Below are 57,671 nucleotides of genomic sequence, written 5' to 3'. Positions count from 1 at the left end.
TGTACAACGGCTGTAAGCATAACAACAGGAATCAGATCCTCTATAATCATGATGATCATGGCTTCCACCGAGCGGGTTATAGGCCATACGAACAGAAAATTTTTACAGATGATAAAAACAAAAATACATGCATAAAGCAGGTATAGCCACCTATTTTTCTTTAAAATGAACCAGTCCAATTGAAACATACACCCAGTCTCCTTAATTTTAACTTTCCCTCTCTAGTGTAACAAAATTCGACAATTCCGTGTATAAAGAAAATATTTAGATACAATGACTTAATACTTAAGTCTTGTTCAAACGATGACGATATATTAATATTAAGTCTAAAGTTGCATTTATTTTGACCGGATAGTTTGATAGATGGATACCTTATTGACTAGAAAGAGGGGGCTTAACGTCCAGACAATGGTAACATCCCCAACAAAGAAGGAAGGTGGCGGACATGAAAGCAGAACTAATTAATCCATTTTTGGAATCGGCACGTACAGTCATTGAGCAGGTGGTCAACATTCGTCCGATTACCGGCAAACTGGGCATGAAACAGGTTGTTACATTGGAAGACCACATATGGATTCAAATCGGCATGACCGGACAAATGAAGGGAGATATCTTTTTTGGATTTGCCGAGCATGTAGCTTTAAAAATGGTTTCAGCCATGATGGGCGGATTTGTTCTTGCCGAGATGAATGAAATTAGCCGAAGCGCCATTTCAGAATTAGGTAATATGATCAGCGGCAATGCCAGCACGATGCTTTATAATCAAGGGGTAAAAGTAGACATAACCCCTCCCAGAGTCTGGCATTCCCTTGAAGAAATGATTGTGAACAGCCAGGCTCTGACCATCCCGCTGCAGATGGAGGGAATCGGCCGAATGGATCTTCAGATGCTGGTCTCCTGACGTATTAACTTTTTTTATTATATAGCGAAGTGTGCGTAAAAGGCAGCTTCGCTTTTTTTGTTGATCCCTTCCGTGTACAATTTAAATGAAATAAAAGCTTATAAGGGGGCAGGAAAACTTGCAGGTACAGGACAAAATAGCAGTTATCACGGGAGCTTCCAGCGGACTCGGTGCAGAGATAGCCCGCCAGCTTGCAGGGAAGGGTGCAATCCCGCTTTTGCTGGCACGAAATCAGGCCAAACTTGAGGAAGTTACCGGTCAGCTTGCAACAACAGCTTACCCTTATTTGCTGGATATTACAGAGGATGCTGGGGTTGAGGCAGTTTTTCAATGCATCTATAAAAAGCATGGGCGTATAGATATTCTAATCAATAATGCGGGGTTTGGTATTTTTCATTCTTTTCTGGATATACCTCTGGATCAGTTTAAACAGATGATGGATGTTAATTATATGGGAATAGTCAGATGTACTAAGGCTGTACTGCCTCATATGTTACGCCAGGGCAGCGGACATATTGTAAATATTGCTTCCATGGCCGGCAAAATTGGTTCGGCTAAATCAACGGCTTATTCTGCTTCCAAGCATGCGGTTTTGGGATTTACCAACAGTCTAAGAGCTGAGCTTGCCGGCACTGGGATCGGTCTAACCGCTGTTAATCCGGGACCAATTGATACGCCTTTTTTTGATATAGCTGATCCGGAAGGAAATTATGTAAAGAATATAAGCTGGTTTATGCTAAAACCGGAGAAGGCTGCAAACAAAACGATTCAGGCCATAGAAAAAAACAAATCCGAAGTGAACCTGCCTTTTCTATCGGCCGCCGGAATCAAACTGTTTCACCTATTTCCCGGATTGTTTGAACGTATCGCTTATAAACTGCTGAACAAAAAATAAGAACAGGGAGTATGGTACAATAGAATCACCCAAATGCGAATAGGAAGGAATGACAGGTTATGATCGTGTATGAACGGGAACATGACTTTGTAATGACCCGGCAGGATGACCATGCACGCCTGGCAGGAATGTGGATCCCTTACTGGAAGCGCTTTTACGGCGATCGCCGTGAGGAGATGCATCTTTCCGTTACAGAGCATGACCGCGGCTGGATCGACTTGGACGAAACTCCCCTTTGGAACGATGCAGAGGACAAACCTTATACTTTTATTGATACTCCCGTTCTGCTGAGGCTGGCATTTTACACAAAAGGGTTGGATAAAGTGCAGTCAAAGAGTCCATACGCTGCTCTTATCAATAGTCTTCATTTTACTTCTTTTTTTCCTCCCTCTGTTTTGGAGGAGGGCTTGAAATCCGGAGAGTTTCCCCCGCAGACCAAGGAATGGGTAGATGCAGAAAAAAGGCGTCAGAAGGAGATCCGGGAGAAGCTCGGATTAACGGATGAGACATCTGAATATAAAGTTAAACAACATCTGGCTTTGTTTAAATGCTGCGATAATCTTTCCCTGTTTATTTGTATGCATGATCCGGGCACCAGAAGAAAGCTGAAGCTTTTTGCCGGAGCCGGATTTACATTTATGGCGCAGTGGCAGGATTCCTACCGGCTGCAGCTCGACCCTTATGTGCTGGACCGGGAGCTTGAGTGTGAAATTGGACTAAAAGTAGTGCCGAAGCAATTAGTCCGTCAGGAAGGGATCGCCCGGGCTTACGCCAAGACGGAAACTGCTCGCAGAGTTTTTCGGCTTGTGGGAAAATCCTGAATGAAAAGAAGCGGGCAGCATCCTCCCGAGGGAAATGCTGCCCGTTTGCACTAAAAGCTTATGTTTTGGGTACGGGTGTTCACTTCTTGAACAACTTCTTGTGCGGACAAACCGTCAGCATTAATGACAGGCGCCTGGGTAAAGATGTCTGACATGCCCATCATATTATGGTCCTGTCCGGAAATCACACAGCAGGAAGCGTTTTTGAGGTTATCCATGGACACGACTTCATGTCCGCTTTCTTGAAGGGCTTGCTGAATGTCATTCAAACCTTGCTCAACGGCCACTTTCACCATATCTCTTCAACTCCTCTTCAGGTAGTGGATACTTGGGATAGTTTGGCACGCTAAGCTGTCAATTATTCTTGCTGCTTGTCTGTTTCCGATTGGGCTTTGAACTGCTGGTTGAGGTCGCGAATTTCTTCAAACAATTTCCGCATTTCAGATTTGGAATCCGGATGAGTCTGATTCCAATGGGAAGTCAGTGCAGGCATAATTTTGTGAATATGCTGATACATAGACCAGATTTTTATTTTGTTCACCATTTCTTCCGAACTGTCTCCGGTTAAAAGCTCAGCCGCTTTCTTCATGAGGGCATCAAATTCCGATTGAAAATGTGCATGCATACGAATCTGCCTTTCTATTTGGAAATGGGGATAGATGGAAATCCTTCTAGTGAATCAGTCTAGACAACTATGTGCAAAATGTCAAAAGCAAAATCGGTGCAGGGGACGCCGGATCGGAATGGTACGAATTCCGAGAATTATAGAGATGGCACGCAGGGGATATACATTGGTTCCCGCGGGAGGTTGATGAATGCGCTATGAATTCGGTTTTTAACCGGATTGGATATAAAAGGGATAAAACTCTTAAAAAAGAAGACAATTGAACCGAAATTTACAGGTAAGGGACTAGTTTTTTTATTTTTTTTACAAAAAGTTTCAGTTTTATATTGTTTACATTACAGCAATGTCCTAATATGAAGAATATAGAGTTGGAGGGTAACGAAGGTCTTGGTTGGAGGGCTTATATGTCTAAAAATCTGATTCAACTGTTCACAGCCGACTTTCTTTCAATGGATAAAGGGATGCAGGAGCAGATTTATAAAGAATTCTACATGCTTGTATATCCTACGATTTATTTTATTTTGCGGGATCATACCCTTGTGGAAGATCTGATTCAGGAATCTTTTATACGGGCTATCCGTAAGGCACCGCTTCTGAAAGAACCGGAGAAATACGAAGGCTGGCTCAAAAAACTTACCAGGAATGTAACGCTGAATCACTTGCGCAAAGTAAAGCGGAATCGGGATGAACTGGACGCCGAAATTAATTTGGCCCCTCGGGAGTATGTTAACTGGGTGCCGGATACGAATTTGGAAAAAGAAGTGGAGCTTAAAATGATGCAGGAGGCTATTATCCACTACGTCAATCAACTCAGCCCCTCGTATCGTCAAATTCTGGCTATGAAATGGATTCATCATTTATCTTACAAAGATATGGCGGAAGAGCTTGGAGTTACGGAAGGTGTAGTCCGTCAACGATTGTATCGTGCCCGGGAAGCCATTCGGCAAAAGTTGATGGAAGAGTGGGATATCGTTGAAGACCGGGTTAGATCTTAAAGAAAAATAATCTTTCATTCGGACTCCCTGGAATCAGGGGGTTCTTTTTTTATAAAATTTGTGCCCATGAGTATCCTCGATTATAATTGGGAAAAAGGTGTGAAAAGAGGATTTAAATGAAACTTAGCTTTGAACAACTTCATGTTGATGTTTCATATGTAGAGACGCTTACGCGCATGGGAATTACAGAGCCTACCCCCATTCAGGAGGAAGCGATTCCGGCTTTGCTTAGTGGCCAAGATGTCATAGCCCAGTCCGCAACCGGATCAGGAAAAACACTGGCTTATGTCTTGCCGGCCCTGCATAACATTGATCCGGACGATAAACATGTCCAAGTGATGATAATTGTGCCTACCAGAGAACTCGGCATGCAGATTGTCCAGGTGGCACAGAAGCTTACTGAAGGCGGCTCAATACGTATTCAGCCTTTGATTGGAGGAGCTTCCCTATCCAGACAGGTCGACAAATTGAAAGAGCGTCCCCATATGGTAGTAGGTACTCCGGGCCGGATTAAAGAGCTGATCCAGATGCGTAAGCTTACAGTTCATTTTGTGAAAACCGTGATTGTGGATGAAGTGGACCAGGTGTTCGAACTGGGGAATATGCAGGAGGTCGGAGCCGTTTTAAAAACCATGTTGAAATCGAAACAGGTTGCTTTCTTCTCCGCTACCATGCCCCCAGAATCCTGGAGACAGCAGAAAGATGGATGCAGGACCCTATTAAGGTTCAGATCAAACTGAAGCAGCCGGCCCATGAGCATTTATACGTTGTCTGTGAGGAGAGAGACAAAGTCGATATGCTCCGCAGACTTGTGCGCCATTATAATCCCCGGGCTGCGATTGTGTTTATTAACGATACCGATGATATCGGAGAGGTTCTGGCTAAACTTCAGTATGTAGGCCTGTCTATAGCTGCATTATATGGGGATTCGGGGAAACAGGAACGGGCGAAAGTCATGCAGGATTTCCGGAACAATAAATTTCAGCTGCTCCTTGCAACTGATGTAGCGGCACGGGGGCTCGATATCGAAGGGGTGAGCCATGTAATTAATCTGGACCCTCCGTTGGATGCGGATCATTATGTTCACCGTATCGGCCGGACGGGGCGGATGGGCCGAAAAGGGACAGCCATTTCCATTGTTACCCCTAAGCAAACATTTATTATGGAAAAATTCAGCCAATCGCTTCATGTTCAATTCCATAAGAAGGTTTTGTATGGAGGCAATATTCTGAATCCGGAAGAGCTTCCTGCACGTAAAAAAAGACTGCAGACCAATTCTTCTCAGCAAACTACCAAAGTAAAAAAAACCGTTAAGCAGAGGGAACGTGACCGTAAGCAAAAAGGAAAGCCTAAAAGATTCAGACCTGAGTAAGGAAAAATATGAAAGCCGGTCCGGGAGGATCGGCCTTTCTATAAATCTGTTTGCCACAAGATTCATAGAAGAAGGGATGGAAGGTATGCTGAAAAAAATATTATGGACTTTATTTATTCTTATTTTGCTTATTGTCCTTATTGGAGCGGGCATTTATTGGTATGTGAAACCCCAGAAAGAGCTGGACCTTCGTTATCGGGACACTTCTCTGAAATCTAAAATAATGGACATGGTCAAAAATTTAAATACAGAACTTGTATTATCAAGTGATGAAATTAACCAATTGGCCAAAAAGGAGATTGCAAAACGTCCGAATGTAAGACCTGATGTCAGAATAACCGGGGCTGATTTCAAGCTGAATGGAAATGAGCTGGAAGGAGACATTAATCTGCTCTATAAAGATACTATTCCCGCAGGTGTAAAAATCTGGTATACGATGGAATGGCAAGACGGTACTTTAAAACTCACACCTAAAGACGCAAAAATCCGCAGCGTTCATCTTCCGCTAAGTTTTGTTAAGCTCCCGGCTATGTCCATCGGACTGAATGACCATCTTCCGGGTGTCGTTAAGGTAAAGCATGTTACGTTTGAGAACCAGGGCATAAAAATTACGTTCAAATTAAATAAACCGTTTTAACCATAGTTAAATTAGAACAGGCAGGACGGAAGTCCTGCCTGTCTCTATCCTTAGTGTAAATTAATGTTTCTTCGGCTTATAACTCGTATAACTGATTTCTCCTTCGTCCAGCTTGTTTATTTCATCCTGATCCCAGTCTTTAATTTTATTTTTTCCTGCTTCTCCATTTAGTTTAATCTTGTACTTGGAAGCTGCATAGCCTTGGATACGGCTCATTTCTTCCCGGGAGATGGAGGCGAGATTCTGATTTTTAGGAAGCTGTCCTATCAGGATGCCAATCATCTCCGCCCCAAGGCTAGTGTTGGGCTGGATTCGCACGCTTCCATACGCAATCGCTGATACTCCCACATTTTTACCCGCCAGAATCACATTCGGATATCCTTTAAGCAGGAAACTGCGAAGCGGGATGCCGTATTTGTCCGGTCTTCCCATCTCGGTTCCCCATTTGTTAGCCGTAATACCTTGCAAATCCATGGGATATCCCCCTATGCTGACGTTATCCCAAAACATGCGGCCGGAGAGCAGATCCGAAGGTTTCATCACATACTCACTTTCATAATGGTTATATTCCCGTATGTAAAGATAAGAGGGAAATCCATTGACCTCTGCATTCTCCCAGCCCGGTAATGTTTTTTTGAATAACTCCAGTACACGGGGAGTCTCCTTATTTCCTAATTCCACGGCGGTTTTGACAGAGGAAGGATCGGCCGGATCAACATCATAAACAAGCAGGGCATTGATTAATACTTCCCCATCCCTTTGATTGACCGCATTAAGACCGCGCAGGAAAGTTCTGTCACTGGACGGCTGAAATTGTTTTGCAATACCGCTTAAGCCAATAGCGAAATCTTTGTTCACATAACCTCCGCCAAACCGCTCTTTCTTTTCAGAAGCAGGCAGCTGGTTATAGGTTTTGGAGAATTTATCCCAATCTACATGTTTGAACTTCATTATCATCCCGGCACTCATAAATTCGGGTCGGGATTGACCATATAATTTCTCTAATCCCGGCAGCCGGTTTGTCTTCAATTTGCTTGCAAGAGCGGCATAGTCCGTATTGTCTGCCCAATACCTGGCGTGAATACTGTGCGATTTACCGTCTTTAGTCGAATATTCGATCCGGTCCACAGAGCATCCCCCGTTGGAAGCTATTGTATCTATATGGCCAAGGGTTACTCCTTGCTCAAGCGGAATCTGATCCACCAGCTTGGTCATATACGCCTCAAATTCGGACGTTTTACGGATTTTAGCCCCTTTGAACCCATCGAATAGTTTCTTTACCCTTCCCTGTACCAGAGAATGCTTGCTTTCGTCCTTGGTTTCATCCAGAAAGAGCATCTCTCCCTGGAGCACTTGACCGCCAAAAGATGACCTCGGATCAAGTATTTTAACTTTCAGTCCTTCATCAGCTGCTGCCCGCGCCAAATAAAGTCCTTCCAGTTCTGAACCGATGATAGCTACATCGACTTCTTCTTCAGCCTGGGCTGCTTTGGCAGAATCTCCTTTTTCACATCCTGCATTCGGATCTTCCTTTGAAACAGGAGCAGGGGAAGAGCTATCCGACGGTGCGGAGGAAGAAGGGGAATTCGTACCTCCGGTGCAGCCGGAAAGTAAAAGTAACGCACTCAGCATAAGAGCAAGAAAAACTCTGGCTCTTTTAAATGGGAATAGATTTCGCCGGTTTTTCATATACAGTCTCCTTTAATACAATTTCTTGAAAATTTAGTTTACCAGAATACAAGGAATAAAGAAAACAATAACAAAAAATCCAAATGATGATTTGATTGTTTTCATAGTCAAAACTTTATTTTACGAATAGGCGGTTTGGCCTTTATAATGAATATAGCCTGCTAAGATGAATTTTGATTTATTTCATAGTTTAAGCAGGATCTAAATACATAAACAGATAAAGGGGAACAAAGATGAACAACAAGTTTTGGCAAAAAGCGGCACTTTCCGGGCTTGCCTTTACTTTATTTACTGCCGGCCTTGGTACGGTTACATCGGCACAGGGCGGAAAACAGCCGTCGTCTGCAATAAAATCGCCAGAGGAGGAATTGAAATTATCCTTTGATGATATTCAGGGCGGTGATGTGGAATGGGCGGCTAAACCTATTGCGAGCCTGGCAACAAGACCTATTTTTTACGGTTATCCGGATGGTGGATTTCATCCGCGAAAGCCGATAAGCCGATTGGAGACTTTAGCTTTTATTCTTCGCCTTGTGGACAAAAAACAACAGGCGGAATCTTCCGAAGAAATGAATACCAAACTGCCCTTTCTTGATGCTGATGATGTCAGTTCATGGGGAGTAGGCTATGTCTCAGTAGGCTTAAAAGAGAACTTAATCTCTCCAGGCGAATCTTATTTTTATCCTGAACAGGGAGCGAGCCGTCTTTGGGCAACCAAAGTTACCGTAAAAGCTTTGGGGCTGGAACAAGAAGCCCTGTCCAAAAAGGGAGCTATATAAGTTGAACGAAAGAAAATAGCAATCAAAGTCGCACGCACAGCCGGTCAATAATGGCATGAGGATGCTTCATGATTTCATCCATAAATTGCCCGACACGCAGACGGATTTCGGAAACGGCCGAATAGAATACGTTATTGATCACACTGGACTTGAGCCATTTCCAGAGTCCTTCTACGATATTTAACTGAGGGCTGTATGGAGGCAAGTACACAAGCTCAAGCCGATTTTTTTGCGCTTCCAGAAACGGCCGAAGCAGCTTTGCATGATGAATCCGGGCATTGTCCAAAACCAGAGCCAGTTTCCCTGTTGGATAAGTCGCCATGACCTTTTGAAGAAAGGAAAGAAACGTTTCAGCGGTGTACTGTTCATCTTCTTGCCAAACGATGTGTCCCGTTTCATAGTCAACCGTGGCCAGCAGTTTGACCCCACGATGCTTGCCCGTGGTTGGAATGATGCGTTGCTTCCCGCGAAGGAACCAGGTCTTCTGAATCGCCTGGTAGTCCCGGATCATCGACTCATCCTCGAACAGCAAGTGATCAATCTCCTCGTTCAGTAGCTTTTTTTCAGTTCAGGAAAGGTCGTTTCGGTGAAATGGCGTTGTTTCTTGGGATCTGCTGCTGCGAGCGTGTAGGTCGGTTTCGTATAGCTGAGCCCTAGCCGCTCCATGACCTTGGAAATGCCTCGGAGCGAATAGCAATGGCCCCATTCGCGTTCCACGTACGTGGCAATCAGTTCAAGCGTCCAGTTGTGCTTTGCCGTAAAGCCGACCTCATGGGGAACCGAATAGGCGACGGTTTGTTTCAAGCGATCCTGCTGCTGCTTCGTCAACCGAGTAGGAGCACCTGAGGAATGCTTGATTTGCAAGGCTCCCAGTCCACCGTTCTCGTACGTATGAATGTAACTGCTCACCGTCATTCGGTTTCGATTCAAAATGTCAGCGATCGCCTTCATGGATGTGCCTTTCAAATGCAAATAGATCGCTTGGTAGCGTTCATACATTCGGCGCTCTTTGGTTTGTTGCATGGCTGCCGTTACTTTTGCCAGTTCGGTATGTTTATCCATTGTCATCCCCACTTGTCTATTCTTGATCTGTTTCTTATTCGACAAATGGTTCCTTTTTCCTTGCCAAGGTTTGCTAAGAATATTGATTCAACTTATATAAATTACCTTTCATCGATACAAATGAATTATCTGATGAGGATAAGGGATATTTGGCAGTTGGAGTGGAAAAAGGATTGATTTATGGATTTATCGAATCAAACGGAGAACGGACTTTTCGTCCTCATGACATCATCACAAGAGCACAATATGCTGGTATCTTAGGCAATGCCGGAGATTTGGTTCAGGATCCCACACTTGTTAAGGGACGTATTTCGGCTGTGGCTCCCGGACAATCCTTACAGGTAACAACGGATTTAGGGGAGACTTTTACCTACCCGTTCTATAAGGATGCTCATGTGTACAAAAATGGCAGCAAGGTTAGTTCCTATGCTTTAAACACAGGAGATCAGATTAAATTACGGCACCATTATGGCTCCGCGGTGTTTATCGAGGTGACGAAAAATGCCGGAATCACACCTGATTTTACAGTAACCGGAGAATTTGAAGGCATGCTGGTAAACAGCAATGGACAAATTACAACAGTTTCTTTGAAACGGGCCCTCAACGGCTCAGCCGCTTCAACCAGATATACAGTTTCACCGAATGTGGTCATATATGGAAAAGAGTCGGATCTGACTGTCAACAAGATGATAAAACTGGACGGTAAGGACGGGGTTATTGTTGCCATTTATTTAACACCGCAAAAATAAAGAGCCTGAGGCTAAGCCTCAGGTTTTTTAAAAGTTATTCTTTGCTTATATGAAAAATGTATAAATGATGGTGAAATCAGTATGGGTACAAAATGGTGTAAAACTGTGATAGGTGGAGGCATTTTGCTGGCAGCTGCCGTCTTCCCCATAATATTCCTGTGCCAGGAAAAGGAAAACGTACAACATAAACCGGGGGTCAGCCCTGATGATAGTCCTCTCTATTCATTCGTTTCCCGGCATTTGATGAGTGACGATGGGGGGTATACACAAATTTGCGTACGGATTTACTCAAGCAGCCGGATACGGCAAGAAATCATGACCAGCTTTCCGAATCTACCGGATTACTTATGGAGTATGCACTTCTAAGTCAAAAAAAAGACCTCTTTGATCATCAGGTATATTTTCTAGATAAAAATCTGGTGTCTTCGAAAAAATGGGTTAAATGGATGGTTGGGGATGAAAAAAAAGGTCCTCCGGTGAATGCCTCCATTGATGATCTAAGAATTGCACACGCCTTGATACAGGCAGGACAGAAATGGGGGAACCCCGAATACAAAAAGCTTGGCATGTCGGTGGCAGAAGGCTTGATTCAGGGAAATGCGAGCGGCCCCTATTTGGCAGATTACTATAATTGGGAAGATAAAAAGAAAGGGGACAAGCTTACGAGCAGTTATCTGGACCTGAAGGCTATGCGATTACTGGCTGAGGAAAAACCTGCTGACTGGAAGAAGGTTTATGAATCTTCCAGGACTTTGCTGCAAGAGGCACAGCTTCCATCAGGACTTTACCGGAAAACATACAAGCTGGATTCGAAGCAATGGCTCCCGGACGGACAGGGATATAATCTGATTGATTCTTTGCTTGCAGCTCTTCATGCAAGTGAAGATGGGCTGTCTGTCGAGCCAACCCTCAGTTTTCTGCAAAAAGCCTGGAATAAAGACGGTGTACTGTATGGAACCTATAAAGAGGACGGACAAACCTTGACTGAAAATGAATCCCCGGCTGTATACGCTATCGCCGTCCGGCTTCTTCGGCTTCAGCAGGACCCGCTGGCAGAAGAATTGAAAAAAAGGATGGGACAATTGTCAGTCCAGGACTCTAACTCCCCTTACTATGGCGGATTCTTAGATACGAATACGCTTGAATGCTATTCGTTCGACCAGCTTCAGGCCCTGCTTGTGGAAAGAGAATAAGAATCTGCAAAATATTTTGCTGATAATGAAAAGACTGCCTGCCTGCGGCTTTCCGCCAGGCAGTCTTTGATTCCAGATTACCCATCCATATTGACAGCCGTTTATTCTATTTCTTTCACGGCTTTGTATACTTTCTCAAACAGGTCTTCGATTTGCGACTCCTCCAGGCAGGAAAATGCCACGCGCAGGTCCGATTCTCCAAGTGCTATTGTACCGATTCCGTATTTCTCCAGCGCATGAACGCGTAATTGCTCCGCCGGTACAGTCTTCAGCTTAAGACACATAAAATAACCGGAATTAAACGGATAGTAATCCCAGGCATCATCAAAACGTCCGCTGTCCAGCACTTCCTTAACTTTATTTGCCCGGGCCTTCATGATGAGGAACTTCTCTTCTTTTTGGGCTTTAAACTCACTGGACTTTAAGGCGTGAAGAACAAAAGTCTGGGAAGGGTGAGAGCAGCTGGAGATAGTGGCCCGGATGATTCCCATCGTTTTTTGTTCTAATGCTGCCAGCAAAGCGTCGCTGGATGCCGCATATGTCAGGAAACCGACACGGAATCCCCACACGTACTCCTCTTTGGTAGCCCCGTCCACTTTAACGGCCAGCACGCGCGGATGAAGATTAGCCAAACGGCTGAAAATCGAGTCATGCAGGGAATCTTCAAAAAACAAACCAAAATAAGCATCATCCGTCACGGCCACAATGTTCATTCCTGCTTCCGCAGCTTCATGGATCGCCTGAACGATTTCTTGTGCTTCTGCAAAAGTCGGTGTATAGCCGGTAGGGTTGTTTGGAAAATTCAGCACGACAAATGCTTTTCCCTTGTCTTTTTGTGCAAGCAGAGCTTCACGCAGACCTTGGGCATTGAAGCGGTTTTGCTTATTATATAAAGGATAAAGTACGAGATTGGCTTTGCGGCGGATTCCGAAAGTCAGCTCGTAATTTTCCCAATTTTTATCCGGAAGGACCACGGAATCTCCCTCATCAAGAAATAAATCGGCCGCAATACTCAACCCATGAGTAAGAGCATTCGTTACAACCGGGTTTCCAAATTTTTTATCTTGAAGGCCGGGATTCTCTTTGATCATTTTGGCTCTCCATAGCTTGCGAAGTTCCGGTTTTCCCGCCGGAGGAGCATACTCATATAAATCTTTCGGCGAATAAGAAGACAAGGTTTCCTGAATGACGCCAAGATGCATAGGCTGGCCATGTTCTGTCGCGATTCCGATTGTCGCATTGTAAGTCTTGGCCTTGGCCTTAGCTTCGGCAGATTGACTCAGGATGCCTTCCTTCGGGAAATAAATCATCTTGCCCAGATCAGAAAGCATGTCGGAAATATGGGGATTTTCCTGTTGAATGGTTTCGTTAAGTTGTTGTGCAAGAGGGTGCATTTACGTTCCATCCTTCCGGTTTCAAGTTTTTATTTAGTCCGTCTTTTACCTTCAGGGACTTTTGCTGATTAGAGGGCGGTGAAGCCTTTTTCTCTTGGGAGTTATTATACCACCACCCCTGCCTGTGCGTCACTGAAACCGGGAAAAGTGAAAAAATTCCGGGTTATTTTCCGAAAATTGAATGAAAAGTCTGTAAACACTTTGTAAATCATCCATAAAATCAGCCACATTTTTCATGCCAAAGAAGGAGCTTTATGCTATGATGATACTTGTTGGAATTATTAGGTTGTACTAAACTTACTTCGGGAGTGATGGATAATGGCAGGTTTCGCCGGAGCGGGTACAAGTATCATTTTGAGATTAGATATGTACAAGGAGCTTGTAACATTTGCTCAAATAGCTGCGGCAATAGGGGATGCCGGAGGAGATATTGTTGCTATCGACGTAAACCGTATTACCAAAACCAAGACCACAAGAGACATTACGGTAAACGTAACGGATCAGCTGCAAACCGATGCTATTATTAAAGCATTAAGCAAATTAAACGGGGTCAAGGTTGTTAACGTATCGGACCAGACGTTCCTACTCCATCTTGGCGGAAAAATTGAAACCACACCCAAAATTCCGATTAAAAACCGGGATGATTTGTCCAGGGTATATACACCAGGAGTCGCGCAAGTGTGTATGGCGATTCACAATGACCCTACCAAAGCTCACTCCCTGACGATCAAACGAAACACTGTAGCGGTTATCTCAGACGGTACAGCTGTTCTGGGACTCGGCAATATCGGAGCCGAGGCGGCCATGCCGGTAATGGAAGGAAAGGCCATGTTGTTTAAACAGATGGCGGGTGTGGATGCTTTTCCGATTTGTCTGAACACACAGGATACTGAAGAAATTATTTCGATTTGCAAAGCAATAGCCCCGGCGTTTGGAGGCATTAATCTGGAAGACATCTCATCTCCCCGCTGTTTTGAAATTGAATGCAGGTTGATTGAGGAACTGGATATTCCTGTTTTCCATGATGATCAGCATGGTACTGCTGTTGTATTGCTGGCGGGGTTGCTGAATGCCTGCAGGGTGACGGGGAAAAAGCTGGAAGATTGTAAAGTTGTGGTTTGCGGAATTGGTGCTGCAGGCATAGCCTGTACGAAAATTTTGCTGGCTGCGGGCGTGAAAAACGTGATAGGTATTGATCGCCAGGGGGCACTTGTCCGTGGTGAGGAATACCCTTACGAGGCTTGGTCCTGGTATGCCGAACATACCAATGCCCATGAAGAAAAGGGGCCGTTGTCCCGGGTTATTGAAAATGCGGATATCTTTATTGGTCTTTCGGGCCCGGGTGTTTTAAAGGTGGAAGATGTGAAGAAGATGGCGAAAGATCCGATTGTATTCGCTATGGCCAATCCCACACCCGAGATTTCCCCGGATGATGCAGAACCGTATGTAAGGGTTATGGCTACCGGACGATCTGATTATCCTAACCAGATCAACAATGTACTTTGTTTCCCCGGTATTTTCAGGGGTGTTCTTGACTGTCGTGCTTCCCGGATTAATGAACAGATGAAGCTGGCTGCTGCCAGAGCTATAGCTTCAGTAGTCTCAGATGACGAACTGAATGAATTTTATATCATACCGAGTGTATTTAAACGTAATGTAGTGAAGAAAGTAAAAGAAGCAGTCATTGCCGCGGCTTATGAAACCGGAGTGGCCAGACGCCGCGGAGTAAACCAACAGGAAGAGGAAATGGTGCAATAAGCTATGATTGGGCTGAATCCCGAACATCTGCAGCTACAACCCTACTTTGCTCAAATTTGCTGTGAACCCGGATGGAAATGGACGCGTCACAGCAAGCCGCTGGGAAATTATGATTTGTTCTACGTATGGAGCGGAAGAGGAACGGTAGAGGAAGGGGGAACATCTTACGAAGTGGGAGCAGGGAGCTGTTTTTTATTTCGTCCCGATGATCACCCCACTGCAACCCATGATCCGCAAAATCCGCTTAATCTGACATACATCCATTTCTCATTGGATCCTTCTTGCCGTTCGGAGGGGCTTCCAAAAAGATACCGTGTTTTGGAGGACCGGGTATTCTTTGAAACGCTGTTAACCCAGTATGTCAGAGTGAGGCTGGAAGGCGGTCTGGGGGCCGAGGAGGAAGCCAAACTGATTTTAGGACAACTGTTGATCCGTCTGCTGAGGGAAGATCAGGAAGGCCAGAAAGTGGTTACACCCGGAAGCTGCAAACAGACTGAAGCTATTCGGGAAGTGGCTAACTACATCCGCCAGCATGCTGCCGTTCCGCATAAAATCGAGGACTTGGCCAAAAGGGCCAACTTATCCCCCCGTTATTTTTCGCATAAATTCAAGGAGATTATGGGGATTTCCGTACAGAGCTACATGATCCGGATGAGAATTGAGCGTGCCGAACATCTTCTGCAGTATGCCGGGATGAGCGTATCCGAAGTGGCCGATGCTCTCGGATATCGCGACGTTTTCTTCTTCAGCAGGCAGTTCAAGCAGTACACCGGGAGGGCCCCGTCCACACTGCGGTAATGGCTACCTATCATTAAAACATCCATGAGCATGAAACCGAACAGAGCGGGAAAAGGGGGATACCCATGTTTGAACATATACCATATTCAGGTACAAAAGAAGAACAATACAACCAGGTCATTCACCAACTTGGCGCCTTGATTCAGGACGAGCCAAACCGGATTGCCAATCTGGCTAACGCATCAGCTTTGTTGAGACAGTTTCTGGACGATATCAATTGGGTCGGATTTTACCTGACGGATACGGAACGGGGCGAACTCGTACTAGGCCCTTTCCAGGGGCTCGTGGCATGTGTCAGAATACCCTTCGGCAAAGGAGTATGCGGAACAGCAGCCCGGGACAGGAAGACGCTTCGCGTCGCGGATGTCCATGCTTTCCCGGGGCATATAGCCTGTGATGCCGCTTCCCGCTCCGAAATTGTAGTGCCGATGATCGAAGACGGGAATGTAATCGGTGTGCTGGATATCGATAGCCCACTTCAGGACCGCTTTGATGAAACGGATGAACAGATGCTGCAAGAGTTTGTTCGGGTGCTTCTTAGCTGATGAGGTACAAACATAGAACCTTCAAGCCTTCTGCTCTGATATGCTCCCCTTGCGGTAGACAGTTGAAATAATAAAACTGTTTACTGTAAGGAGGAGCATTTTTTCATGTCCCCTAAAGCAAAAGTATCAGGATCAGAAAAGATTGCAGCTGTTGAAAAGTATTTACGTGTAGAAGATTCGCTTAATCATTTAGCAGCACTTCTTGATGTACGCCATTCATCCGTTAGGCAATGGCTTCAGACTTACCAGTCGCTAGGCCCAAACGGATTGCTTCAAACATCACAGAATGCATCTTACTGCGCAGAGTTAAAAAGAATAGCTGTCGAGGACTATTTGGCTGGCGGCGGTTCTCACATGGATATATGTAAAAGATATGGCATTAAGTCAACTTGCCAATTGCGCGATTGGATTCTGAAGTATAATGGTCATGAGAAGTTGAACACTTCCAGAACGGGAGGAGCGCCGATCATGACAAAAGGACGAACAACTACTTACGATGAGAGAGTTGAAATCGTCAGATTCTGCATTGAACATCAACACAATTATGCCCAGACAGCTGATAAATTCCAGGTATCCTATCAGCAAGTGTATTCATGGACAAATAAATACTTAACATCTGGTGTGGATGCACTTCAAGACAGACGCGGGAAAAGAAAATCTGAGGATGAGATGTCCGAAGTGGAGAAACTAAGGGCTCGGAATAAGCTGTTACAGGCTGAGAACAGAAGGAAGCAGATGGAGATCGATTTGCTAAAAAAGTTGGACGAGATCGAAAGGAGGCGGTTCTAAGCCAGGTAAGGTATGAAACGATATACCTTGCAATACGCGGGCTCCATGAAACGAAGTCATATCCCATATGTCAATTATGTGATCTTATTGGGATCCAACGTTCATCGTATTATAAATGGATCAACCGGAAAGAAAGCATGAATGAGATCTTTAATAAAGCGTTGCTTCCCATGATTAAAGATGCCTACGAGGAAAAGGATGGCATCCTTGGATATCGCCAGATGACCATTAAACTAAACCGGGAACGCCATTTAACTGTCAATCATAAGCGAATATACAGACTTATGGGCATCCTAGGCCTTAAATCGGTATGCCGCAGGAAGCGAAAAAACTACATCCATTCCACGCCTGAAATTACGGCGGAAAATATCTTGAACAGAGACTTTGAATCCTCTGAGTTCGGTACAAAATGGCTCACAGATGTGACTGAAATGAAGTATGGCAACCAAAACAAGGCTTATCTTAGTGCAATCCTTGATTTATCGGATAAAAGCATTGTTTCTTTTGTGGTAGGGCATTCCAACAACAATGAACTTGTATTTAAAACTTTTGATATCGCCCATATGACTTATCCTGACGCTATACCCCTCTTTCACAGTGACCGGGGTTTCCAATATACATGTAAAATCTTCAAGAAAAAACTAGACGATGCAGGTATGACTCAAAGCATGTCCAGGGTATCAAGATGTATAGATAATGGCCCAATGGAATCATTCTGGGGAATGATGAAATCCGAAATGTATTATCTTCGTAAGTTCTATACATATGAGGAACTGGAAGCAACCGTGATAGAATACATCGATTACTACAATACTCGTCGATACCAGAAAAGACTTAATTGTATGACGCCGTTGGAATATAGGCAATACCTTCTAAGTTCAGCAGCATAGAAAATGGCACCAACCATGGGGATACGGTTAGTGCCACAACTTTTTTTGTTTTTTACACTGTCTACTTGACAGGGGTCAGTTCACTCCAGGCAGAAGGCTTTTTTGAAAAAAAGATAAATCATTCATCATCATATGTCTGCGGGCATGGCAGTCAGATAGGATGGTTGTCTAAATTCTGTTTGTTTACTATATTTAATACTAAGGACTTGTTTATTGATCAGGCACGATTATTCGGAATTGTGATATGCTGGTAGTCTGATCATGGGGAGTCTAATTCTGAAGCACTATATAGCTTAGCTTCCTGACCAAGGGGGACAATTGTGAAAGGGAAAAGGGATCAGATCCTGGATGCCGGGGAAGAACTTTTTTTTATCCGAGGTATCAACGATACGAGCATGGAACAAATAGCCGAGGCCGTGCCCGTGTCTAAAATGACTATCTACAAATATTTTCAAAGCAAAGAGGGACTGCTTGAGGCTATTATTGACCGTTTGCTGCAGGTAACCCATGGAGATTTTAAACAAATGGTAAAAACATCGGATAATGCCCTGGGTGTCTTAATGAAAATGGCCGCTTACCGCAAGCTTGACCGTATTTCTGAAATCTTTATTGAGGAATTGATAAGGGAATATCCGAATATTGCGCAAAGATTGCTTGATTACCAGCAAACATTCGTTTTACCGGAATTTGAACGCGTTATTTTTGAAGGCCAGCAGCAAGGGAAAATAAGAAAAGATATCTCTCCCCATCTTCTCGTTATGTTTCTTATTTCCATAAAGAAGTTTTTGGCCCAACCCGAGAAGCTGCAAGGCATTGCCAGTCTAAAAACGGCTTCGGAGCAGCTCTTGACCATCCTGTATCAAGGTATAGTTGCTCCTGAACACAAAGAAAGTCTGGATTTCCTGCAAAGAAAGCTGTAATCTTTGCGGGATCCGGGCTTTTTTATAAACTAAGAAAGCAAATCTTGTTTCCTTACGCGGTTTTTGACCGTCGCTTGGCAGCAGATACGTGAGGATGCCGAGAAGCGGCAAAAACCACAGATCTTCATGATCAGTTCGATGCCGTATACATCAATCAGGTTACCCAGTGTACCCAGAATTAAAAACAGGATTAAGTTTCGTTTACCGAAGCGGTCGGCAAGCGGTCCACCGAAGAAAGTACCGGCACCTGCACCCAGAAATAAGAAAATATAAGTCTGTGCCTGATTGATCGTAAGGCCTAAACATCGCGCAGGTAAAAGGCATAATAACTGATCATGCCCAAACTGTACCAGGATCTGGCGAATACCAGAAAGATTAGGATTACAAGTGCGGATAGCAGCGGCTTCAAGCCCCTTTCTGGAGCCTGTTGCCATATGGGCAACCCTGGAACCTTCAGGATGAAAAGCGGCGGAACCGAGACCTACAAAAATGACAGCAAGCAATACTAAAGCATAGTTGGGCGCGAACGCAAGCAGAAGCATACCCTCCCGCTTTATTTCACAAAATGCCCCAGGTATTCACCCATTTTTACTTTGCTTCCTATCTCAAGGTCAGTTCTTGGTTCGAAAATGTTGTTTTCCGTAAGCAGAACCACTGTAGATCCGAATTCAAAATAAGCGAGGTCATCACCTCTTTGCAGGCGATCCGGTAGAGGACTTATGTATTGGATACTGCTCACATTAAGTGCGCCAACCTTCACCACTGCAACTTCGCCTGCTTCCGTCTGCATGATAGTGATGAGGCGTTCATTACGACTGAGTACTTTTTTCATATTCCGCAGGCCAAATTCATTGACGGGATATACCTTGCCTGCCACATGTTCTTTCTCCAGTATCGTACCGGTAACAGGAGAATGAATACGATGGTAATCCGTCGGACTTAAGTAAAGCACGAAGAAGAAGCCATGCGTATAATTCATTGTACGGGGTGAACGATTTAACAAGTCTTCAATAGTATAATCCTGGCCTTTTACATTCAGAATCTGGCCTGACTTGATGGGGCCCATTCCCGTTATCATGGCGTCCACGGGGCTTAGCATGGATTTCGGATCTGGATCCAGAGGACGAAGCCCGGGCTTTAGCTTCCGGGTAAAGAACGCATTAAGAGATTCATATTCGTGGATTTCTTTTTCGGCGTCTTCCACAGGTATCCCGTATATTTTAGCAAAGCGGGGGATCATCAGCTTACTCACTTTGGATTTGGCAAAAGATCCGGTGAGCCTGGAGACCCATTTTCTTGACGAAAGCTCGGTCATTAAACGGAACAAAGGTTTCATGTTTTGCCTGTCTCTCCTATTCTCAAATACAATAGAACATTATCTTTGATTTATCTTGCCACATAACCTCATAATAAGCAATCACGAAGTGGCTGCAATCGTATCGCGCTTAAGTTCCTATCCATACTATCATAGGTCAGACACTCTGTCATTATAAGGAAAACGCCCACGAAAGGCTGAAAATAACAATATCCGCATGAAGAGAAAGGATAAACCGACCAAAGTGATTTAATCCAGGTCATAGGAGGAAGAGCCTCCTCATACAATGGATGAAACAAGTAACGAAAAGACCTCCTATTACACCATTACAGGTGGAGCAGGAGGTCTTTTACGTTTGTTTTAAAGGCAGCTGCGGAGAATATTGGCCACATCATTCTCGTCCAGCTTTTTAAAATAACCTATCGGTCCAAAGCGAACGGCTTCTTTCGCCATGCGTTCTATATCCCTGTCATCGATATCAAGTTCTCCAAGTGTGCTTGGTGCGCCCAGTTTTTTTAAAAAAGCCCGGGTAGCCTCTATCCCGGCAATTGCGACTTCATCCTGGGTTTTCCCTGCGGGATCGATGTTCCATACCCTCACCGCGTACTGCACAAACCGGTCAGTCCGTTCCTGATATACGTATTTCATCCAATTCGGGAAAACAATCGCCAGTCCGGCTCCATGGGCAATATCGTAAATGGCGCTGATTTCATGTTCAATGGCATGGGAAGTCCAATCATTCTCCATGCCCATTGAAATCATTCCGCCGTTTAAAGCCATAGTTCCACAAAGCATCAGATTGGCCCTCGCCGCGTAGTCCTCCGGCTGGCGGACCGCTTTTTCCGCATTTTCTATAACTGTTTGGAGTATTGACTCGCAAAAGCGTTCCTGCAGAGGAGAGTCTTTGGTTTGGCTGAAGTACTGCTCAAACACGTGAGACATCATATCGACGGCTCCATTCACAGTTTGGTGAGCAGGGACGGTATAAGTAAGTGTAGGATCAAGGATAGAAAATTTAGGGAAGGCATGCGGGCTTTTGAATGATCTTTTTTGGCGTTCTTCCCAATTCGTAATGACAGCATTACCATTCATCTCCGACCCGGTAGCAGAGAGGGTCAGAATGGTACCGAAGGGCAAGGCAGTTTTGATAGAGGCCTTTCTCATGCAAAAATCCCATACATCCCCTTCGTATGGAACGCCTACAGCTACTGCTTTGGCCGCATCAATTACACTTCCGCCGCCGGCCGCAAGGATGAAATCAATTTGATGCTCTCTGCAAAGCTCAATCCCCTTGTGTACAGTTGAAAGTCTGGGATTGGGCTCGATGCCTGGCAGTTCCACTACTTTCGCGCCGATTTTATTTAGTTGATTATATATACCATCATACAGACCGCTTTTTTTAATGCTTCCGCCGCCATATACGAGAAGTATCCGTTTACCGTAGGGAGATACCAGGGGGGCTAGTTTACTGACTCCATCCGGTCCGAATACGAGCTTGGTCTGATTTTGAAATTCAAAAGCGTTCATGTCTATTCGTCCTTTCTTTCTCTTCATTCGTTCATTAATACTGTACCACAGTCTTTCCTGCAACAAAAATGGAGGCTGACCGGGACATTTTCCCTATCCCCGGCATAACCATATTCTAATGAAATAATAGGGGGAGATGCAGATGCCCGGTACCCATATAGATGTTGATACGTCGAGCAAGACATTAACCTTATACGATAACGGCAGGGTTGTCCGGACATACCCTGTGGCTGTCGGCAAACAGGTAACACAATCCCCGAAGGGGACTTACTCTATCATAAATAAACAGCCTAATCCGGGAGGGCCCTTCGGTGCTTTTTGGATGGGTCTGTCCAAGCTTCATTACGGTATACACGGCACCAATGATCCTTCTTCTATAGGTAAGGCGGTCTCGCATGGCTGTATCCGCATGTACAATCAGGATGTACTGGATTTGGAAAAAAGAGTTCCGATCGGAACAAAAGTAACCATTCACGACTAGCCTAAGAATGATTTAATCAGGTCAGCCAGATGCCTATTTTATTCCTATTTCACCTGGTCAGGGCTCACGCCCTTCCGGGTAAATGCATAGTTTACAAGAGAATCTAGACATCAGGAAGGGGATGCATATGAGTATAAAGAAGAACCGGGCGGGATCACAAAAAAAGGGACAAAGAACTTTAAACAGAAAAGAAATTAACGAGCTTTCTTTTTTAGATGAGCATCCTGAACCCGATAGGCGGCAGGTATTTCAAATAACTTCTGTTCCTGCAGCAGAGGAACGTGCCAAAAGCGACCAGGAACTGCCAGTTGGTAAACCCGGGATAAGCGCTCCAAGCAAACCTGTATCAACTCCCGGGAAACCGGAGGCTTCTTCGGCTCCCAAGCCTAAGTTACCGAAACAGTTAATTGATAGGCGGGAAAGTAAAAAATCCGGAGCGATAGTTTATACAGATGATATTGTGGACGGTGCAGTTACAGGTGAGAAATTAGCAAACCGATCGATAGATGAATCCAAAATAAAACCACAAAGCATTGGAACATACTCTTTAAAAGACGGCTCTATTGAGTCCTCGAAGCTGGCTCCTTCCAGTATAACTTCCAGCAAGATTGCGGGTTCCTCCGTGCTTAACGAACATATTGCCCCACAGTCAATAACGGGGGATCATGTCAGGGACCGTTCCATCCCGGGTACAAAAATAAAGGATAAGAGCATATCGCTGGACAAATTGGAGGACCAGGTGCTGGACGGTTCCAAACTTGCTTCCGGCTCGATTCAATCCAGGCATCTCATGCCTGGTATCATCGTAACAGAACTGATTGAGGATCAGGCAATTCAATCCGCCCAAATCAAAAGCGGAGCTATAGAAGCCAGACATTTGGCTAACGAGATTGTGGATACTGCCAAGCTTGCTGATCAGGCCATTACTACGGATAAAATTCGCGATGAAGCCGTAACAGCCTCAAAATTAAGTATTGACGCTGTAGGTCCAGAGCAGCTTCAGGAGCAAAGCATCACCTTCCAACATTTATCCCCCGGATCAGTAAGAAGAGAGCATATTGAGGAAAGGGAAATCCAATCCAAACATCTCTCAACCGGCCTCATACAGCCCATCCATATTCAGCCCGACGCTATAACTTCCGAAAAGCTTGGCCTTGAATCCGTTCAGAGCAGACATCTTAGTCCCGGTGTAATACAACCTAATCATTTGCCTGAGGGAGTTATCCAATCTTTCCATCTGGATAGTTCCTCCGTTTCTACCTCCAAATTGCAGGAAGAAAGCGTGACTGCCGAAAAATTGGCGGCTAAAGCGGTTACAGCTGATAAATTATCAGAGAAAGCAGTGAGGGGAGACCATCTTGCGGAAGCTGCTATTCAAAGCATGCATTTGGACCAGGGAGTGGTTGAAGACTTTCATTTAAGAAGTGAAAGTATTGATACACGCCATCTGCAGGATAGCTCCGTAACTGGTGCTAAGTTGGCCCGTGCATCTGTACAATCTCCCCACCTGAGCTATGATGCCGTTCAAAGTTATCATATAGCAGATCAAGCTATTTTAACCTCTAAGCTCGCAGATGAATCCGTAGATGAAAAAAAGCTGGGAGATCATGCTGTCATAACTTCCAAGCTGGCCGAATCCAGTGTAACGGGGGAAAAATTGGCTTACCGGGTGGTTCAAGAACAGCACATTGATATCTTTAGCATTCATACGGAACATTTGTGTGATCAAAGCGTCACCAGGGAGAAGATAAAACATGGATCGGTAGGCCCGGAACATCTTGCCCTTCAGTCGGTTGACGGACAGCACCTTGCTGAACAAATTATCCAATCCGATCACTTGGCAGAGGAAATTATTAAGTCCCGCCATATAGGTCCTGATTCTATTCAGACAGGGCATTTACAAAACAGTGTTGTTCATACCGAACATTTGGCTGATGGGGCTGTCACAGGGTTTAAGCTTGCAGACGGTTCAGTAGACCAGAACAAACTGGTTCCCGGAAGCATCACAGGAGAACATTTGACTCCAGAGTCCGTAAGGGGAGAACATATACAGCCGGATAGTATTGCCCCAGAACATTTGAGACAGGGAGCATTTACGGCGGAACAATTGGCAGACGGCTGCATTCGTGGAGAAAAGCTTGCTCCCCAGAGTATCCAACAGGAGCATTTGTCTAAAAGAATCATTCATCCTGAGCATCTTGGAGAACGGGCTGTACAAAGTATTCATCTGGCCCAGGAGGCGGTTATTGAAGAACATCTGAGTGATCAAAGCATCAGCCGGGGGAAAATACAAGATGGGGCCATTGGCCCGGAACAGATCGCATACCAATCAGTTGACGGACGGCATCTTGTTGATCTAACTATACAGCCCGAACATTTGGCTGATCAGGCCGTACAATCCCGCCATATCGGCCCAGGTGTTATACAAACCGGTCATCTGGAAAGCGGTGCGGTTCAGTCCGAATCTCTGGCTGATGGAGCCGTTACGGGAGATAAGCTTGCTGACCGATCAATCGGTGGGAATAAGCTGGCCTCCCAGAGTATTCACCAGGAGCATTTGGCTGAAGGAATCATTCATTCCGGAAATCTCGGAGAAAGGTCTGTAAACAGCATTCATTTGGCAGAAGGAGCGGTTAGGGAAGAGCATCTCAGTAATCAAAGTATCGGCCGGGGGAAAATACAAGACGGAGCCATAGGCCCGGAACAACTTGCAGCCCAATCGGTAGGCGGCCGGCATCTTGATGATGAAATTATCCAAGCCGATCATCTGGCTGATAAGGCTATACAGTCCCGCCATATCGGCTCCGGTGTTATACAAACCAGCCATTTGGAAAATGGCGCGGTTGGGACTGATACTCTTGCCGATGGGGCGGTTACTACTTTCAAACTGGACGTATACAGTGTAACCGGCGAAAAATTGGCCCCCCGTTCCGTTCAAGAGCATCATATCGATATCTACAGCGTCGGTACAGAACATCTGTGTGATCAAAGTGTAACCCGGGAGAAAATAATCAACCAGGCGGTAGGCCCGGAGCATCTGGCACTCCAATCGGTCAGCGGACATCATATTGTTGAGAGGGCCGTTCAATCCGAACACCTGGACGAAGAAGCCGTACAATCCCGCCATATCGGCTCCGGTGTTATTCAGACAGGTCATTTGGAAAGCGGTGCGGTTGGACCCGAATCCCTGGCTGACGGGGCGGTCGCAGGTGAGAAACTTGCAGACGGATCGGTCGATCAGAATAAATTGGCTCCCGGAAGCGTTACGACAGAACATTTAACTCCGGAATCTATAGGAGAAGAGCATATTCGGCCGAATAGTATTTCTCCTGAGCATTTGAAGCCGGGGGCATTTACGGCGGAACATTTGGAGGACGGCTGCATTCGTGGGGAAAATTGGTTTTTCATAGTATCCGTCAAGAGCATTTGTCCAAGAGGATTATTCATCCCGAGCATCTTGGGGAACGGGCCGTACATGGCATTCATCTGGCCCAGGGAACGGTTAAGGAAGAGCATTTTAGCGATTCAAGTATAAGTCGGGAAAAAATAAAAAATGGGTCGATAGGTCCGGAACATCTGATCCTTCAATCGGTTAATGAACAGCATCTTGCGGAGAAAGCTGTACAATCCGATCACCTGAAAGAAGAGGCCGTCCAGTCCCGTCACATAGGTCCTGGTGTCATACAAACCGGTCATTTGGAAAAAGGTGCGGTGACGTCCGAAATTCTGGCTGATGGAGCCGTGAACGAAAGAAACTTAAGTGACGGGGCTATTATTACTTCCAAGCTGGCCGAATCGAGTATAACCGGCGAAAAGCTGGCCCTCCGTTCCGTTCAAGAACAGCATATTGATATCAGCAGCATTCATACGGAACATCTAAGCGATCAAAGTGTAAGCCGGGATAAAATAAAACTCGGGTCGATAGGTCCGAAACAAATAGCACTTCAATCCATCAACGGACGGCATCTTGCCGAGCAGATTATTCAGTCTGATCACTTGGACGAAAAGGCTGTCCAATCCCGCCATATCCATCCAGGTGTTATTCAGACGGAACATATGGCCAATGGTGCGGTTCAGTCTGATACTCTGGCTGACGGGGCAGTTACAGGTAATAAGCTTGCGGATGGTTCGGTCGGCCAAAACAAATTGGCTGCCGGAAGCGTTACTTCAGAACATTTGGCACCGGAATCCATCGGAGAAGAGCATATACAGCCGAATAGTATTGCTCAGCAGCATTTGAAACCAGGAGCCTTTACAGCTGAACAATTGGAAGACGGCTGCATCCGTGGAGAAAAACTGGCTCCCAACAGTATTCGTCAGGAGCATTTGTCCGAAGGAATTATTCATCCCGAGCATCTTGGAGAACGGTCCGTACAAGGCATTCATCTGGCCCAGGAAACGGTTAAGGAAGAGCATTTGCGCGATCAGAGTGTCGGCCGGGGAAAAATAAAGAACGGGTCGATAGGTCCCGAACATCTCGCTGTTCAATCGGTAAACGGGCAGCATCTGGCAGATAAAGCTGTACAATCCGATCATCTGGACGAGGAGGTCGTACAATCCTATCATATAGGTCCCGGCGTTATTCAAACGGCTCATATGGAAAAAGGTGCTGTTCGCTCCGAGACTCTGGAGGACGGGGCGGTTACAAGCAATAAGCTTGCGGATGGTTCAGTGAATCAGAACAAACTGCTTCCCCGTACAATCCAAGAGCAGCATATTGATATTTCCAGCATCAATACTGAACATCTGCGTAATCAAAGTGTCAGCCGGGAGAAAATACAAGATGGGGCAGTAGGCCCGGAACAAATTGAGCTTCAATCGGTGGGCGGCCAGCATCTTGCTGAGAAAGCCATACAATCTGATCACCTGGCTGATCATGCTATACAGTCCCACCATATAGGCCCTGCTGCTGTTCAAACGGAACATTTGAAAAGTGGTTCAGTTGGGTCCGGAATTTTGGCCGACGGGGCTGTGATCACTTCCAAACTGGCAGATTCCAGTGTAACAGGTGAGAAGCTGGCTTTTCGTTCGGTTCAAGAGCAGCATATCGATATCTACAGCATTGGATCGGAACATCTGCGCGATCAAAGCGTTAACCGGGAGAAGATAAAAAATCAATCAATAGGCCCCGAACATCTTACGCTTCAATCAGTTGGCGGCCAGCATCTTGCAGAGAGAGCCGTACAATCCGATCACTTGGATGAAGAGGCCGTTCAATCCCGCCATATCGGCCCTGGAGCTATTCAAACGAGCCATTTGGAAAGCGGTGCGGTTATATCCGAAACTTTGGCTGACGGGTCGGTTACAGATGAAAAGCTTGCGGATGGTTCGGTCGGCCAAAACAAACTGGCTGCCGGAAGTGTTACTTCAGAACATTTGGCCCCGGGATCCGTCGGGGAAGGTCATATACAGCCGGGCAGTATTGCTCCAGAGCACTTGAAATCGGGGGCATTTACAGCGGAACAACTGGCCGATGGCTGCATTCGTGGGGAAAAGCTGGCTCCCAACAGTATTCGTCAGGAGCATTTGTCCGAAGGAATTATTCATCCTGAACATCTTGGAGAAGGATCTGTACAAAGCGTTCATCTGGCTCAGGGAACGGTTGGGGAAGAGCATCTGCGTAATCAAAGTGTGGGCCGGGAGAAAATACAGGATGGTGCGATAGGTCCGGAACAGCTTGCGCATCAATCGGTAGGCGGCCAGCATCTTGAAGAGAGAGCCGTACAATCCGACCACCTGGGTGAAGAGGCCGTACAGTCCCGCCATATAGGCTCTGGAGTTATCCAGGCAGCACATTTGGCCAATGGTGCGGTTCAGTCTGATACTCTGGCTGACGAGGCGGTTACAGGTGAAAAACTTGCGGACGGATCGATTGGCCAAAGCAAACTGGCTGTCGGAAGCGTAACAGCAGCACATTTGGCCAATGGTGCGGTTCAGTCTGATACTCTGGCTGACGAGGAGGTTACAGGTGAAAAACTTGCGGACGGATCGATTGGCCAAAGCAAACTGGCTGCCGGAAGTGTAACAGCAGCACATATGGCCAATGGTGCGGTTCAGTCCGATATTCTGGCTGACGGGTCGGTTACAGGCGATAAGCTTGCGGATGGTTCGGTCGGCCAAAGCAAATTGGCCGCCGGAAGTATTACTTCAGAACATTTGGCCCCGGGATCAATTGGAGAAGGACATATTCGGCCGAATAGTATTGCTCCAGAACACTTGAAGCCGGGGGCATTTACGTCAGAACAATTGGCCGATGGCTGCATTCATGGGGAAAAGCTGGCTCCCAACAGTATTCGTCAGGAGCATTTGTGTGAAGGGATTATTCATCCAGAACATCTTGGAGAAGGATCTGTACAAAGCATTCATCTGGCTCAGGGAACGGTTACGGAAGAGCATCTCGGTGATCAAAGTGTGGGCCGGGAGAAAATACAGGATGGTGCTGTAGGCCCGGAACAGCTTGCATTTCAATCGGTAGGCGGCCAGCATCTTGCAGAGAAAGCCGTACAATCCGATCACTTGGGTGAAGAGGCCGTGCAGTCCCGCCATATAGGTACAGGTGTTATTCAAAAGGAACATTTGGCCCCGGAATCAATTGGAGAAGGACATATTCGGCCGAATAGTATTGCTCCAGAACACTTAAAGCCGGGGGCATTTACGTCAGAACAATTGGCCGATGGCTGCATTCATGGGGAAAAGCTGGCGCCTAACAGTATTCGTCAGGAGCATTTGTCTGAAGGGATTATTCATCCAGAGCATCTTGGAGAAGGGTCCGTACAAAGCATTCATCTGGCTCAGGGAACGGTTGCGGAAGAGCATCTCGGTGATCAAAGTGTGGGCCGGGAGAAAATACAGGATGGTGCTGTAGGCCCGGAACAGCTTGCATTTCAATCGGTGGGCGGCCAGCATCTTGAAGAGAGAGCCGTACAATCCGACCACTTGGATGAAGAGGCCGTGCAGTCCCGCCATATAGGTACAGGTGTTATTCAGGCAGGACATTTGCAAAACAGTGCGGTTCAGTCCGATGCTCTGGCGGATGGATCCGTAAATGAAAGAAGTTTAAGAGACGGGGCTGTTATTACATCCAAGCTGGCCGGATACAGTGTAACCGGCGATAAATTGGCCCCCCGTACGGTCCAAGAGCAGCATATTGATATCTACAGCATCAGTACGGAACATTTGCGTAATCAAAGTGTAGGCCGGGAGAAAATACAGGATGGTGCGGTAGGTCCGGAACAGCTTGCGCATCAATCGGTAGGCGGCCAGCATCTTGCAGAGAGAGCCGTACAATCCGACCACCTGGGTGAAGAGGCCGTACAGTCTCGCCATATAGGCTCTGGAGTTATCCAGGCAGCACATTTGGCCAATGGTGCGGTTCAGTCTGATACTCTGGCTGACGAGGCGGTTACAGGTGAAAAACTTGCGGACGGATCGATTGGCCAAAGCAAACTGGCTGCCGGAAGTGTAACAGCAGCACATTTGACTACGGGTTCTATCGGGGAAGGTCATATACAGCCGGGCAGTATTGCTCCGCAGCATTTGAAGCCGGGAACATTTACTGTGGAACATTTGGAAGAAGGATGTATTAATGGAGAAAAGCTGGCTCCCTATAGTATTCATCAAGAACACTTGTCCAGAAGAATAATTAACCCCAAGCATCTCACGTTTTGTCCTGTTCAAACCAATCGGGCCTCTTCACCTGTTTTTCAACAGTTTGGCCTGAGCCCGTTCTCTTTTTTACCCGGTCTGGAAAATAGAACGGTCACTATTTCGTTTAAGGAACCTTTTGCAGATGATCAGTACGTAATAGTCGTAACTAGCGATACGGAGGGATGTACTCCAGTAATAGACCGCAAACTTCCTGAACAGGTGACAGTTAAGCTAGTGGGTCCGGTGCATGGCGAACAGCTGATTGGAACATTGAACTGGATGGCATGCGGCCTTACAGAGAGGAAATAAGCTGGAAAGCCGCCATAATTTGGCGGCTTTTTCTTGTGGTATAAGCCATTTGCAAGACGGATTGGAATGATGATGGCAAATGGTTAGTATAGCGCTGCCCGGTATTAGGACAAGTGTGGGCTTTCGCCAATTTTGGCTGATTGGGTAGTTGGTCCTGTTCGACTGGTTAAATGGCGCATATGATTTAGCAATACAACGTTCAAGTTTCGAACGCTTGTGAGTCAACGAAGGATCGGAGGGAAGGGGGAAGTCTGTTGAAAGGAGTCATCTTAGCTGGAGGAACAGGGACAAGAATGCGCCCTTTAACTCAAATCATGAATAAACATATGCTGCCTATTGGCAGATATCCCATGATTCATTATGCCATCCAAAAAATGGCCGATGCCGGCATCCGTGACATTCTTCTTGTAATAGGGAAGCAATCAGCGGGATTATATGTCGATTATTTGGGGAGCGGAAACAAATGGGAGGTCTCCCTTACTTATAAAATACAGGAGCAGGCCGGAGGAATAGCTCAGGCATTAGCTTTAGCCGAAGGGTTTATCCCTTCCGGGGAACGGATGCTGGTTCTTCTTGGAGATAATCTTTTTGAAGATGATTTGTCACCATATATTCGGCAATATGCATCCCAGAAACATGGGGCCAGGGTGCTTCTTAAAGAGGTGAGGGATCCGAAACGATACGGAGTAGCTGTTGTAGACGGAAATAGGATTGACCGGATTGAAGAAAAACCGGAACAGCCATTGTCCCCCTATGCAGTTACTGGCATTTATATGTATGGGTCGGATGTGTTTGAAGTCATTCGTGCCTTGAACCCTTCCAAGCGGGGAGAGCTCGAGATTACGGATGTAAATAATGTTTATGCTGCTGAAGGTTCACTTCAATATGACATGTTAAAAGGCTGGTGGACCGATGCCGGGACACACGCCTCCCTGTACGAAGCTATCCTTCGTTTTGCAAAGGATGATGAGGAATGAAGAGCGGAAGAAGGGGAAACGTAGCAATTTCACAGACTGAAGAAGCTGTTCAAAAAAAACGCTATAGGGAGTTGGGTTTCCGGAATGGTTGGTCAAAAGGATATCATCTGGGCCGCTGTGAAGCCCTTCGCCGATGTATCCGGTCAGAGCCCCAGGCTCAGTTCAATTGTCGTGTTCTCTTTATCCCTCAAGGCTTTGATGCATTGGACCAAGGGGTTAGGGAGGGGCTTGAAGCTCTGGCGAAGGAATTGATCGTGGGAGACGCCGTCTATATGGCTAGCCAGGCTGAACAGCAAAACCCGGATCTCGTTCTGGTGATGAACGGTCTTCATGTTTTTCCCGAGGATCATCTGGAACAGGTGGCTTATATCCGCCGTTTGGGAATACCGACAGTTATATGGTTTGCAGACGATCCGTACTTTATGGATGAAAGCATCCGAGTAGCACTTAGCTATGATTACGTTTTTACACACGAACAGGCGAGTGTTGACTTCTACCGGTCCCAAGGGTGTACAAAAGTGTATCACCTCCCGCTGGCCGTCTCTTTGGAACTGTACCGACCTATGGCAGTAGATGATAAATACTCCAGTGATATTTGTTTTGTGGGCAATGCTTTTTCCAACCGGATTGCGTTTATTGATGAAGTAGCCGATTATTTACTGACCAAAAAGATATATTTGATCGGGGCCTTATGGGACCAGCTCAAACACTTCAGGAAATTTGAATCCAGTATCCACCTTGGATGGATGCCTGTAGAAGAAACCGTACGTTATTATAACGGGGCTAAACTGGTTCTTAACCTCTACCGCTCCACATTAAACGGAGATCATAATAAGAATACCGTGGGCCTGCAGGGTGTTTCGGTTAATCCGCGCACATTTGAAATTGCTGCCTGTGGAGTTTGCCAGATCACAGATTTTCGTCCGGAACTTCCCTCGTTATATATCCCGGGGATAGAAATAGCTTCCTTTACTTCTCCAGGCCAATTCATCACTTTATGTGAATATTACCTGGAGCGGGAAGAGGAACGTCTTTCATTGGCTGTCGGAGGATTCCGCCGGACCTTGGAGCAGCACACTTTTCCAAACCGGTTACGGGGACTGCTGGAACTGGTAATTTCTGAGGGCAGGGTGGAAACTGTCCGGAAAGGAGGAACAGCAAATGAATCCCCAGTATCATTACGATAATTGGAAGGCAATCACTGAAGGGGGATATGCGACCGGACATAACTTTGGTTTCAGAGACGGACATCATCTGGGCATCTGTGAGGCCATTATCCGCAGACACCTGCCGGAACCCCGTTCTTGGCCTTACCGGATTTTATACGTAACATCAGGCAAAGGGTTGCCTTATTCTCCTTTGGATCAGGGCATTATTGATACTCTCGAAGTAATGGCTGATCAATTGGAAACAGTTTTTCCTGATCAAGATGTGGCCCAGCACGCCATACAATTTCAACCTGATCTGATTTTGATTTTAGACGGCACCTTGATTCCTGTAGAGAAGACAGCCCATTTAAAATCGTGTGGTTTTCGGATGGCCGTATGGTTCACGGACGACCCTTACTATACTGATGTTACGGCGGAAATTGCCGGTTATTACGATGACGTATTTACACTTGAGTATACCTGCGTTTCTTTTTATCAGGAGCTTGGCTGCAAGAGGGTTCATTATTTGCCTCTTGGAGTTGATGCGGAGGTTTTCCGCCCTAGGCATGCCCATTTAATTGAACGAAGGGACATTTGCTTTGTGGGATCAGGTTACTGGAACCGGGTCTATTTTTTCGATAAGCTTGCACCTTATTTAAGTAAAAAAGATTTTCATATAAACGGAATCTGGTGGGACCGCCTTTCTTCCTTTCGATTGTTGGAGAGGCAAATTGAGCTTAACAAATGGATGGAACCTGAAGAGACAGCAACGTATTACAGCGGATCTAAACTGGTTATTAACCTGCACCGGTCTTATGACGACGAGTCATTTAACAAAAACAGCCGCAAGATAAAAGCTGTGTCGCCCAATCCCCGGACTTTTGAAATTTCGGCTTGCGGTGTTTTGCAGATCACGGATATCCGGGATGATTTATCCCGTTTTTATACCCCGGGTTTGGAGATTGTCACCTATGGAAGTGCAGAAGAGCTCAAGGAAAAACTTGAATATTATCTGGCACACGAAGAGGAATCCAAACAAATTGCATACCGTGCACTTAGAAGGACAATGCGTGAACACACGTTCACAAGCCGGATAGAACAGATGTTTAATTCTATTTTTTCCCGGAAAGCAGGGGAGGATGGGGAATAATGAAAATGTTAATCAGCCGGGCGATCACTACCCGTAAGACAGGAGGAGGATCAAGAAAAAAAGCCCGCAGGAAAATCAAGCGGTCCGGCACAATCGGTAGAAGTGCCAAAAGAGCGCGCAGGAGAGAGGCTCCTACTAAAAGGCATAAGAGGGTTCGGTTCGTATACGGTAAAGTGAGAAGGAAAAATCGGAAAAAGAAACCGTCACGCCTATCGCAAAATCGCAGTTTTCCCAAATACAAAACTGGGGCAGTTCCTACTTTTTCTCCGGTAGACTTACAGAATCAACTTGCCTTCAATGAAGGCTATAGTGAAGGGTTTCAGACCGGATTTGCACAAGGTTTGGAGGAAGGAGAGCGGGAATTTGCCTAAAATTCCGCGCTCGTCTGCCTGTATACGAGGCCGTTCCCGAAAGGAGCGGCTTTTTTCATATAGCATTTGCTAAATCGATCGTACCATCTGAAACGGTTAAGTTTCTGCTATTAAAAGGCGCTGAATTTTTATATTTCGTGCCAGGAGACCTGGATAAATTGTACGAATGAGGGGGTTCAAGTGTCGTGCCAAGAGGGCTGGAACCCTAATATATTGTACTACATACTCAAAGGGGGTGAATACCATACCTGCTGCGACAAGGGGTATGCCTTCATGAACCATTCCCGGTTAAAACTAATGTTGTTTTCTCATATCTGCTCCGGTGAGCATATAACCGGCGCTGAGAAGCTGCTGCTTTTTTTTGTAGACCAATTGAAAAGCGAGCATGAATGCACGCTGGTCGTTCCCAATGAGGGGCAGCTTGCTTACGAGGCAAGAAACAAAGGAATACGTACTCTTGTACAGAACTATCCTCTGCTTTGGGAAATGTATACTCCATCTTTCTCAATGAACCAAGCGGAACAAATGGTTTTAGAGAAGGGGGGACCGGAAATGACCCTTCTTACGAATCTCCTGACGGCAGAGCGGCCGGATGTAGTTGTGGCCAATACGTGTATAAATGCATTACTGGCTATCGCTGCTAGGCAAATAGGAATCCCGGTTGCATGGATAATCACCGAAATCATGACGGAAAATGAGTACACTTCCCTATCCATCCAGGCCATCGATCGCTATGCCAATTGGATCATTGGCATTTCTGAGGCTTCACTTCGTTCTTTTCGTCCAATTATAGATCCTGATAAGCTTTTTATTCTTTATCCTTTCTTTGACAAGAGCCAGGCTTTACCTGAGTTGTGGCCATCGGAACGTTGCAAGAGAAGAAATGAACTTGGTCTAACCGAACAGCAAACGGTGATTGGTTATATTTCTTCTGACATTTACCCGAGTAAAGGGCTGGATCATTTTATACAGATGACATTTCATCTCAATACAAAATGGGATCATGCAAGATTTATGATTATCGGGAGACCTACTGATATTCAATATTATCAGGAATGCCGGAAGCTAGCGGAAAACAGCCCCTGGAAAGACCGGTTCCATTTTATCCCTTTTGATAAGCATATTCATACCCTTTATCCGGCTATGGATGTTGTCGTGGTTCCGAGCCTTGTGGAAGAAGGATTCGGGATGACGGCTCTTGAGAGTATGGGGTTTGGCAAAGCTGTTGTAGCTTACGAGTCTGGGGGGTTGCGGGAAATTTTCCTGAATACCAATAATCAGGCATCGCTCGTACCGAAAGGAAAACCTGCACAGCTGGCGGCAGTGGTGGAACCATGGTTGGAACATAAAGAAGCGTGTAAGCAGCAAGGGATTCAAAATGCAGCAGCAGCAGAAGCTTTTTTTGGAATAACTGCCTTTCGGAGCCGTCTGCATATTATATTGAACCGGATTCAGGAACAGCTTTTGAGGTGGCAGGCTGATGGTACCGGACCCTTGGTTTCCCCCGTACCTTCTGGAAAGATTCCGGTTCAAAAAGTTCCATCTATTGTTCACAGAAAAAGGAGAAAGAAAAAAACAGGAAAGAAGGTACCTGGAAAATCCAGGGCTACTTATACAAAATCCCGGTGGCGGTCCGTCAATCAAAATCGTACGGTTTATCGGAAAAGACGGAGGAACCGGAGGAATACAGTCAGGAGAGTCAAACTGACTGACATAAGGAAGGTGAACCTATGAAGATTATGACTCTGCTTGGTACCCGCCCCGAAATTATCAGACTGAGCCTCATTCTGAACAAGCTGGACCAATTTGCCGAACGCCACGTGATTGTATATACAGGACAGAATTTCACAGACACTTTAAGCCGCATCTTTTTTCAGCAATTGGGAGTAAGACGGCCTGACTATGTACTTAGTGACCGTCAGCTTTCTCTCGGCGGCCAACTGGCCTTAACCTTTAAGGAACTGGAATGGATTATTGAACAGGAAAAGCCCGACAAGGTACTGGTTTTAGGAGACACGAACAGCGCACTCGGCGTCGTTCTGACAGAGAGAATGGGGATTCCCACTATTCATATGGAAGCTGGTAACCGGTGTTTTGATTTAGGGGTTCCTGAAGAAAAAAACAGACGGATTATAGATGCCGCAGCTTCTTACAATCTGCCTTATACTCCCCAGAGTAAACAAAATCTTCTAAATGAAGGATTCCCGGTTCACCGTATTGTGCTCATAGGTAATCCGATCTACGAGGTGATGCTCACTCATGAGTCTCAAATTGATGCAAGCAGGGTTCTCTCTGATCTTCAGCTGGAACCGAATCATTATTTCCTTGTTACGGCTCACCGGGCCGAAAATGTAGATAACCTGCAGCACCTGAAACAAATCCTGTCTGCCTTAAACGGGGTAGCTGAAGAATACGGCCGGCGGCTGGTTTGCAGTATCCATCCGCGTACACGTTCCAAATTAAATCATTTATCAGAAACCCGTCTGCATCCTCTTGTTGAGTTTCACGAGCCTTTCGGTTTTTTCGATTTTGCCAAACTGGAAAAACATGCCCGCTGTGTCCTGACAGACAGTGGGACAGTCCAGGAGGAATGCTGTATATGGGGGGTTCCTGCTGTCACTATACGCACGACTACTGAACGTCCGGAAACAGTGGATTGCGGCAGTAATATTGTAGCCGGTCTTGAACCTTCACAAATTATGAAAGCCGTCCGGATCATGACAGGCTTAAAGGGAAATTGGTCCTGCCCTGCAGGATATCTGGATACGGATGTATCGGATAAAGTGACGAAATTTTTGCTGGGAGGGAAACTGGATGTTTCGTGAAACCAAAGTATTAGTTACAGGAGGTACCGGATCCTGGGGACATGAATTGATTAAGCAGCTTCTTCCGCAAAATCCCCGAGAAGTCGTGATTTTCTCCCGGAATGAATCCACACAAGTGGCAATGGAAAGGGAGTTTGAAGATAACCGGTTAACCTTTTGTATTGGGGATATAAGGGACCGTGAGGCTTTGAGCCGGGCATGCAAAGGCGTCAATTACGTATTTCATTTGGCTGCTTTAAAACATGTGCCTGTTTGTGAGGAACAGCCTTACGAGGCACTTAAAACCAATGTAGTAGGAACGCAAAATGTTATCGAAGCTGCAATGGAGAATAATGTGAAAAAAGTGATGTATATTTCAACCGATAAGGCAGCCGATCCATCCAATTTTTATGGCATGACCAAGGCAATCGGGGAAAAGTTAATTGTTCATGCCAATCTGCTTCCGAGCAATACCGCATTTGTCTGTATTCGTGGCGGCAATGTACTGGGTACCAATGGAAGTGTTGTTCATTTGTTTATGAACCAATTAAGAGAAAAAGGAAGTATTTCCATCACCCATCCCCAGATGACCCGGTTTTTTATGACAATTGAAGAAGCTATTCATCTTTTGTTTAAAGTATCCCAAGACAGTCAGGGCGGGGAAATCTTTGTCATGATCATGCCCAGCTGCAAAATTATGGATTTAGCCGACGTGCTGGCAGAAGAAATGGGGATTCCTGATTATAACGTGATTGAGACAGGAATTCGTCCCGGAGAGAAAATGGATGAACTGCTGCTGACGGAGTTTGAAAGCAAAAGTACACTAGTTTACGATGAACAGTACCTCTGCATATTGCCTACACTGGATTTTCCCCATCTGAAAAAACATTATCAAGGATATCCTGACGCAAACATCACGAGTTATAAATCAGACCAGACGCTGATGGCCAAGAAACAAATCAAGGAGATGCTGATGAAAGGGGGATTTTTATCATGAAAGTGCTCATCATGGGGGGAGATGGGATGGCAGGACATCTAATGGTTAGATATTTTCGTGAGAAAACCCCACATTCTGTGTTTTATACATCAAGAAACCAAAAAGATCCGGGCAGCCTGTACACAGATGCCCGGGACCTTGTTCTTGTCCGCCATGTTGTTGAAGCCGTTCATCCCGATATTTTGGTAAACTGCATCGGTATTCTAAATGATTCTGCCGAAAGAGATCCCGCACAAGCTTATCATGTGAACGGCAGGCTTCCGCATCTTTTAAAGCAAGTCGTTAATCAGGTGGGTGGCAAGTTGGTTCAAATCAGCACGGACTGTGTTTTTTCGGGTAAACAGGGAGGACATGAAGAGTGGGAACGACCGGATGGTTTTACGGTATATTCCCGCTCCAAGGCTATGGGAGAAGTTAAGGACGCTCCCCATCTAACCATTAGGACCTCTATAGTGGGTCCTGAAATCAGGCAGAATGGAATCGGACTTCTAAACTGGTTTTTAAATCAATCCGGGGAAGTGAAAGGATACACCGAAGCTTACTGGAACGGAGTTACCACCCTGGAATTGGCCAAATTTGTCCATCATGTTATGGAAGATACCTCATTAAATGGAATCGTGCATCTTACAGCACCAGAACAGGTAAGCAAATATGAGCTTCTTCAGTTGTTTCGTAACATCTTCGAAAAAAAGGATGTCGAACTAATTCCCGACAGTAAGGTGAAGCTCGACCGAACGCTCAGAAGTACCCGCAAAGATATGGTATACCGGGTTCCTGATTATGAACAGATGCTGACAGAACTTAAAGAGTGGATGGCCGGAAGATGAAAGGGCACATTCTTATCACGGGAGCTAACGGATTTTCAGGAAGACATGCGTGTAAATACTTTAACAGCCAAGGATATAAAGTGACCGGCTTGATTCGCGGCCCGGTGGAGGAAGGCTTGCCTTGGTTTACAGTAACAGGAGATTTAAACCATCCGGAACAAATTCAATCCATTATTCAGCGAGTCCGGCCGGATTATGTGCTCCATTTGGCGGGAAAGAATTCAGTAGCGGAATCTTGGGTGCAGCCGGCCCATTATTTTGAAAGCAATGTACTCGGGACTATAAATCTCCTGGATGCACTTCGGGTTTTTCCTTCTTGCCGGACATTGATTGTAGGTTCCATGCTTCGTTTTGAGGTTACGGAAGATCCTGCCCCCGCGCATCCCTATGCTTTAAGCAAGACATTACAGCAATTTACAGCTAAGGCATGGCGGCATCTTTTTCACCAAAAAATTCTTCTGGGAGAGCCGTCCAACTTGATAGGTCCCGGTTTTTCAACGGGGATTTGCGGACTATTAGCCAGGGCAATTGCCAAATTTGAACGTGGAGAGGAAAACAAACCGTTCCGGCTTTCTTCAAGTACAGAAGAGAGGGATTATCTGGACGTAAGGGATGCTGTCTCCGCTTATGCGGTTATTTTAGAAAAGGGAAAGGATGGGGAGACCTATTCCATTGGTTCAGGGGTACTCCGATCCCTTGGGGAAATTGTTGCCGCCTTTTCACAAATGGTACCCCGGATGCTCCCTTTGGAGATAGGAGATGCCTTACAAGCTGAGATACCCCAGCCAGTCTCCGCACAGCCATTAAAGCAGCTGGGATGGCAGCCGGTTATATCCTTCAATCAGTCCCTGAAGGATATTTTGGATTTTAACCGCAGCCTAAACAGTAGGGAAGGAGAATGACCAGGCAATGCCAGACAGAGTTACTATCATCATTCCGGTTTACAATTGCCCTTACGTACACCAGGCTATTGAGAGCGCTCTGAATCAGACCTATCCCCACAAAGAAGTATTAGTCATTGATGATGGATCAACCTTGTATAAGGAGCGCATTGAACCCTATCTTTCCCAAATTCATTATATAGGAAAAGCGAATGGCGGCACCGCAAGCGCATTAAATTATGGGATCAGCTTGGCAAGCGGAGAATATATAGCCTGGCTCAGCTCTGACGACCAGTTTTATCCCTTGAAGGTTCAACGCCAATTGCAATGGATGCAGGAAGTAGGCTCAAGGATCAGCTTTACTTCCTATGATGAAATCAACGAGCGTAATGAAATAATTAAACACAATGCGGCCGCGAGGTTTTCTTCCCCATCCGAGTTTGTGCGCTCTTTCCTTACTATAGACCCGGTCAACGGATGCACATTGATGATGCATAGAGATATACCCAAGCAGGTTGGCCTCTTTGATGAAACTTTCCGTTATACACACGATTATGACTACTGGATCCGGGTATTGCTTACCGGCATTCCAATTGATTTTCTGGATGAACCGCTTACTTTGTACAGGTGGCATGAGGAAATGGGGACGAACAAATATCATACCCAAATTAAACACGAAATAAGTGTTATTCAGCAAAAATACGAACCGTATTTGACTACTATCGTGGAAAGAATGAAGAACCGGTAAGAAGGTAAGGAAACAGCTGGACATATGGTCAAACCTTTGGAGTTAGTAAGCCTGCTGAGAGGTTTTCAGCAGGCATCCTTCTTATTGAAGAGATACCGGATAAGAATGATAAGTAGTTGCCAAACCAACCTCTAAAGCAGTTCCTGCTTTCCATTCCAACTCTTTTTCTGCTTTTAAGGCTGACAGGCAGCTGTGTCTAATATCCCCGGGGCGGGCTGGACGGGATAGAATCTCAACCGGTTGGGAGTGGACTTTGGCCAAGTGTCTGACCAGGTCATTTACAGAAGTGTGCGTACCTGTACTAACATGATAGATTTCTTGGTTCCCTTTTGAAGCAGAGGCCGTAAGGGCAGTGACGACATCATTTACGTAAATAAAGTCTCGTGTTTGTTCCCCATCCCCATATACGGTTAGAGGAAGACCTTCTTTCATCCTTTTTACAAATAAGGCCACTACACCGCCTTCCCCTTTTGGAGTTTGCCTCGGACCATAGACATTGCCAAATCGCAGAATTGTAAAGGGTAATCCAAACAACATATAAAACAGCCGGATGTAGGATTCTGCCGTACACTTGGACAACCCGTAAAAAGAAATGGGCTGTACTGGATCAGTTTCGGTGACCCGTTCTTTTTGTAATTCCCCATAAACTCCTGAAGTAGAGGCGAAAACAAACTTTTGGACACCGCTTTCCGCACAAGTTTTCAACAGCTTCACTGTCCCTGTAATGTTTACATCTCCATCGACATAAGGGTGCAGCAGAGAAAGCTGCACATCTGCCTGTGCAGCTAAATGATAGAAAAGAGCAGGCTTCTCCTTATGAATCCATGCCCTGCAAGACTCCTCTCTGATGTCAAGCAGATGAAAATAGGCTTTTGGGTGAACGTATTCCCTGTATCCTGAACTTAAATTATCAATAACATGTACTTCATGGCCGGACTCCACAAGTTCATCTACCAAGTGGGAGCCGATGAATCCGGCCCCCCAGTAACGGCAACCTTCATCCTGGGAACCTCCTTTGCATTTGATGATGTATCGTACGCAAAAAAGGAATGCCCCGCCAGCCCGATTTTCCACAAGATATACTCCTGCCCTGCCCATCAGGCGGGGCATTCATACACTATAAGAAAAGGCCGTAGGAACAGGAGTTGATTCATTTGAACCAAGGCGGTATGAAGCAGGACTTGGACCTGCAGCAGGATGTGATGCAGGAAGAATTTCGCCCGGAAGTTTCAGTCATCCTTCCTGTTTATAATGAAAGCCGGACGTTACCGGGTGTACTGCAGGGGATTTTTGGGTTGCACCCTTCTATGGAAGTGATCGTGGTCGCCAACGGTTCCACAGACGGCACGAGAAAGCTTGCTGAAGATATGGGAGCTACCGTTCTATGGTATCCTGAGCCGCTCGGACATGATGTTGGCCGGAGTGTAGGAGCAAGCTATGCCAAGGGAAATGTTTTACTGTTTATAGATGGGGATATCGTAATACCTTCCAAGGAACTGGTTCCTTTTATCAAAGCAGTCTTCTCAGGAGTAGATATAGCTCTGAATAAATATAAGGGTCTCACACATCAACATCGGGTGCATGATGTAGTCCTGGCAAAACATGCTCTCAGCATTGTCATGTCCAGACAGGATCTGCTTGGAACTTCCATGACAGCTATTCCTCATGCGTTGAGCAGGAGAGCGGTAGAAACGTTAGGGACAGAATGCCTGGCTGTTCCGCCCAAAGCTCTTGCCTTGGCTGTTTTAAAGGGACTTAGGGTGGAACCGGTACATTATGTACGGGTAGGTGCGAACAATCCGAGACGGCGAAGAGAGCATGGGCCTGATCCGTTAACAGGACTCATTGTGGGGGATCATCTGGAGGCGTTGCACGAATGGATCAAATATACCGATATGCGGGGAGGATTTACAGATCACATGCGGCAAAGGCATTTAGTGAGGTGAAAATATGATAACCTACAAGAATTCGGGCAAGGCATCCGTTCATTTTACAGAACCGTCCAAGAGAAGCTCGGCGGGAAGAAAGGAAGTGCAAATACACTTAAAAGAAACCTTCCTACCGAGGAAAGGAAGGCTGCTGGTTTCTGCATCCAGTCGCCCATCCCTAAGGGAGGCAGCACGAAAAAAGCAGCGGAAAAAACAAATGCCCCATGCCAGTCAGAATAAAAAAGGGCGCTTCCTCAAATACAAGTAATGTCCCGCAAGCGGCCGGATTCTGTAGCGGTAATTGTCTCCGCTATGAATGAAGAAAAAACACTGGGCAGACTTCTAAATGAGATGGACCGTCTTGCCCCCCAGGAATTGATTATCGTGGTGAACGGTTGCCAAGATCACACGTTTGACATTGCCAAGCAGCATCCGACCGCAACCGTCCTTTCTTATAATGAGCCTGTAGGCCACGATGTGGGCCGGACTATCGGTGCCAAGGTAGCGGTGTCGGACATACTGCTTTTTATTGATGCGGATATTCCCGTCTCAGCAGAACAGCTTAAGCCTTATATTCGTGCTATCCAGCAAGGTGCGGACGTGGCATTAAATCATATGGGGCCTTATCTTCCTGTATTTGCAGATCGCGATAAAGTGACTGTATTGAAACAGTTCTTGAATACCAGTCTGGGAAGATCCGATCTGGGTGCGGACTCCATGACAGCCGTCCCTCATGCACTGTCCAGGCGGGCACTTGAAATTATCGGTATAGAAAATCTTATGGTTCCCCCGAGAGCTCATGCCATGGCTATTATCAATGGTCTTACGATAGTATCGCCGGCATCGGTTAACGTTATAAAAAGGAACCGGCGGAGAGCCGGGAATCAGGGTTCCCTCAACCCGGTATCCCAGATGATTATTGGAGACCACTTGGAGGCTATCCATTTTGTCATGCAGGATTTGGGGGTGCGTTATCTGCATCCTGATTCCATGAGAAGGCGGGAATTTGTCGGAGGAGGAGCTCATGTTAGCGACTAGTATCATTATTCCAAATTACAATGGAGGCCGGATGCTGAGGGAATGTATCCGTTCCATTCAAACCCACACCCATCTGCCTCATGAAATCATAGTGGTAGATAATGGATCGTCTGATAAGTCTGTATCCTATTGTTTGAAAAAAAAGATAAGAGTCGTTCGTCTCCCTAAGAAGACGGGGTTTCCTACCGCCTGCAATGCCGGAATAAAGATCGCCTCAGGAGAAAGCATTTTGCTTTTAAATAACGATACCCTGGTAACGAAAGAGTGGCTGGATCGTATGTTGGCCTGCTTAAACCATGATCCCAAAACCGGAATTGTCGGGCCGATGAGCAATTATGCGAATGGGGAGCAGCAAATAAGCGAACCTTTTACATGTCTGGAAGAGATAATGGCCAAGATGAATGAGCCCAATCCGCTGAAATGGAAAGAGGTTAACCGGATTGTCGGGCTGTGCATGTTGATAAAACGGGAACTGGTGGAAAAAATCGGGCTGCTGGATGAGCGTTTTTCCCCGGGGCATTATGAAGACGATGATTACTGTTACCGCGCCCTTTTAGCAGGTTTTAACCTTAAAATTGCCGGGGATGTATTTATATTTCATCATGGTTCTGCCAGCTTTAAAAAATACGGAGAAAAATATATCCGCCGGCTTCTGGACAGAAACCGGAAGTTATTTATGGAGAAATGGGTAATGGATCCCATTGTGCTTACACAAAAAGGGACTTTATTCCGGAATGCTAAAACGGAAGGAGGGATGCCGCATACGCAGGACAAAGAAGGGGACAGAAAGGATGAACGGAGCTCCTTATCATTGGGAGAGTAAATGAAGGGGATGTCTTTAAGGAAAGGGCATGGATTCTCAAGAACCGGTTTTTCGAATCATGCCCTTTCGTAGTTAAAAGAGGCCTACCAGGTAAAAATAATTCCGCCATGGACATATCCCCCTCCAAAACCGTAAAGTAAAATGCGGTCGCCTTTTTTTACTTTGCCTTCTTTAATGCCTATATGCAAAGCAAGAGGGATAGAAGCGGCAGAGGTATTTCCGAAGTATTCAAGGTTATACAGCGTATGTTCCACGGGAATTCCCGTTCTTTCCTCTAGAACTTCAATAATTCGGAGGTTGGCACTGTGAGGAATGAACCAGTCGATATCCTTGGCTTCAAGTTCTGCTTGCTCAAGCAGAGTGTTCACTCCCTTGGGAACGGTACTGACAGCAAACCGGTAAACTTCCCGGCAGTTCTGGACAAGATTTCCTTCCCCGGCAAGTGGGTAGCCATCCAACTGATCTGCAAGCCTGGCACGGTAAAGATGAATTCCGCCCTTACCGTCCGAACCCAGATGATGGGCGAGAAAGGCCCCTGCCCCGTCATCAAATAGAATACAGGTAGTACGGTCAGTGTAGTCCGTTATTTTAGATAAGGTATCGGCTCCGATGACCAGAATCTTGTTATGTAGTCCGGCTGTTATTAAGCTATTAGCCATATGAAGGGCATAAGTGAATCCGGCACAGGTCGCATTTACGTCAAGTGCTCCGGTATGGCGGACATCAAAATGTTTTTGTACAAGTGAGGCTACGGAAGGAAAGGGAACATCAGGTGTATGGGTAGCTACTAAAATCAAATCAACATCTTCCAGTGATCCGCCGTAGCTTTCCAGTAAATTTTCCACGGCACGGATACATAAGTGGCTGGTAAATTCCGTTTCAGTTGTAATTCTGCGTTCACGTATCCCCGTGCGTTGTACAATCCACTCATCACTCGTATGAAATTCCATTAAATGATAATCGTCCAATCCTTAATCTGTGCCTTTTCATACAATATTAATGTAGTTCAATCCAATAGAAAGGGGAATGAACCATGAGTGGAGTCGGAGGAAACGGATATTGCGGATTTACAAGTACAGGAGCGATTTTAGTATTGTTTATTCTGTTGGTTATCGTAAGCCGTACTTGGCTTTACTAAAAAGCTCTAAAGGAAACCCGGACTTTTTTGAAGGCCGGGTTATTCTATTTTGTATGAATGCACATTGTTCGGATGCGGACAAGCCGCCCTTTCTTTAAAAAAAATTTCGTTTTTCGCTAAAAGTTCTGTAAAGTCATTTTCTATTTGTGAAAAAGGATACAGCCATGTGTGACAGGGATCGTTCATCATTATAGGGATTATAATACCAAGAGGGAGGGGACCAGGCTTTGAGATTAGTCCTATCTAATGAACAAGTGGCACCGGATGTGTTTTGGATGAATATTGAAGGAGATTATCACGGAGAAATGGGACAGTTCTACATGCTCCGAGCATGGGACAATTATCCTGTTTTATCCCGTCCCATCAGCATCCATGACATTGGGAAAGGATATATCAGCTTTTTATATAGAAAAGTCGGGGAAGGTACTGAGCTGCTTACGGCCTTGAAGCCGGGGGACACCCTTATGCTGGAGGGGCCATTCGGCAACGGATATCCTTATACGGAAAATAAGGTAGCCCTGATCGGAGGCGGGATGGGAACTGCTCCGCTATTGTATGCAGCTAAAAGGTTGCCGAATGCAGACGTTTACCTTGGTTTTAGCGGTAAGTCTTTTCGGGTTGAAGCGTTTGAACAGGCAGCCGGAAAAATAGTGGTCAATATCGGCGGATATATTATGAATGATCTTGAGCCTGATGCTTATGATGCTGTGTATTGCTGCGGGTCTTTGGGGATGATGAGAGCCTTGGCAGAGCGCATGAAAGGAAGCCGCGCCCGGCTGTACGTTTCGCTTGAGAAAAGGATGGCCTGCGGGGTTGGAGCCTGCCTCGGCTGCAGTATAGCCACCAAACATGGTAACCGTAAAATTTGCTCGGACGGACCTGTATTTGCTGCAGAGGAGGTAAACCTTTATGCTGGACATGACTTGTAAAATAGCAGGTGTCACGTTTAAAAACCCCATAGTGATGGCTTCCGGAACATTTGGTTTCGGCAAGGAATATGCACAGTTCTATGATCTGTCCATGCTTGGCGGAATTGCGTTAAAAGGGCTGACTCTTCAACCCCGCTGCGGGAATTCAGGTACCAGGATTTACGAGACGCCTTCCGGTCTTCTAAACAGCGTAGGTTTGGAGAACCCGGGAATTAAAGCTTTTCTTGAATATGATTTGGATGAGCTTGGACTTCTAAATACAGTTCTTATTACAAATCTGGGCGGCGGGACATTGGAAGAATATGTTCTTGGAGCCAAATTGCTTACGGATAACGAGAACAAAAGAAGAGCGCTGGGACTGAGGGGCATCAGCATGATCGAATTGAATATTTCCTGTCCTAATGTGAAAGAGGGAGGAATGGCATTCGGAATAGAAACTGAAATAGCGAGGGAAGTAGTCAGGGAAGTCAGACAGGCTACCGGGCTTCCGCTGGCCGTAAAGCTTTCTCCTAATGCCAGGGATATTGTCTCTATGGCTGTGATGTGTGAAGAAGAGGGAGCAGATGCGGTTTCCCTGGTGAATACCTTCACGGGTATGAAGATAGATATTCAAAAGAAGCAAAGCGTCTTTACCAACCTGTATGCGGGCTTGTCCGGTCCGGCTATTAAACCGATTGCCTTGCGGATGGTTCACCAGGTCGCTCGGCATGTGAATATCCCGGTAATTGGAATGGGTGGGATTTCATCGGCCGAAGATGCTGTTGAGTTTATCATGGCTGGAGCCTCTATTGTGCAGATCGGTACCTATAACTTTATGAACCTGAGGGCCGGTGAGGAGCTTGTCAGGGGGTTAGAACAATACATGGAACGCGAAAAAATACAAACGTGGGATGAAATCCGGGGGTTGTATGAAAAAATCCCTTCATTTTGGGAGAAAAACGGTTTTTTTGCAGCTTGCTCCGGCTGGTTTTCCCTTATACCCTTAATAGGGCTTGCCTGGTCCGTAGACTGGCAGCCTTTACGTCAGATAGAGAGTAAGGTGATGGGCCCAATGAAAACAGTTTTTTCTTCCATTCAATGGGTAGTATTTATTCTAGCAGGAAGTCTCGTAGCTCCTTTGGCCGCCGGCCATGCGCTGGGCCTGCCGCCTGAAGATATTTCCAGTATGATGCAGCGGACTTTCTTGCTGATTGGAATATCCGGGTTATTGCAAACGATGTTCGGGCACCGTCTGCCTCTGATGGAAAATCCCGCCGGGCTTTGGTGGGGGGTTTTCACCGTTTATGCAGGACTCATTGTTTCCGGTACTCTTGGCCTTGAGGCGGGCCTTCAGCAACTGGAAATGGGGATGTTTATAGCGGGTATTTTGTTTGTGGTAATTGCCTTGTTCAAGTGGACAGATGCGCTGGGCAGACTATTTACCCCCCTTGTGATTGGAACGTATCTGCTCTTGCTGGTGGCCCAGCTTAGCGGCTCATTTATGAAAGGAATGATGGGAATTGGCTATCTGGGTTCAGAAGAGATTAACTTGCGGGTAGCCGTCCCGGCAATACTAACATTAATTCTGGCTATGGTCATGCCGCGAATGAGATGGGCTTTTTTGCGCAATTATTCTGTCCTGATCAGCCTTTTTGTCGGCTGGCTTTTGTTTATTATATTTGGTGTAAGTCAGAAGCAGTCGCTGGCTGATACCCTATTCTCTGCCCCGGAGCCGTTTGCCTGGGGGATGCCTCAATTTGATCCGGGTATTCTCCTAACTTCGGTTTTTATCAGCCTTCTTCTTTTAACCAATATGATTACAAGTATTCATGTAATGCAGGGAGTCATCCGGGAAAAAGGCGGGGAAGTAAAACCGGTCCGGCACAACCGAACGACCCTGATTATGGGGGTAAACACTGCCTTGGGTGGCGTTTTTTCCGCCATGGGCTGCGTACCTATTTCAGGTACCGCCGGGTTTGTATTGACAACAGGCATCTATCAACGGCTTCCTTTCATCATTGCAAGTTTCTTTATGATAAGAATCAGTTTTTTCCCGGTGCTGACATCCTTTTTTTCTTCCATTCCCATGCCAGTGGGCTATGCGACTATTTTTGTTCCGTTTGCTTCTATGATCGGACTTGGATTGAACGAATATAAAAAAATAAAGCTGGATGAGCATAACAAATTTATTCTGGGCGTGTCTATGATGGTAGGCATCGGATCTATGTTCATTCCTGCCCAGGCGATCGGCCATCTGCCCGGCCTGCTGCGTACGGTTGCCAATAATGGATTAATTCTGGGAATGGTAACCTATATCGTATTGGAACAAGGCCGGCGCCTCCTTGACCGTAAAAACGGAAAGCAGGTATCGAAATCAAGATAAGACTTAAGTGAGATTCATCCTGTGGGAATGGCCCATTTTTCCCTTGTTACCGCACCAATGCCCGGTGCCCCTCATACTATGGATTTGACTGTATCCCTTACCCTTGTAATAAATAAATCCCGGGCAAGGAGGGGTGACACTTGAAGGGCAGCGACCATAAAAACAAATTTTTATTAACCAACCGCGAACGCGAAGTCTTTGAATTACTGGTGCAGGACAAGACGACAAAAGATATCGCGCAGCAGTTATTTATCAGCGAAAAGACCGTACGCAATCATATCTCCAATGTGATGCAAAAATTAAATGTGAAGGGTCGTTCACAAGCGGTTGTCGAGCTGATAAAGCTTGGGGAACTGAACATCTGATAACTGCATCATCCCTTCCAAAGTAAAGCCTTTTGAATCTTTATTTCTTTTGAAACGAAGATTTAAGAGGCTTTTTTGTATGGAAACAGATTGACAGAAGCCGATGCTCTCCGCGATATTACGCCCGGTTCAAACGAATTGTAGAACTCGGCAGGGAATAGACGATTATCCTCGGTAGGGAATTGACAATTATACATGGAAGGAGCTAGTGTATGAATATACAAGCTAATTCTGGGCTTGAGCAGGAACTGGATCGCCTTACCACACCCTACTTAAAAAAGTAATTATATACAAAGTCCTTTTGATAATGCACGTACGGGTACTATGGAAACTGTGTATCATATCCTGTAAGGTTCAGTAATAAAAATGAAATGATTCTTAAAGATGGAACAAAGGTGTACTACTATGATGATGACGTAGTTCATCATATTGTTTTTCGTCGTGAAGATGTTGTTTATAGTATCATAGCTTTTAAGAAAAATAATAAGTTGACACAGGAACAATTAATCAAAGTTGCAAATTCATTAAGTGATTCAGGATACATCGGAAAATAAGGGAATAAAAACGTCCTCATTTTACAGAGGACGTTTTTATTAGTTTTAATAACTAACAACACTTATTCTAGCTGTACCGGAGCACGAGTCTGTAAAATAGTTTGTGTAAACTCTCAAATCTACTAAAATGAAAGTAACTGAAAGGTTGGGGAGAACACATGGGGACGGTATTGAGGTTTCGCCCACGCTCATTTCCAATGTGACGAATAAGATTGTACCCCTTATCAAAGAATGGCAGAATCGCCCCTTGCAAGGCGTATACGCGGTTGTCTTTCTGGATGCTATTCATTTCAAAGTCAAACAGGACGGGGCCATCGTCAGCAAGGCGGCGTACATGGTCATTGGCATCGATTTGGACGGCAACAAAGACGTATTGGGGATGTGGATCGGCGAAAACGAATCATCCAAATTTTGGATCAGCGTGCTGAATGACCTGAAAAACCGTGGCGTCCAGGACATTCTCATTACGTGTGTAGACAACCTGAATGGGTTCTCGGAGGCCATTACGGCAAGCTATCTTAAGACGGAAATCCAAAAATGTATCATCCCCAGATCCGGAATTCTACCCGCTATGTCTCTTACAAAGATTTGAAGAAGGTCACCGCCGATTTAAAGCCTATTTACAAGGCTTCTACCGAAGAAGCCGCTCTACTGGAACTGGATCGTTTTGAAGAAGTATGGGGCACCAAATACCCGCTCATTATCCGGTCTTGGCGAAATAACTGGGCAGAACTGGCTACCTTTTTCAAGTATCCGCCGGAGATCCGAAGACTCATCTACACAACCAATATGATCGAGAGCTACCACCGTCAGCTTCGGAAAGTGACAAAAGGCAAAAGTATCTTTCCTACCGACGAAGCCCTGCTCAAAATGCTCTATCTGACGACGATGGATGTCACCCACAAATGGACCGGCCGGGTTCAAAACTGGGGGCAAATGCTACTTCAGTTCTCCGTTTTTTTCCCGGATCGAGTCGGCCACCACTTGTGCTAGAACACGATTTCCCCCTCGGGGGAAATACTTTTAAAAAAGTTTACACATAAATCTTGACAGACCCCGGAGCACCCAAACTGTCCTTTCCCTCCACAAACTGCTCTAACGTAGTAATATCCATCCTGTGGGATAGTTTTGCTGTCTCCAGTAACAGCTCCAGGCGCTACTACTACATGATCTAAACGATAATAATCCGGATACCTAAGAACTCCAACATTTACAAGATGTTTACTACTTGAGCTGCTATCAAACCAATACTGAATATAAGTACCCTTATCCGGTCAGAAAAGTGTATATCAGCGGGGAAAAGGTACTACATAAAATAAGACGACGGAAAAGTGGCACACACTGCCTGCCAGAACAAAAAGATGCCAGATAGCATGGTGGAAGGGGACACGCCTCCATACATAGAAAATAGTTCCTACTGTATAGAGGATACCACCGGAAACAAGCCAGATCATACCTCCTGCGGTTAATTGCTGAGCCAGCGGTTTTATTGCAAAAATGATGAGCCATCCCATGGCAATGTACAGAAGAGTAGAAAGTACAATAAACTTTTTGCAATAAAAAATCTTAAATACAATACCGGCAAGCGCAAGGGCCCAAATTATGCTGAACAGGGTCCAGCCGATTGTTCCTCTAAGGCTGACAAGCAGAAAAGGAGTATATGTACCTGCAATCAGGACGTATATGGCTGAGTGGTCCATAATCTCAAAAATGTCTTTAGCCGGCTTGTAAGTAATGCTGTGGACTAGTGTGGAGCATAGATATAATAAAATTAATGAAGCTCCGAATATGCTGACACTGACAATATGCCAGGCATCCCCGTATTGGACGGAATAAAAAATGAGAGCGGCTAATGCGCCGATACTTAGCAAAACACCGATACCATGACTGATGGCATTGGCAATTTCTTCACGGATGCTGTACTCCATAATCAATCTCCTCGTATAGTATTTTTTGAAACAAGGTTTCGAACAATTTCCAGCCCCTTATGGATTGAAAAATTTCAATCCTACTTTCCAGCTAGAATCTTGGACCTGCCCGTGGGACAATGGGAGTAGCGCCCAAATCGTCATCTTCTTCAGAAGAGTGCTGATGACGAGGCTGTAGTAGGTGGCTTAGGCGGGCACCCAGGTCTGAGATCAGCTTGATCTATGCTCTACAGGAGGTGATCCCATGTCGCAAAAACCGGCAGCCTTTTCGTTCAATTTAAGGTAACCCTCAGCCCATTAAGCTGCATACGTTGTTGTAAATAGAAAGCATAGCGGTGATATGTCAACAGGGTAATGAAATCAAATTGGAAATACAAATTGACCTCACGGAGGTAGTTATTTCGATGAAATGCAAGTCCATATTAATAAAAAGGTGAACCCGTAGTTATCTACGGGTTCAGACTGTCGACAGCCTTGCTTGTGTGATTCTTTAAATTGTTCAGATCGTCCACTTTGCTCTTTAAACTGTTGGAATAAAAATTAATAATGTCATCAATATTAGAAAATACGACACTAACGTTCGAATTATTTGTACTTGTTTTGATAAAAAACCGCTTTTCTGATGTGGTCACATCTTTATTTTTTATATTAGCATTGGTGGCGTTAAACTCTATTTAAAGCTTTTTTCAGAGTGATTCCTGCCGTAAATACAGGGACTTTACCCGCCGGAAGTTCCACCTCTTCACCGGTTTTGCGGTTTCTTCCCATGCGTGCTTCACGACTACGGACATCAAATTTTCCGAAGCCAACTAGTTGAACTTCTTTGCCTTGTTTTAAAGCTTCAAAAATCGAATCGAGTACATGAGTTACTGCTTTTTCAGCATTCTTTTTTGAAAACCCACTAGATTTAGCTACTACTTCCACTAATTGTTCTTTGTTCATTTGCGATACCTCACTTATGTTATCAAAATTACGAAAATGAGCATGGATATAAGCAAGAATAAACAAAAAGCTGCCCCACATTTAGGGCAGCTTTGAAAGATTAATAATAAACTTTAGAAACGTTCTCAGCCTGCGGTCCACGATTACCTTGGGTCACATTGAACTGGACGCGTTGACCTTCATCCAACGATTTGTAACCATCACCCTCAATCGAGCTAAAATGAACGAATACATCGTTTCCCTGTTCGATTTCGATAAAGCCAAAGCCCTTTTCAGCATTAAACCATTTAACCGTACCTGTTTGCATAGGATTCCTCCAAAAAATTTAATTTATTAACATGACCATATGAGCACTAAGTAAAGATTAGCGGTCATAAAGGCTTTCAGATGTCCGCTATTTTTAGGTTAACATAAGAATACCATGTCCGCTAATATAAGTCAATACTTAAAGGCCTCGCTATTGAGTGAAACGACTGGATTCTCTAACAGGGGGAGCAAACTCGTCCAACGAGACCATGGAAATTTGAGAACGTCCTTCTTAACCGGTTCGTAACATTTTCAAGCGTACTAGTAATTTACCTAAATATGATTGCGGTGAATGGTTGGAGTATTTTCGTAAAAAAGACTGTCGACAGGACTTTGTCGACAGTCTCAAACCCGTAGTTATCTACGGGTTTTAACTATTATTGATTGATATATATGTCGGCTCTATTCTATCATTGCCAAGCTATTTTTTCGACTTCAGATTGCAGATCTGAACGAGTCGCCTTGACGTAAATCATCATTGTATCGGGACTGTCGTGTCCCATAATTTGTGCCAAACGGTGTAACGGGGTGTTCACTGCCATCACGTACCCGAATCGATGTCGTAGATCATGGGCACTTAATCCTTTGAGTCGCGCTTTTTTCATGTATTTTTGAATTAAATGCCGTAAAGCACGTTCAGACAACCGATCCCCTGTTTTTTCCGAAGGGAACAAATATGGACTGCCTGGAGGGAGGTATACTAAATATTTTTCTAACGCAGATCTGCACGTAGCGTTTAAAGGTACTTCCCGTTGTTTATTTCGTTTTCCTGATCGCACCGTAAGCTTACCTATTTGAATATCACCGGGAGCTAAGTCGCAAACTTCCATTGTTCGCAAACCAGTGTGAAGCATCACGATAAGAATTGTCTGATCCCGGAGGGAACCGCCATGCTCGGCAGCAGCAATCAATGCATCTTCTTCCTTGTCTGTCATCTGCCGAGGGCTTACCTTTTCCTCCGGAACCAATTTAACTGGCTTGGAAGGATCACGGCGAATTATAGAATTCGATGCGGCCCACTCAAAAAAACGTTTCAATGTTATAAGTCGCCGGTTAATGGTCGCTGGTTTCAATTCCATCACTTTTTGCGAGGCTTCCTGGTATCGTGTTAATGTTGGAGTAGCCACATCTTCAATTCGAAAAACGATGTTTTCTTCTTGGTAATTAGCAGTTTCAAACCAACCGATAAAATGTTTAAGATCGCTTGCATACTCTTTTAGTGTTTTAGGGTTCAAATCTTCGTGGATGGTAAGACTATGAATAAAGTCCTGAACTATCTGCTTGCCTTGTTCTGAAATTCCATATCTCTCTCTCATTAGAAAAGCCTCCAAATCTTGACTTACATTAGTGGACATGTTATTCTTATCTTAACCGAAACATTAGCGGACATCAAGTGTAAATTTTATTGTTATTTGGCATTATTTTTTCAACAATAAATGTCATCAATAAATAATATGCCCAGACAGATAAACGAGGGGGGCTAATGCCATCTTACATCCGAAGAGCTTTACATCCCCATAGCTAAAGCAAGATTTTTTTCGCCGCTGAAGATAAATCTTGATAGAGCATGATTTTCCTGGACAACAAAAAAGCGATCTTCTTAGGATAATAAAATACATAAATCCTCGAAGAACGCATTTTTGCTACCAAATTATTAGTCCATTATAGGTTTACTTAAAAATCGATTGGTATTTTTTTAAGTAGATTTCTCTATTGTTATTAGATAATGATTGGATGGCAACCCAAAGCTGATCTTTCATTTCAGATACAGCAGACTCTAGAATTTCTTTGTTAGCTAGAATTCTTTCTGCTGCTTGATCAATTTTTTTCATTAAATCTTTTTCGGTAACTTTCCCCACCAGCCCTTTTTCGGCAAATTTTTTCATCAAATCTTTTTCGGCAATTTTTTTCATCAAAACATCTTCAGCATTGTTTTTTAATGATATATTTTCTAACCCATATTTGGTCACTTTAAATGTATTCTCATTACTTTGCGGGTTAATTAAGTTAGAATCATCACTTTTTAAGCGATTTTCCGTTTCTGCATGAAATATTTTAATTGTGTATCCTTCTTTTAAAGGAATACTCTCTTGACCGGTAGGAACATTTTTCCCTTCAATTTCTTTATCAAAAATGACTTTTTTATTTTCATCGAACACTTGAATTGCCGCATATTTTTCATTCTCAAATTTCCAATGCGGATTTTTATCGGTTACATAAAACACAGCTTTCTGCTGATCTAAATGTGTCTTTAACTCAGCGAATTGCTCATCGTTATAACCCAAAAATCGAATGGATTGATTAATAAACAATGTGTTAATTAATCCATATTTGGTTACGATAAAAGTATTCTCGTTATTTTTTGGATTAATATAGATAGAATCATCACTTTTTAAGCGATTTTCCGTTTCTGCATGAAATATTTTAATTGTGTATCCTTCTTTTAAAGGAATACTCTCTTGACCAGTAGGAACATTTTTCCCTTCAATTTCTTTATCAAAAATGACTTTTTTATTTTCATCGAACACTTGAATTCCCGCATATTTTTCATTCTCAAATTTCCAATGCGGATCTTTAGAAGTTACCTGAAACACAGCTTTCTGCTCATTTAAATGTGTCTTTAACTCAGCGAATTGCTCATCGTTATAACCCAAAAATTGAATCGATTGATTAATAAATGATGTTGATGGATTTATTAATCCATATTTAGTCACTATAAGCATATTTTCATTAGATTTCGGGTTAATCAAGTCAGAATCATTTTTTAAGCGATTTTTTGTTTCCGCATGATAAATTTTGATCGTATATCCTTCTTTTAAAGGAATACTTTCCTGTCCAGTAGGAACATCTGTTCCTTGGATTTCTTTATCAAAAATGATTTTTTTATTTTCATCTAACACTTGAATTCCCGCATATTTTTCATTCTCAAATCTTTCATGCGGATTTTTATCAGTTACTTGAAGCACAACTTTCTGCTGATCTAAATGTGTCTTTAACTCAGCGAATTGCTTATCGTTATAACCCAAAAATCGAATGGATTGATTAATAAACAATGCGTTAATTAATCCATATTTGGTCACGATAAACGTATTCTCGTTACTTTTTGGATTAATCAAGTTTGAATCATGACTTTTTAAGCGATTTTCCGTTTCTGCATGAAAAATTTTGATCGTATAACCTTCTTTTAAAGGAATACTCTCTTGACCGGTAGGAACATTTTTCCCTTCAATTTCTTTATCAAAAATGACTTTTTTATTTTCATCGAACACTTGAATTGCCGCATATTTTTCATTCTCAAATCTATAATGCGGATCTTTATCGATTACATGAAACACAGCTTGCTGCTGATTTAAATCTGTCTTAAATTCAGCGAATTGCTTATCATTATAACCTAAAAATTGAATAAATGAACCGACATTTTTTAACCCATATCTAGTCATGATTAACGTATTCTCGTTACTTTTCGGATTAATCAAGTTAGAATCATCACTTATTAAGCGATTTTCTGTTTACGCATGAAAGATTTTGATCGTATATCCTTCCTTTAAAGGGATAATCTCTTGACCAGTAGGAACATTTGTTCCTTCGATTTCTTTATCAAAAATGACTTTTTTATTTTCATCGAACACTTGAATTCCCGCATATTTCTCATTCTCAAATCTATAATGCGGATCTTTATCGGTTACATGAAATACAGCTTGCTGCTGATTTAAATTTGTCCTTAATTCAGCGAATTGTTTATCACCTATACCTAAAAATTGAATTGCTGAATTAACTAAATCACTATGTTGAATTCTTTCAATTTTTAAAGTTAGATGGTTTTCTTTTTCTTTAATATAAAGATAATGCTTATCTACACTATATCTTGCTTCTCTTCCAGTTGGAATCTCAATAGTGTACACGCCATTTGGAACATCTTGAACCGTTAGCTCTTTTCCAGTAATCGCTATCCTTTTTACAACTTTACTTCCTTCTTTTAATAATAAATCTTGTCCCTTCAATTGGTTGATATCATCAATATTTAATTGAATCTTTACCGATCCTTTTAATCCTAAAGGAGCAATTTGCTGATTATCTACCATTTCAAAGTTAGAATTAATTAAAATGTCTTTATCTACAAGTTTCCTTGCATTCGATAATTGGGATTCTGAGACGATATCCGCAAGGGAAGCTGTGGCTTTGTAGCCTTTTGAACGATTAATTTCTGCCTGTATTCTATCTGTATAAAGTTTCCATTTTTGCAGAACAGGCGTAAAATCATAGCCACTTGTTTCCCCATAATAGCGATTCATTAAATCTGGAAGTGGATATTTATTAGCATCAAAGCCTTCCTGATTCGCTAATTTACGATATTCTCGATATAAGTGGGTAAAGGCTTCATTCCCAGCTTTTTGTTTTAACATTGTTAATAGAATAAGTTGGAAACGAAGATCATCTACCTCTGTATAGCCTTTTCCTTCTTTTATAATGGCTTGATATAAATTCTTTTCCACACTTTCTTTTTTCCCATAATTAAATAGCCAGCCTATTTTATCCGCATCTTTTCCATTTTTACTATACTGATGTTGAACTCCAAAAAGATTATTTGAAACTTCTCCAGTATACATCCCTTTATCGTCAAACGCTGCTTGATAGCCATGGCCTATTTCATGAAGGGGTCCCCAATTATTTTTTTTGAGCCACATATCAACGGTATCTTCGCTATTAACTGTACACCAATCGTAGTAACAAGCTCCTCCACATCCATTAACATCCGCCTTTAAGAAATATCTATTTTTGCTCATCCGATTTGTTCCGGTATCTGTGTCTTCTAAACCAATCATATCATTATATAAATGAAAAATTTCTTCGTAATATTGAATTAATTCATCGATAGATTTAAAATCTTTCAGATTTCGAAGAAATTCTTTATCTTTTTTTGGTACTAGCAACTGAAAACTTGGACCCTGTACTAGAGCAAAGCCAGCTTGTTCATTATCCCATTGTTGGAAAAATTCCATTTCATTGCCACATGGTTGATAAATAGGTAATGGAATTTGTTTTCCTTCAATATTATATTCCACTTCAGCATTTTGGTCCCCATAAGGTGTATCAATAAATGGCACGGAAATAGCATCTGCTTGAATAGTGGACCATTCGGAAGTAATCGTTTCCTTTTTTTCTGTGTTTTGATCATCATTTAATAAACCGAACTATTAATTTGTCATTAAAATGGGGATTCACTTGCCGAATCCGGATGGTGGCTTGTGGTTGAAGAAGCACTCCTAAGTCTTGCCTGTCATGGTATTTCCCTTTACTGATTCCAGCATTAAATATCCAGGTGGGAGCTTCTAAATGATGTATATTTTTTCTCTGTAAATTTTG

53 protein-coding genes and 3 pseudogenes (2 of these 56 running past the window's edge) are annotated in these 57,671 nt (G+C 44.5%); 38 read left to right on the top strand and 18 right to left on the bottom strand.

Annotation, left to right across the window (positions count from 1 at the left end; translation table 11 throughout):
* Positions 1-188, bottom strand: partial view of a PAS domain-containing sensor histidine kinase gene (locus tag BXP28_RS10790; RefSeq protein ID WP_023483317.1) — the 5' portion only. The gene continues 1,573 nt to the left of window position 1, outside the view; 188 of the gene's 1,761 nt are visible here — the first part of the coding sequence; the start codon lies at positions 186-188; its stop codon lies beyond the left edge, outside the window.
* A 257-nt stretch (positions 189-445) separates the two neighbouring features.
* On the opposite strand from BXP28_RS10790, the gene BXP28_RS10785 reads away from it, so the two are divergent.
* The 3 genes from BXP28_RS10785 to BXP28_RS10775 all read left to right on the top strand — a co-directional run bounded on the left by BXP28_RS10785 (position 446) and on the right by BXP28_RS10775 (position 2,617).
* Complete coding sequence (locus tag BXP28_RS10785; RefSeq protein ID WP_024094839.1) at positions 446-901, top strand: chemotaxis protein CheX; 456 nt, start codon at positions 446-448, stop codon at positions 899-901.
* A 118-nt stretch (positions 902-1,019) separates the two neighbouring features.
* Positions 1,020-1,796 (top strand): SDR family NAD(P)-dependent oxidoreductase, encoded by a 777-nt coding sequence (locus BXP28_RS10780; protein ID WP_023483319.1) that lies wholly within the window; start codon positions 1,020-1,022, stop codon positions 1,794-1,796.
* A gap of 59 nt (positions 1,797-1,855) precedes the next feature.
* Complete coding sequence (locus tag BXP28_RS10775) at positions 1,856-2,617, top strand: DUF3891 family protein (RefSeq protein WP_023483320.1); 762 nt, start codon at positions 1,856-1,858, stop codon at positions 2,615-2,617.
* 50 nt (positions 2,618-2,667) lie between these two features.
* Here BXP28_RS10775 and BXP28_RS10770 read toward each other — a convergent pair whose 3' ends face one another.
* Both BXP28_RS10770 and BXP28_RS10765 read right to left on the bottom strand, forming a co-directional pair.
* Complete coding sequence (locus BXP28_RS10770; RefSeq protein ID WP_023483321.1) at positions 2,668-2,913, bottom strand: YkuS family protein; 246 nt, start codon at positions 2,911-2,913, stop codon at positions 2,668-2,670.
* A 62-nt stretch (positions 2,914-2,975) separates the two neighbouring features.
* A complete protein-coding gene (locus BXP28_RS10765) occupies positions 2,976-3,242 on the bottom strand; it encodes a DUF2573 family protein (protein WP_023483322.1) in 267 nt (88 codons plus the stop codon).
* Positions 3,243-3,646: 404 nt separating this feature from the next.
* On the opposite strand from BXP28_RS10765, the gene BXP28_RS10760 reads away from it, so the two are divergent.
* From BXP28_RS10760 to BXP28_RS10750, 4 genes are all read left to right on the top strand, one after another.
* Positions 3,647-4,237 carry an RNA polymerase sigma factor gene (locus BXP28_RS10760; RefSeq protein WP_036654859.1) on the top strand — a complete coding sequence of 197 codons (591 nt, stop codon included), beginning with the start codon at positions 3,647-3,649 and terminating at the stop codon, positions 4,235-4,237.
* 116 nt (positions 4,238-4,353) lie between these two features.
* Positions 4,354-4,977 (top strand): DEAD/DEAH box helicase family protein, encoded by a 624-nt coding sequence (locus tag BXP28_RS24220; RefSeq protein WP_237089050.1) that lies wholly within the window; start codon positions 4,354-4,356, stop codon positions 4,975-4,977.
* On the top strand, positions 4,944-5,609 hold the full coding sequence (locus BXP28_RS24215) for a helicase-related protein (protein ID WP_257125687.1): 666 nt from the start codon (positions 4,944-4,946) through the stop codon (positions 5,607-5,609). The genes BXP28_RS24220 and BXP28_RS24215 overlap by 34 nt, the downstream gene beginning before the upstream one ends.
* 85 nt (positions 5,610-5,694) lie before the next feature.
* Positions 5,695-6,246, top strand: a complete 552-nt coding sequence (locus BXP28_RS10750; RefSeq protein ID WP_152659161.1) for a hypothetical protein — start codon at positions 5,695-5,697, stop codon at positions 6,244-6,246.
* A gap of 60 nt (positions 6,247-6,306) precedes the next feature.
* Here the strand turns inward: BXP28_RS10750 and BXP28_RS10745 are convergent, their stop codons facing one another.
* Positions 6,307-7,935 carry an FAD-dependent oxidoreductase gene (locus BXP28_RS10745; RefSeq protein WP_023483326.1) on the bottom strand — a complete coding sequence of 543 codons (1,629 nt, stop codon included), beginning with the start codon at positions 7,933-7,935 and terminating at the stop codon, positions 6,307-6,309.
* Between the two features lie 233 nt (positions 7,936-8,168).
* On the opposite strand from BXP28_RS10745, the gene BXP28_RS10740 reads away from it, so the two are divergent.
* On the top strand, positions 8,169-8,714 hold the full coding sequence (locus BXP28_RS10740) for an S-layer homology domain-containing protein (protein ID WP_023483327.1): 546 nt from the start codon (positions 8,169-8,171) through the stop codon (positions 8,712-8,714).
* A gap of 22 nt (positions 8,715-8,736) precedes the next feature.
* Here the strand turns inward: BXP28_RS10740 and BXP28_RS10735 are convergent.
* Positions 8,737-9,782, bottom strand: a protein-coding gene (locus tag BXP28_RS10735) for an IS630 family transposase (protein ID WP_104932612.1) whose coding sequence is annotated in 2 segments (ribosomal slippage) — positions 8,737-9,276 and positions 9,279-9,782 — 1,044 coding nt in all. Because the reading frame shifts where the segments join, the coding sequence is not laid out codon by codon here.
* Between the two features lie 143 nt (positions 9,783-9,925).
* Here BXP28_RS10735 and BXP28_RS10730 point away from each other — a divergent pair.
* Positions 9,926-10,525 (top strand): hypothetical protein, encoded by a 600-nt coding sequence (locus BXP28_RS10730; RefSeq protein ID WP_036654854.1) that lies wholly within the window; start codon positions 9,926-9,928, stop codon positions 10,523-10,525.
* A 272-nt stretch (positions 10,526-10,797) separates the two neighbouring features.
* Complete coding sequence (locus BXP28_RS10725) at positions 10,798-11,718, top strand: glycosyl hydrolase family 8 (protein ID WP_023483329.1); 921 nt, start codon at positions 10,798-10,800, stop codon at positions 11,716-11,718.
* Between the two features lie 101 nt (positions 11,719-11,819).
* Here the strand turns inward: BXP28_RS10725 and BXP28_RS10720 are convergent, their stop codons facing one another.
* Positions 11,820-13,112: an aminotransferase class I/II-fold pyridoxal phosphate-dependent enzyme gene (locus BXP28_RS10720; protein ID WP_023483330.1), complete on the bottom strand. Its 1,293-nt coding sequence runs from the start codon at positions 13,110-13,112 to the stop codon at positions 11,820-11,822.
* Between the two features lie 318 nt (positions 13,113-13,430).
* Between BXP28_RS10720 and BXP28_RS10715 the strand changes: the two genes are divergently transcribed.
* From BXP28_RS10715 to BXP28_RS10690, 6 genes are all read left to right on the top strand, one after another.
* A complete protein-coding gene (locus BXP28_RS10715) occupies positions 13,431-14,870 on the top strand; it encodes an NAD-dependent malic enzyme (RefSeq protein ID WP_023483331.1) in 1,440 nt (479 codons plus the stop codon).
* 3 nt (positions 14,871-14,873) lie between these two features.
* Entirely contained in the window at positions 14,874-15,668 is a 795-nt protein-coding gene (locus tag BXP28_RS10710) for a helix-turn-helix domain-containing protein (RefSeq protein WP_023483332.1), read from the top strand.
* 65 nt (positions 15,669-15,733) lie between these two features.
* Positions 15,734-16,213 carry a GAF domain-containing protein gene (locus BXP28_RS10705; protein WP_023483333.1) on the top strand — a complete coding sequence of 160 codons (480 nt, stop codon included), beginning with the start codon at positions 15,734-15,736 and terminating at the stop codon, positions 16,211-16,213.
* Between the two features lie 105 nt (positions 16,214-16,318).
* Entirely contained in the window at positions 16,319-17,002 is a 684-nt protein-coding gene (locus BXP28_RS10700; protein ID WP_077585040.1) for a helix-turn-helix domain-containing protein, read from the top strand.
* A gap of 20 nt (positions 17,003-17,022) precedes the next feature.
* Positions 17,023-17,892 carry an IS3 family transposase gene (locus BXP28_RS10695; protein ID WP_104932543.1) on the top strand — a complete coding sequence of 290 codons (870 nt, stop codon included), beginning with the start codon at positions 17,023-17,025 and terminating at the stop codon, positions 17,890-17,892.
* A gap of 320 nt (positions 17,893-18,212) precedes the next feature.
* Positions 18,213-18,812: a TetR/AcrR family transcriptional regulator gene (locus BXP28_RS10690; protein ID WP_023482874.1), complete on the top strand. Its 600-nt coding sequence runs from the start codon at positions 18,213-18,215 to the stop codon at positions 18,810-18,812.
* Here the strand turns inward: BXP28_RS10690 and BXP28_RS25100 are convergent.
* The 3 genes and pseudogenes from BXP28_RS25100 to BXP28_RS10675 all read right to left on the bottom strand — a co-directional run.
* Positions 18,714-19,357, bottom strand: a pseudogene (locus BXP28_RS25100) (hypothetical protein); the annotation flags it as partial. The gene BXP28_RS10690 and the pseudogene BXP28_RS25100 sit on opposite strands and share 99 nt — an antisense overlap.
* Positions 19,358-19,365: 8 nt before the next feature.
* The gene (asd, locus tag BXP28_RS10680) at positions 19,366-20,148 is read right to left on the bottom strand and encodes an archaetidylserine decarboxylase (protein ID WP_023482876.1); all 783 of its coding nucleotides are present in this window, start codon (positions 20,146-20,148) and stop codon (positions 19,366-19,368) included.
* A 339-nt stretch (positions 20,149-20,487) separates the two neighbouring features.
* Positions 20,488-21,654, bottom strand: coding sequence for an iron-containing alcohol dehydrogenase (locus BXP28_RS10675; protein ID WP_023482877.1), 1,167 nt, complete (start codon positions 21,652-21,654; stop codon positions 20,488-20,490).
* A 142-nt stretch (positions 21,655-21,796) separates the two neighbouring features.
* Here BXP28_RS10675 and BXP28_RS10670 point away from each other — a divergent pair, with 142 nt between their 5' ends.
* The 13 genes from BXP28_RS10670 to BXP28_RS10615 all read left to right on the top strand — a co-directional run bounded on the left by BXP28_RS10670 (position 21,797) and on the right by BXP28_RS10615 (position 39,994).
* Positions 21,797-22,135, top strand: coding sequence for a L,D-transpeptidase (locus BXP28_RS10670; RefSeq protein ID WP_036654846.1), 339 nt, complete (start codon positions 21,797-21,799; stop codon positions 22,133-22,135).
* A gap of 127 nt (positions 22,136-22,262) precedes the next feature.
* Entirely contained in the window at positions 22,263-25,670 is a 3,408-nt protein-coding gene (locus BXP28_RS22740; protein ID WP_036654844.1) for a hypothetical protein, read from the top strand.
* On the top strand, positions 25,562-30,091 hold the full coding sequence (locus BXP28_RS10665) for a WIAG-tail domain (protein WP_152532822.1): 4,530 nt from the start codon (positions 25,562-25,564) through the stop codon (positions 30,089-30,091). Before BXP28_RS22740 ends, BXP28_RS10665 begins: the two co-directional genes overlap by 109 nt.
* Before the next feature lie 254 nt (positions 30,092-30,345).
* Positions 30,346-31,068, top strand: a complete 723-nt coding sequence (locus BXP28_RS10660) for a sugar phosphate nucleotidyltransferase (RefSeq protein WP_023482881.1) — start codon at positions 30,346-30,348, stop codon at positions 31,066-31,068.
* Positions 31,065-32,255 carry a CgeB family protein gene (locus tag BXP28_RS10655; RefSeq protein WP_023482882.1) on the top strand — a complete coding sequence of 397 codons (1,191 nt, stop codon included), beginning with the start codon at positions 31,065-31,067 and terminating at the stop codon, positions 32,253-32,255. The genes BXP28_RS10660 and BXP28_RS10655 overlap by 4 nt, the downstream gene beginning before the upstream one ends.
* On the top strand, positions 32,230-33,366 hold the full coding sequence (locus BXP28_RS10650) for a CgeB family protein (protein ID WP_036654842.1): 1,137 nt from the start codon (positions 32,230-32,232) through the stop codon (positions 33,364-33,366). Before BXP28_RS10655 ends, BXP28_RS10650 begins: the two co-directional genes overlap by 26 nt.
* Entirely contained in the window at positions 33,366-33,737 is a 372-nt protein-coding gene (locus tag BXP28_RS10645; RefSeq protein ID WP_023482884.1) for a hypothetical protein, read from the top strand. The genes BXP28_RS10650 and BXP28_RS10645 overlap by 1 nt, the downstream gene beginning before the upstream one ends.
* A 273-nt stretch (positions 33,738-34,010) precedes the next feature.
* Positions 34,011-35,471 carry a glycosyltransferase family 4 protein gene (locus tag BXP28_RS10640; RefSeq protein ID WP_051427894.1) on the top strand — a complete coding sequence of 487 codons (1,461 nt, stop codon included), beginning with the start codon at positions 34,011-34,013 and terminating at the stop codon, positions 35,469-35,471.
* Complete coding sequence (gene wecB, locus BXP28_RS10635; RefSeq protein WP_023482886.1) at positions 35,468-36,562, top strand: non-hydrolyzing UDP-N-acetylglucosamine 2-epimerase; 1,095 nt, start codon at positions 35,468-35,470, stop codon at positions 36,560-36,562. The genes BXP28_RS10640 and wecB overlap by 4 nt, the downstream gene beginning before the upstream one ends.
* On the top strand, positions 36,552-37,538 hold the full coding sequence (locus BXP28_RS10630) for a polysaccharide biosynthesis protein (RefSeq protein ID WP_023482887.1): 987 nt from the start codon (positions 36,552-36,554) through the stop codon (positions 37,536-37,538). The genes wecB and BXP28_RS10630 overlap by 11 nt, the downstream gene beginning before the upstream one ends.
* The gene (locus BXP28_RS10625; protein ID WP_024094822.1) at positions 37,535-38,365 is read left to right on the top strand and encodes a dTDP-4-dehydrorhamnose reductase family protein; all 831 of its coding nucleotides are present in this window, start codon (positions 37,535-37,537) and stop codon (positions 38,363-38,365) included. Before BXP28_RS10630 ends, BXP28_RS10625 begins: the two co-directional genes overlap by 4 nt.
* Positions 38,362-39,267, top strand: coding sequence for an NAD-dependent epimerase/dehydratase family protein (locus tag BXP28_RS10620; protein WP_023482889.1), 906 nt, complete (start codon positions 38,362-38,364; stop codon positions 39,265-39,267). The genes BXP28_RS10625 and BXP28_RS10620 overlap by 4 nt, the downstream gene beginning before the upstream one ends.
* Before the next feature lie 7 nt (positions 39,268-39,274).
* Entirely contained in the window at positions 39,275-39,994 is a 720-nt protein-coding gene (locus tag BXP28_RS10615) for a glycosyltransferase family 2 protein (protein WP_023482890.1), read from the top strand.
* Between the two features lie 81 nt (positions 39,995-40,075).
* Here BXP28_RS10615 and BXP28_RS10610 read toward each other — a convergent pair whose 3' ends face one another.
* On the bottom strand, positions 40,076-41,068 hold the full coding sequence (locus tag BXP28_RS10610) for an NAD-dependent epimerase/dehydratase family protein (RefSeq protein WP_257125686.1): 993 nt from the start codon (positions 41,066-41,068) through the stop codon (positions 40,076-40,078).
* A gap of 80 nt (positions 41,069-41,148) precedes the next feature.
* Here BXP28_RS10610 and BXP28_RS10605 point away from each other — a divergent pair, with 80 nt between their 5' ends.
* From BXP28_RS10605 to BXP28_RS10590, 3 genes are all read left to right on the top strand, one after another.
* Positions 41,149-41,940: a glycosyltransferase family 2 protein gene (locus BXP28_RS10605; RefSeq protein WP_235430738.1), complete on the top strand. Its 792-nt coding sequence runs from the start codon at positions 41,149-41,151 to the stop codon at positions 41,938-41,940.
* Between the two features lie 294 nt (positions 41,941-42,234).
* The gene (locus BXP28_RS10595) at positions 42,235-42,960 is read left to right on the top strand and encodes a glycosyltransferase family 2 protein (protein ID WP_167552502.1); all 726 of its coding nucleotides are present in this window, start codon (positions 42,235-42,237) and stop codon (positions 42,958-42,960) included.
* A complete protein-coding gene (locus BXP28_RS10590; RefSeq protein ID WP_023482894.1) occupies positions 42,947-43,783 on the top strand; it encodes a glycosyltransferase family 2 protein in 837 nt (278 codons plus the stop codon). Before BXP28_RS10595 ends, BXP28_RS10590 begins: the two co-directional genes overlap by 14 nt.
* A gap of 83 nt (positions 43,784-43,866) precedes the next feature.
* Here the strand turns inward: BXP28_RS10590 and BXP28_RS10585 are convergent, their stop codons facing one another.
* Positions 43,867-44,733, bottom strand: coding sequence for a ketoacyl-ACP synthase III (locus BXP28_RS10585; RefSeq protein WP_024094817.1), 867 nt, complete (start codon positions 44,731-44,733; stop codon positions 43,867-43,869).
* Between the two features lie 83 nt (positions 44,734-44,816).
* Here BXP28_RS10585 and BXP28_RS23595 point away from each other — a divergent pair, with 83 nt between their 5' ends.
* The 6 genes and pseudogenes from BXP28_RS23595 to BXP28_RS10560 form a co-directional block, all read left to right on the top strand.
* Positions 44,817-44,921 (top strand): sporulation protein YjcZ, encoded by a 105-nt coding sequence (locus BXP28_RS23595; protein ID WP_188318623.1) that lies wholly within the window; start codon positions 44,817-44,819, stop codon positions 44,919-44,921.
* A 227-nt stretch (positions 44,922-45,148) separates the two neighbouring features.
* A complete protein-coding gene (locus BXP28_RS10580) occupies positions 45,149-45,850 on the top strand; it encodes a dihydroorotate dehydrogenase electron transfer subunit (RefSeq protein WP_024094816.1) in 702 nt (233 codons plus the stop codon).
* Positions 45,831-46,757, top strand: a pseudogene (locus BXP28_RS10575) (dihydroorotate dehydrogenase); the annotation flags it as partial. The gene BXP28_RS10580 and the pseudogene BXP28_RS10575, both read left to right, overlap by 20 nt.
* A 135-nt stretch (positions 46,758-46,892) precedes the next feature.
* Complete coding sequence (locus BXP28_RS10570) at positions 46,893-48,212, top strand: purine/pyrimidine permease (protein ID WP_367869713.1); 1,320 nt, start codon at positions 46,893-46,895, stop codon at positions 48,210-48,212.
* 140 nt (positions 48,213-48,352) lie between these two features.
* Positions 48,353-48,577 (top strand): helix-turn-helix domain-containing protein, encoded by a 225-nt coding sequence (locus BXP28_RS10565; RefSeq protein WP_024094813.1) that lies wholly within the window; start codon positions 48,353-48,355, stop codon positions 48,575-48,577.
* Between the two features lie 720 nt (positions 48,578-49,297).
* Positions 49,298-50,124 (top strand): annotated as a pseudogene (locus BXP28_RS10560) (IS256 family transposase); the annotation flags it as partial.
* A gap of 296 nt (positions 50,125-50,420) precedes the next feature.
* Here BXP28_RS10560 and trhA read toward each other — a convergent pair.
* From trhA to BXP28_RS10525, 7 genes are all read right to left on the bottom strand, one after another.
* Positions 50,421-51,059, bottom strand: a complete 639-nt coding sequence (trhA, locus tag BXP28_RS10555; RefSeq protein ID WP_023482516.1) for a PAQR family membrane homeostasis protein TrhA — start codon at positions 51,057-51,059, stop codon at positions 50,421-50,423.
* A gap of 663 nt (positions 51,060-51,722) precedes the next feature.
* Positions 51,723-52,001: an HU family DNA-binding protein gene (locus BXP28_RS10550; protein ID WP_036656232.1), complete on the bottom strand. Its 279-nt coding sequence runs from the start codon at positions 51,999-52,001 to the stop codon at positions 51,723-51,725.
* A 100-nt stretch (positions 52,002-52,101) separates the two neighbouring features.
* Entirely contained in the window at positions 52,102-52,308 is a 207-nt protein-coding gene (locus tag BXP28_RS10545; protein WP_023483458.1) for a cold-shock protein, read from the bottom strand.
* A 409-nt stretch (positions 52,309-52,717) separates the two neighbouring features.
* Positions 52,718-53,623, bottom strand: a complete 906-nt coding sequence (locus BXP28_RS10540) for a tyrosine-type recombinase/integrase (RefSeq protein ID WP_036656234.1) — start codon at positions 53,621-53,623, stop codon at positions 52,718-52,720.
* A gap of 354 nt (positions 53,624-53,977) precedes the next feature.
* The gene (locus BXP28_RS10535) at positions 53,978-55,747 is read right to left on the bottom strand and encodes a putative mucin/carbohydrate-binding domain-containing protein (protein WP_077585037.1); all 1,770 of its coding nucleotides are present in this window, start codon (positions 55,745-55,747) and stop codon (positions 53,978-53,980) included.
* Positions 55,748-55,816: 69 nt separating this feature from the next.
* On the bottom strand, positions 55,817-57,412 hold the full coding sequence (locus tag BXP28_RS10530) for a putative mucin/carbohydrate-binding domain-containing protein (protein ID WP_077585036.1): 1,596 nt from the start codon (positions 57,410-57,412) through the stop codon (positions 55,817-55,819).
* A gap of 70 nt (positions 57,413-57,482) precedes the next feature.
* A protein-coding gene (locus BXP28_RS10525) for a hypothetical protein (protein ID WP_052304415.1) crosses the window boundary here: on the bottom strand, positions 57,483-57,671 show its 3' portion. It continues 6 nt past the right edge of the window; the window shows 189 of its 195 coding nt (coding positions 7-195); its start codon lies off the right edge, out of view — the gene reads right to left on this strand; the stop codon is at positions 57,483-57,485.

Source organism: Paenibacillus larvae subsp. larvae (genome assembly GCF_002003265.1).
Classification (GTDB): domain Bacteria; phylum Bacillota; class Bacilli; order Paenibacillales; family NBRC-103111; genus Paenibacillus_H; species Paenibacillus_H larvae.
The sequence above is the reverse complement of the archived record's forward strand: the minus strand, read 5'-3'. Positions and strand labels throughout refer to the sequence as shown.

Bases quoted from the DNA above. Each gene is read 5' to 3' on its own strand.
- BXP28_RS10740 (WP_023483327.1), top strand. From the start codon at position 8,169: ATGAACAACAAGTTTTGGCAAAAAGCGGCACTTTCCGGGCTTGCCTTT.
- BXP28_RS10710 (WP_023483332.1), top strand. From the start codon at position 14,874: ATGATTGGGCTGAATCCCGAACATCTGCAGCTACAACCCTACTTTGCT.
- BXP28_RS24220 (WP_237089050.1), top strand. From the start codon at position 4,354: ATGAAACTTAGCTTTGAACAACTTCATGTTGATGTTTCATATGTAGAG.
- BXP28_RS24215 (WP_257125687.1), top strand. From the start codon at position 4,944: ATGCAGGACCCTATTAAGGTTCAGATCAAACTGAAGCAGCCGGCCCAT.
- BXP28_RS22740 (WP_036654844.1), top strand. From the start codon at position 22,263: ATGAGTATAAAGAAGAACCGGGCGGGATCACAAAAAAAGGGACAAAGA.
- BXP28_RS10630 (WP_023482887.1), top strand. From the start codon at position 36,552: ATGTTTCGTGAAACCAAAGTATTAGTTACAGGAGGTACCGGATCCTGG.
- BXP28_RS10765 (WP_023483322.1), bottom strand. From the start codon at position 3,242: ATGCATGCACATTTTCAATCGGAATTTGATGCCCTCATGAAGAAAGCG.
- BXP28_RS10540 (WP_036656234.1), bottom strand. From the start codon at position 53,623: ATGAGAGAGAGATATGGAATTTCAGAACAAGGCAAGCAGATAGTTCAG.
- wecB (WP_023482886.1), top strand. From the start codon at position 35,468: ATGAAGATTATGACTCTGCTTGGTACCCGCCCCGAAATTATCAGACTG.
- BXP28_RS10645 (WP_023482884.1), top strand. From the start codon at position 33,366: ATGAAAATGTTAATCAGCCGGGCGATCACTACCCGTAAGACAGGAGGA.
- BXP28_RS10770 (WP_023483321.1), bottom strand. From the start codon at position 2,913: ATGGTGAAAGTGGCCGTTGAGCAAGGTTTGAATGACATTCAGCAAGCC.
- BXP28_RS10615 (WP_023482890.1), top strand. From the start codon at position 39,275: ATGCCAGACAGAGTTACTATCATCATTCCGGTTTACAATTGCCCTTAC.
- BXP28_RS10625 (WP_024094822.1), top strand. From the start codon at position 37,535: ATGAAAGTGCTCATCATGGGGGGAGATGGGATGGCAGGACATCTAATG.
- asd (WP_023482876.1), bottom strand. From the start codon at position 20,148: ATGAAACCTTTGTTCCGTTTAATGACCGAGCTTTCGTCAAGAAAATGG.
- BXP28_RS10745 (WP_023483326.1), bottom strand. From the start codon at position 7,935: ATGAAAAACCGGCGAAATCTATTCCCATTTAAAAGAGCCAGAGTTTTT.
- BXP28_RS10775 (WP_023483320.1), top strand. From the start codon at position 1,856: ATGATCGTGTATGAACGGGAACATGACTTTGTAATGACCCGGCAGGAT.
- BXP28_RS10595 (WP_167552502.1), top strand. From the start codon at position 42,235: ATGAATGAAGAAAAAACACTGGGCAGACTTCTAAATGAGATGGACCGT.
- BXP28_RS10720 (WP_023483330.1), bottom strand. From the start codon at position 13,112: ATGCACCCTCTTGCACAACAACTTAACGAAACCATTCAACAGGAAAAT.
- BXP28_RS10535 (WP_077585037.1), bottom strand. From the start codon at position 55,747: ATGACTAGATATGGGTTAAAAAATGTCGGTTCATTTATTCAATTTTTA.
- BXP28_RS10670 (WP_036654846.1), top strand. From the start codon at position 21,797: ATGCCCGGTACCCATATAGATGTTGATACGTCGAGCAAGACATTAACC.
- BXP28_RS10650 (WP_036654842.1), top strand. From the start codon at position 32,230: ATGAATCCCCAGTATCATTACGATAATTGGAAGGCAATCACTGAAGGG.
- BXP28_RS10700 (WP_077585040.1), top strand. From the start codon at position 16,319: ATGTCCCCTAAAGCAAAAGTATCAGGATCAGAAAAGATTGCAGCTGTT.
- BXP28_RS10760 (WP_036654859.1), top strand. From the start codon at position 3,647: ATGTCTAAAAATCTGATTCAACTGTTCACAGCCGACTTTCTTTCAATG.
- BXP28_RS10675 (WP_023482877.1), bottom strand. From the start codon at position 21,654: ATGAACGCTTTTGAATTTCAAAATCAGACCAAGCTCGTATTCGGACCG.
- BXP28_RS10640 (WP_051427894.1), top strand. From the start codon at position 34,011: ATGAACCATTCCCGGTTAAAACTAATGTTGTTTTCTCATATCTGCTCC.
- BXP28_RS23595 (WP_188318623.1), top strand. From the start codon at position 44,817: ATGAGTGGAGTCGGAGGAAACGGATATTGCGGATTTACAAGTACAGGA.
- BXP28_RS10715 (WP_023483331.1), top strand. From the start codon at position 13,431: ATGGCAGGTTTCGCCGGAGCGGGTACAAGTATCATTTTGAGATTAGAT.
- BXP28_RS10570 (WP_367869713.1), top strand. From the start codon at position 46,893: ATGGGCCCAATGAAAACAGTTTTTTCTTCCATTCAATGGGTAGTATTT.
- BXP28_RS10620 (WP_023482889.1), top strand. From the start codon at position 38,362: ATGAAAGGGCACATTCTTATCACGGGAGCTAACGGATTTTCAGGAAGA.
- BXP28_RS10545 (WP_023483458.1), bottom strand. From the start codon at position 52,308: ATGCAAACAGGTACGGTTAAATGGTTTAATGCTGAAAAGGGCTTTGGC.
- BXP28_RS10585 (WP_024094817.1), bottom strand. From the start codon at position 44,733: ATGGAATTTCATACGAGTGATGAGTGGATTGTACAACGCACGGGGATA.
- BXP28_RS10750 (WP_152659161.1), top strand. From the start codon at position 5,695: ATGCTGAAAAAAATATTATGGACTTTATTTATTCTTATTTTGCTTATT.
- BXP28_RS10590 (WP_023482894.1), top strand. From the start codon at position 42,947: ATGTTAGCGACTAGTATCATTATTCCAAATTACAATGGAGGCCGGATG.
- BXP28_RS10785 (WP_024094839.1), top strand. From the start codon at position 446: ATGAAAGCAGAACTAATTAATCCATTTTTGGAATCGGCACGTACAGTC.
- trhA (WP_023482516.1), bottom strand. From the start codon at position 51,059: ATGGAGTACAGCATCCGTGAAGAAATTGCCAATGCCATCAGTCATGGT.
- BXP28_RS10705 (WP_023483333.1), top strand. From the start codon at position 15,734: ATGTTTGAACATATACCATATTCAGGTACAAAAGAAGAACAATACAAC.
- BXP28_RS10655 (WP_023482882.1), top strand. From the start codon at position 31,065: ATGAAGAGCGGAAGAAGGGGAAACGTAGCAATTTCACAGACTGAAGAA.
- BXP28_RS10550 (WP_036656232.1), bottom strand. From the start codon at position 52,001: ATGAACAAAGAACAATTAGTGGAAGTAGTAGCTAAATCTAGTGGGTTT.